The 55,715-nt window shown below is 59.5% G+C and carries 48 protein-coding genes (1 of these 48 cut by a window edge); 24 read left to right on the top strand and 24 right to left on the bottom strand.

All coding sequences use genetic code 11. The features are described from left to right. Positions 1-88: 88 nt before the first annotated feature. Positions 89-220, bottom strand: coding sequence for a hypothetical protein (locus Ga0074115_RS17030; protein WP_269747020.1), 132 nt, complete (start codon positions 218-220; stop codon positions 89-91). 429 nt (positions 221-649) lie between these two features. On the opposite strand from Ga0074115_RS17030, the gene Ga0074115_RS16535 reads away from it, so the two are divergent. Then, entirely contained in the window at positions 650-874 is a 225-nt protein-coding gene (locus tag Ga0074115_RS16535; RefSeq protein WP_232432857.1) for a hypothetical protein, read from the top strand. Positions 875-932: 58 nt separating this feature from the next. Here Ga0074115_RS16535 and Ga0074115_RS02180 read toward each other — a convergent pair whose 3' ends face one another. The 10 genes from Ga0074115_RS02180 to Ga0074115_RS02135 form a co-directional block, all read right to left on the bottom strand. Further along, positions 933-2,387, bottom strand: coding sequence for a glutamate synthase subunit beta (locus Ga0074115_RS02180; RefSeq protein ID WP_057956461.1), 1,455 nt, complete (start codon positions 2,385-2,387; stop codon positions 933-935). Between the two features lie 93 nt (positions 2,388-2,480). Continuing rightward, positions 2,481-7,106 (bottom strand): glutamate synthase large subunit, encoded by a 4,626-nt coding sequence (gltB, locus tag Ga0074115_RS02175; RefSeq protein WP_057956460.1) that lies wholly within the window; start codon positions 7,104-7,106, stop codon positions 2,481-2,483. Positions 7,107-7,380: 274 nt separating this feature from the next. Next, positions 7,381-9,162 (bottom strand): AAA family ATPase, encoded by a 1,782-nt coding sequence (locus Ga0074115_RS02170; protein WP_232432856.1) that lies wholly within the window; start codon positions 9,160-9,162, stop codon positions 7,381-7,383. Between the two features lie 30 nt (positions 9,163-9,192). Continuing rightward, positions 9,193-10,275: a 3-dehydroquinate synthase gene (aroB, locus tag Ga0074115_RS02165; RefSeq protein ID WP_057956458.1), complete on the bottom strand. Its 1,083-nt coding sequence runs from the start codon at positions 10,273-10,275 to the stop codon at positions 9,193-9,195. A 34-nt stretch (positions 10,276-10,309) separates the two neighbouring features. Then, the gene (gene aroK / locus Ga0074115_RS02160) at positions 10,310-10,831 is read right to left on the bottom strand and encodes a shikimate kinase AroK (protein WP_005958494.1); all 522 of its coding nucleotides are present in this window, start codon (positions 10,829-10,831) and stop codon (positions 10,310-10,312) included. A 101-nt stretch (positions 10,832-10,932) separates the two neighbouring features. Then, positions 10,933-13,137, bottom strand: a complete 2,205-nt coding sequence (gene pilQ, locus Ga0074115_RS02155) for a type IV pilus secretin PilQ (protein ID WP_060528156.1) — start codon at positions 13,135-13,137, stop codon at positions 10,933-10,935. A gap of 17 nt (positions 13,138-13,154) precedes the next feature. After that, on the bottom strand, positions 13,155-13,694 hold the full coding sequence (locus tag Ga0074115_RS02150; protein WP_057956456.1) for a pilus assembly protein PilP: 540 nt from the start codon (positions 13,692-13,694) through the stop codon (positions 13,155-13,157). Then, positions 13,691-14,299: a type IV pilus inner membrane component PilO gene (locus Ga0074115_RS02145; RefSeq protein ID WP_057956455.1), complete on the bottom strand. Its 609-nt coding sequence runs from the start codon at positions 14,297-14,299 to the stop codon at positions 13,691-13,693. Before Ga0074115_RS02145 ends, Ga0074115_RS02150 begins: the two co-directional genes overlap by 4 nt. Continuing rightward, positions 14,296-14,856, bottom strand: a complete 561-nt coding sequence (locus Ga0074115_RS02140) for a PilN domain-containing protein (protein WP_060528155.1) — start codon at positions 14,854-14,856, stop codon at positions 14,296-14,298. The genes Ga0074115_RS02145 and Ga0074115_RS02140 overlap by 4 nt, the downstream gene beginning before the upstream one ends. Beyond that, positions 14,856-15,926 carry a pilus assembly protein PilM gene (locus Ga0074115_RS02135; protein ID WP_057956467.1) on the bottom strand — a complete coding sequence of 357 codons (1,071 nt, stop codon included), beginning with the start codon at positions 15,924-15,926 and terminating at the stop codon, positions 14,856-14,858. The genes Ga0074115_RS02140 and Ga0074115_RS02135 overlap by 1 nt, the downstream gene beginning before the upstream one ends. Positions 15,927-16,299: 373 nt before the next feature. Here Ga0074115_RS02135 and Ga0074115_RS02130 point away from each other — a divergent pair, with 373 nt between their 5' ends. Continuing rightward, positions 16,300-18,747: a penicillin-binding protein 1A gene (locus Ga0074115_RS02130; RefSeq protein ID WP_057956453.1), complete on the top strand. Its 2,448-nt coding sequence runs from the start codon at positions 16,300-16,302 to the stop codon at positions 18,745-18,747. A gap of 8 nt (positions 18,748-18,755) precedes the next feature. Continuing rightward, entirely contained in the window at positions 18,756-19,361 is a 606-nt protein-coding gene (locus Ga0074115_RS02125) for a hypothetical protein (RefSeq protein WP_057956452.1), read from the top strand. A 9-nt stretch (positions 19,362-19,370) separates the two neighbouring features. On the opposite strand, the gene Ga0074115_RS02120 is transcribed toward Ga0074115_RS02125, so the two are convergent. Both Ga0074115_RS02120 and mdh (Ga0074115_RS02115) read right to left on the bottom strand, forming a co-directional pair. After that, positions 19,371-20,666 carry a citrate synthase gene (locus Ga0074115_RS02120; protein WP_060528166.1) on the bottom strand — a complete coding sequence of 432 codons (1,296 nt, stop codon included), beginning with the start codon at positions 20,664-20,666 and terminating at the stop codon, positions 19,371-19,373. 39 nt (positions 20,667-20,705) lie between these two features. Beyond that, the gene (gene mdh, locus Ga0074115_RS02115; RefSeq protein WP_057956451.1) at positions 20,706-21,626 is read right to left on the bottom strand and encodes a malate dehydrogenase; all 921 of its coding nucleotides are present in this window, start codon (positions 21,624-21,626) and stop codon (positions 20,706-20,708) included. Positions 21,627-21,881: 255 nt separating this feature from the next. Between mdh (Ga0074115_RS02115) and mdh (Ga0074115_RS02110) the strand changes: the two genes are divergently transcribed. The 15 genes from mdh (Ga0074115_RS02110) to Ga0074115_RS15625 all read left to right on the top strand — a co-directional run bounded on the left by mdh (Ga0074115_RS02110) (position 21,882) and on the right by Ga0074115_RS15625 (position 41,692). Continuing rightward, positions 21,882-22,817: a malate dehydrogenase gene (gene mdh, locus Ga0074115_RS02110; RefSeq protein WP_057956450.1), complete on the top strand. Its 936-nt coding sequence runs from the start codon at positions 21,882-21,884 to the stop codon at positions 22,815-22,817. 10 nt (positions 22,818-22,827) lie between these two features. Then, positions 22,828-23,454: a 2Fe-2S iron-sulfur cluster-binding protein gene (locus Ga0074115_RS02105; protein WP_005958505.1), complete on the top strand. Its 627-nt coding sequence runs from the start codon at positions 22,828-22,830 to the stop codon at positions 23,452-23,454. A gap of 20 nt (positions 23,455-23,474) precedes the next feature. Further along, positions 23,475-25,094 carry an FAD-dependent oxidoreductase gene (locus Ga0074115_RS02100; RefSeq protein WP_060528154.1) on the top strand — a complete coding sequence of 540 codons (1,620 nt, stop codon included), beginning with the start codon at positions 23,475-23,477 and terminating at the stop codon, positions 25,092-25,094. Between the two features lie 3 nt (positions 25,095-25,097). Further along, the gene (locus tag Ga0074115_RS02095) at positions 25,098-26,351 is read left to right on the top strand and encodes a complex I 51 kDa subunit family protein (protein ID WP_060528153.1); all 1,254 of its coding nucleotides are present in this window, start codon (positions 25,098-25,100) and stop codon (positions 26,349-26,351) included. A gap of 400 nt (positions 26,352-26,751) precedes the next feature. Next, a complete protein-coding gene (locus Ga0074115_RS02090; RefSeq protein ID WP_232432854.1) occupies positions 26,752-28,668 on the top strand; it encodes a 2-oxoacid:acceptor oxidoreductase subunit alpha in 1,917 nt (638 codons plus the stop codon). A 12-nt stretch (positions 28,669-28,680) separates the two neighbouring features. Beyond that, positions 28,681-29,634 (top strand): thiamine pyrophosphate-dependent enzyme, encoded by a 954-nt coding sequence (locus tag Ga0074115_RS02085; protein ID WP_057955767.1) that lies wholly within the window; start codon positions 28,681-28,683, stop codon positions 29,632-29,634. Between the two features lie 33 nt (positions 29,635-29,667). After that, on the top strand, positions 29,668-32,163 hold the full coding sequence (locus Ga0074115_RS02080) for a ferredoxin (RefSeq protein ID WP_057955766.1): 2,496 nt from the start codon (positions 29,668-29,670) through the stop codon (positions 32,161-32,163). Between the two features lie 89 nt (positions 32,164-32,252). After that, the gene (locus tag Ga0074115_RS02075; protein WP_101841466.1) at positions 32,253-32,639 is read left to right on the top strand and encodes a four helix bundle protein; all 387 of its coding nucleotides are present in this window, start codon (positions 32,253-32,255) and stop codon (positions 32,637-32,639) included. Between the two features lie 33 nt (positions 32,640-32,672). Further along, positions 32,673-33,548 (top strand): RnfABCDGE type electron transport complex subunit B, encoded by an 876-nt coding sequence (locus Ga0074115_RS02070; RefSeq protein ID WP_057955765.1) that lies wholly within the window; start codon positions 32,673-32,675, stop codon positions 33,546-33,548. Next, a complete protein-coding gene (locus Ga0074115_RS02065; RefSeq protein ID WP_232432853.1) occupies positions 33,532-38,043 on the top strand; it encodes a pyruvate ferredoxin oxidoreductase in 4,512 nt (1,503 codons plus the stop codon). The genes Ga0074115_RS02070 and Ga0074115_RS02065 overlap by 17 nt, the downstream gene beginning before the upstream one ends. A 57-nt stretch (positions 38,044-38,100) precedes the next feature. Further along, entirely contained in the window at positions 38,101-39,261 is a 1,161-nt protein-coding gene (gene sucC / locus Ga0074115_RS02060; protein WP_057955763.1) for an ADP-forming succinate--CoA ligase subunit beta, read from the top strand. Positions 39,262-39,351: 90 nt separating this feature from the next. Next, positions 39,352-40,221 carry a succinate--CoA ligase subunit alpha gene (gene sucD / locus Ga0074115_RS02055; protein ID WP_057955762.1) on the top strand — a complete coding sequence of 290 codons (870 nt, stop codon included), beginning with the start codon at positions 39,352-39,354 and terminating at the stop codon, positions 40,219-40,221. Between the two features lie 47 nt (positions 40,222-40,268). Beyond that, positions 40,269-41,000 (top strand): tRNA1(Val) (adenine(37)-N6)-methyltransferase, encoded by a 732-nt coding sequence (locus Ga0074115_RS02050; RefSeq protein WP_057955761.1) that lies wholly within the window; start codon positions 40,269-40,271, stop codon positions 40,998-41,000. 74 nt (positions 41,001-41,074) lie between these two features. After that, entirely contained in the window at positions 41,075-41,482 is a 408-nt protein-coding gene (locus Ga0074115_RS02045) for a hypothetical protein (protein WP_057955760.1), read from the top strand. 18 nt (positions 41,483-41,500) lie between these two features. Next, a complete protein-coding gene (locus Ga0074115_RS15625; protein WP_082626779.1) occupies positions 41,501-41,692 on the top strand; it encodes a CPXCG motif-containing cysteine-rich protein in 192 nt (63 codons plus the stop codon). A gap of 4 nt (positions 41,693-41,696) precedes the next feature. Here the strand turns inward: Ga0074115_RS15625 and Ga0074115_RS02040 are convergent, their stop codons facing one another. The 5 genes from Ga0074115_RS02040 to Ga0074115_RS02020 are packed head-to-tail and all read right to left on the bottom strand — an operon-like array spanning position 41,697 to position 47,295. Continuing rightward, a complete protein-coding gene (locus tag Ga0074115_RS02040) occupies positions 41,697-43,646 on the bottom strand; it encodes an ATP-binding protein (RefSeq protein WP_232432852.1) in 1,950 nt (649 codons plus the stop codon). Then, complete coding sequence (locus Ga0074115_RS02035) at positions 43,633-44,514, bottom strand: sulfurtransferase (protein ID WP_060528152.1); 882 nt, start codon at positions 44,512-44,514, stop codon at positions 43,633-43,635. The genes Ga0074115_RS02040 and Ga0074115_RS02035 overlap by 14 nt, the downstream gene beginning before the upstream one ends. A gap of 8 nt (positions 44,515-44,522) precedes the next feature. Then, positions 44,523-46,157, bottom strand: coding sequence for a DUF3369 domain-containing protein (locus tag Ga0074115_RS02030; protein WP_057955759.1), 1,635 nt, complete (start codon positions 46,155-46,157; stop codon positions 44,523-44,525). A gap of 45 nt (positions 46,158-46,202) precedes the next feature. Further along, a complete protein-coding gene (locus tag Ga0074115_RS02025; RefSeq protein WP_057955758.1) occupies positions 46,203-46,814 on the bottom strand; it encodes a dUTP diphosphatase in 612 nt (203 codons plus the stop codon). Positions 46,815-46,854: 40 nt separating this feature from the next. Then, positions 46,855-47,295 carry a C-GCAxxG-C-C family protein gene (locus Ga0074115_RS02020; protein WP_057955757.1) on the bottom strand — a complete coding sequence of 147 codons (441 nt, stop codon included), beginning with the start codon at positions 47,293-47,295 and terminating at the stop codon, positions 46,855-46,857. Between the two features lie 131 nt (positions 47,296-47,426). Here Ga0074115_RS02020 and rsxC point away from each other — a divergent pair, with 131 nt between their 5' ends. The 5 genes from rsxC (at position 47,427) to Ga0074115_RS01995 (ending at position 51,721) form a co-directional block, all read left to right on the top strand. Beyond that, positions 47,427-48,779 carry an electron transport complex subunit RsxC gene (rsxC, locus tag Ga0074115_RS02015; RefSeq protein WP_057955756.1) on the top strand — a complete coding sequence of 451 codons (1,353 nt, stop codon included), beginning with the start codon at positions 47,427-47,429 and terminating at the stop codon, positions 48,777-48,779. Beyond that, positions 48,776-49,798 carry an RnfABCDGE type electron transport complex subunit D gene (locus Ga0074115_RS02010; RefSeq protein ID WP_057955755.1) on the top strand — a complete coding sequence of 341 codons (1,023 nt, stop codon included), beginning with the start codon at positions 48,776-48,778 and terminating at the stop codon, positions 49,796-49,798. The genes rsxC and Ga0074115_RS02010 overlap by 4 nt, the downstream gene beginning before the upstream one ends. Continuing rightward, on the top strand, positions 49,795-50,418 hold the full coding sequence (locus Ga0074115_RS02005; protein WP_006475011.1) for an RnfABCDGE type electron transport complex subunit G: 624 nt from the start codon (positions 49,795-49,797) through the stop codon (positions 50,416-50,418). Before Ga0074115_RS02010 ends, Ga0074115_RS02005 begins: the two co-directional genes overlap by 4 nt. A gap of 68 nt (positions 50,419-50,486) precedes the next feature. Continuing rightward, positions 50,487-51,143: an electron transport complex subunit RsxE gene (gene rsxE, locus Ga0074115_RS02000; protein WP_057955754.1), complete on the top strand. Its 657-nt coding sequence runs from the start codon at positions 50,487-50,489 to the stop codon at positions 51,141-51,143. Further along, on the top strand, positions 51,143-51,721 hold the full coding sequence (locus Ga0074115_RS01995) for an electron transport complex protein RnfA (protein ID WP_057955753.1): 579 nt from the start codon (positions 51,143-51,145) through the stop codon (positions 51,719-51,721). Before rsxE ends, Ga0074115_RS01995 begins: the two co-directional genes overlap by 1 nt. Positions 51,722-51,950: 229 nt before the next feature. On the opposite strand, the gene Ga0074115_RS01985 is transcribed toward Ga0074115_RS01995, so the two are convergent. The 4 genes from Ga0074115_RS01985 to Ga0074115_RS01975 form a co-directional block, all read right to left on the bottom strand. Then, positions 51,951-52,616 (bottom strand): thermonuclease family protein, encoded by a 666-nt coding sequence (locus Ga0074115_RS01985; RefSeq protein ID WP_057955769.1) that lies wholly within the window; start codon positions 52,614-52,616, stop codon positions 51,951-51,953. A 176-nt stretch (positions 52,617-52,792) separates the two neighbouring features. After that, positions 52,793-52,996, bottom strand: a complete 204-nt coding sequence (rpmE, locus tag Ga0074115_RS15620; protein ID WP_006475008.1) for a 50S ribosomal protein L31 — start codon at positions 52,994-52,996, stop codon at positions 52,793-52,795. Between the two features lie 92 nt (positions 52,997-53,088). Continuing rightward, the gene (locus Ga0074115_RS01980; RefSeq protein WP_057955750.1) at positions 53,089-53,451 is read right to left on the bottom strand and encodes a DUF3135 domain-containing protein; all 363 of its coding nucleotides are present in this window, start codon (positions 53,449-53,451) and stop codon (positions 53,089-53,091) included. Positions 53,452-53,585: 134 nt separating this feature from the next. Continuing rightward, the gene (locus tag Ga0074115_RS01975) at positions 53,586-53,855 is read right to left on the bottom strand and encodes a WYL domain-containing protein (RefSeq protein WP_157292608.1); all 270 of its coding nucleotides are present in this window, start codon (positions 53,853-53,855) and stop codon (positions 53,586-53,588) included. Positions 53,856-53,971: 116 nt separating this feature from the next. On the opposite strand from Ga0074115_RS01975, the gene Ga0074115_RS01970 reads away from it, so the two are divergent. Beyond that, positions 53,972-54,436 (top strand): hypothetical protein, encoded by a 465-nt coding sequence (locus tag Ga0074115_RS01970; protein WP_060528151.1) that lies wholly within the window; start codon positions 53,972-53,974, stop codon positions 54,434-54,436. A 105-nt stretch (positions 54,437-54,541) separates the two neighbouring features. On the opposite strand, the gene Ga0074115_RS01965 is transcribed toward Ga0074115_RS01970, so the two are convergent. Further along, entirely contained in the window at positions 54,542-55,147 is a 606-nt protein-coding gene (locus tag Ga0074115_RS01965; protein WP_158294675.1) for a helix-turn-helix domain-containing protein, read from the bottom strand. A gap of 336 nt (positions 55,148-55,483) precedes the next feature. Continuing rightward, positions 55,484-55,715 carry the end of a radical SAM family heme chaperone HemW gene (hemW, locus tag Ga0074115_RS01960; RefSeq protein WP_060528165.1) on the bottom strand. Its footprint extends 920 nt past the window's final position, so 232 of the gene's 1,152 nt are visible here — the last part of the coding sequence; its start codon lies off the right edge, out of view; the stop codon is at positions 55,484-55,486.

The following is a 55,715-nucleotide window of genomic DNA, read 5'->3' as shown; positions in this document are numbered from 1 at the left end:
CCTCCACTACATCTTTCCTTTTCTGATCACGCTGTTCTTTTATCGTAGCCATGGAAAGCAGTATACACTGCCAATACTTTCGGAACGATTAATAGTCGCCCTCCGACTCCTCGGCCTGGGCAATAATGCCGGTGGCATAGCGAAACGCCTCACTGGCATCCAGATCACTGGGAATCGAGACTACCCTGATCTGCTCAAAATGGGTGCTAGGAAGCACCATCAACTTCTCCTTCATGAAAACCTCGGCTTCTCTGCTTGCAACGACAAGGAGCAGCATAACCGACCTGAAGTCTCCATAAAACCAAGCTATTTCTTCAGCTTAGCCAATCACCCAGGCAGGTCAACTACACTCTTTTCTATCAGGATCACGCACCTCAGCCATACACGATGATTTAATCCCGCTGTTATTAGACAATTTGCCGGCCACCCTCGTCACTGACCTGATCAAACTGAAAGGAGAGAACAATGAGTGACTATTTCCACCTTGCCGAATTGGTGCCACCGGCAATCTACACCCGATTTGGCGAGCAGCGGGCTTGGAATTTCGTTAACCGGCGCGCCTATAAGAATCTCATCAAGCTGAGCAAATATCTTGGCAAGCCGCTCATAATCAACAACTATCACAGCGGTGGAGAGAGAGTGGAGTGGTTTGCGAACCCCCGAGAGCCCCTACTTTTCGGCCACCTCACAACATGCCATTGCCAATGCCTACGACATCATCTGTGTCGGCCTCACGCCCCAGGAGATGCAGGCGATCATTCAGGAGAAGTACCAGCGCTTCAACATTGGTGGACTGGAGATTGCCCCCAGCTGGACCCACATCGACTGGCGCTTCAATCCCGACCAGGAGCTGACGGTTTTCCATCTGACCTGAGTGGTAACCACAAAAAAGGGGCCGCAGCCCCTTTTTTAGCCAGCCCGATAACTCAATCTTAGCGAGGTAGATCAGACGAACCCATCAGATATTCGTCCACCGCCTTGGCGCACTGACGCCCCTCACGGATCGCCCAGACCACCAGCGACTGCCCCCGGCGCATATCTCCCGCCGCATAGACCCCCTCGATCGAGGTCTTATAGGCATCCACACCTTCGGTCTCACCCTTGACGTTGCCGCGGCCATCCAGCTCCACGCCCAGCTCTTCGAGCATGCCCTCGTGAACCGGATGGACAAAGCCCATCGCCAGGGTAATCAGATCGGCCTTTAGTTCGAACTCAGAGCCCTCGACCTCGGACATCTGCCAGTTGCCCGCATCATCCTTATTCCATTCGACCTTGACGCACTTCACCGCCCTGACCTGGCCGTTGCCATCGTCGACAAACGCCTTGGTGGCGACCTGCCAGATACGCTCGCAGCCCTCTTCCTGAGAGGAGGAGGTGCGCATCTTGTTGGGCCAGTTGGGCCAGGTGAGGGATTTGTCCTCCTTCTCCGGCGGCTGCGGCATGATCTCCAGCTGGGTGACGGAGGCTGCGCCATGTCGGTTGGAGGTACCGATGCAGTCGGAGCCGGTATCACCACCGCCGATCACCACCACATGCTTGCCTTCGGCAGAGATAAACTCATCCTCGGGGATCTGGTCACCCTGCACCCGACGGCTGTTGGTGCGCAGAAAATCCATGGCGAACTCGACGCCCCGCAGTTCGCGCCCCGGAATCGGCAGATCCCTGGGTTTCTCAGAACCGCCGGTCAGCACCACTGCATCGTACGCCTCGAGCAGCTGCTTCGCCTTGATGTCGACACCTACATGCACGTTGGTCTTAAACTCGACCCCTTCCGCACGCATCTGCGCCATGCGCCGGTCGATCACCTTCTTGTCCAGCTTGAAGTCGGGAATGCCGTAGCGCAGCAGACCGCCAATGCGATTCTGCCTTTCGTAGATCACCACCGCATGGCCAGCACGGGCCAGCTGCTGCGCCGCCGCCATGCCGGCAGGACCGGAGCCGACCACCGCAACCCGCTTGCCACTCTTGTGGCGTGGGATCTGCGGCGTCACCCAGCCCTCTTCCCAGGCCCGCTCGATGATGCTGTATTCGAGCGTCTTGATGGTTACCGGAACATCGTCAAGATTGAGTGTGCAGGCCGCCTCACAGGGGGCAGGGCAGATCCGACCGGTGAACTCAGGGAAGTTGTTGGTGGAGTGCAGCACATCGATGGCGGCGCGCCACTCGCCCCGATAGACCAGGTCGTTCCAGTCGGGGATGATGTTGTTCACCGGACAGCCCTGATGGCAGAAGGGGATACCACAATCCATGCAGCGTGCGCCCTGCTGACTCAGCGCCTCATCGCTGAGCGGAATCATAAACTCGCCGTAGTGAGTCAGCCGGTCGGCGACCGGCGCATAGCCGCGGTCCTGACGCGGAAACTCTTTGAAACCTGTGGGCTTACCCATCGTTAGTTAACTCCGGTTTTTATCCGCGAGGAACGCAAAACAATAAACTCTTTGCGTGTCTTGCGTTTTTCGCGGACCAATAATCAATGGCTATCAGGCGACGGCCCCGGCCTGCTTCTCTGCCTGCATCGCTTTCAGTGCGCGACGGTACTCCACCGGCATCACCTTGACGAACTTCGGCAGGTACGCCTCCCAGTTGTCAAGAATGTTCCTCGCAACCTCAGAATTGGTGTAGTGCAGGTGGTTTGCGATCAGCTGCTTGAGGCGGATCGCGTCGAAGCGGGTCATGTCGTGACTGACATCAACCCGACCATGGGTCTCCAGATCACCGCCCTGGTGCTCCAGCGCCTCCAGCGCGTCGTCCTCTTCGGCGATCGGCTCGAGCTCAACCTGAGCCAGGTTGCAGCGAGCCTCGAAGTCGCCCGCCTCGTCGAGCACATAGGCGATACCGCCCGACATGCCTGCAGCGAAGTTACGGCCGGTGCTACCGAGCACCACCACGACACCACCGGTCATGTATTCACAGCCGTGGTCGCCCACGCCCTCTACCACTGCGCTGGCACCGGAGTTACGCACGCAGAAACGCTCACCGCCGACCCCGCGGAAGTAACACTCACCGGAGATCGCACCGTACAGCACAGTGTTACCAACGATGATGTTCTCCTCCGCCTTGCCGATCTTCGACTCGCTAGGCGGGTAGATCACCAGACGTCCGCCAGAGAGGCCCTTGCCGACATAGTCGTTGCCTTCACCGGCCAACTCCAGGGTTACGCCTTTGGTCACCCAGGCCCCAAAGGACTGGCCAGCAGTGCCTTTCACCTTGATATAGACGGTGTCATCCGGCAGCCCAGCGAAGCCGTACCGCTCCGCCAACCGACCAGAGAGCATAGTGCCAAAGGTGCGGTTGTAGTTGTGAATGTCGATCGCAATCTTCACTGCCTCGCCCCTCTCCAGGGCGGGTGCGGCCTGTTTGATCAGCTCGTTGTCGATCGCCTTGTCGAGACCATGGTCCTGGCGCTCGCTATTGTAGACCGCATCGCCCTCGGCGGCTTGCGGCTTGGCCAGCAGCCGGGAGTAGTCGAGCCCCTTCGCCTTCCAGTGGCCGATCGCCTTGCGCATGTCGAGACGCTCGGACTGCCCAATCATCTCGCCAAAGCTGCGGAAGCCGAGCTTCGCCATCAAACGACGCGCTTCCTCGGCGACGAAGAAGAAGTAGTTGACCACATGCTCAGGCTTGCCGGTGAAACGCTTGCGCAGCTCAGGATCCTGAGTGGCGATGCCCACCGGGCAGGTGTTGAGGTGGCACTTGCGCATCATCAAGCAGCCTTCAGCGATCAGCGGTGCGGTGGCGAAGCCGACCTCATCGGCGCCCAGCAGGGCGGCGATCACCACGTCACGACCGGTGCGCATGCCGCCGTCAGCCTGTACCGCGATGCGTGAGCGCAGGCGGTTCAGCACCAGAGTCTGGTGGGTCTCGGCGAGGCCGATCTCCCAGGGCGAACCGGCGTGCTTGATCGAGGTCAGCGGCGAGGCGCCAGTGCCGCCGTCGTAGCCAGAGATGGTGACATGGTCGGCGTGGGCCTTGGAAACGCCAGCGGCAACCGTGCCCACACCCACCTCCGAGACCAGCTTGACGCTGATCCGCGCCTTGGGCTGTACGTTCTTCAGGTCGTGGATCAGCTGGGCCAGATCCTCGATCGAATAGATGTCGTGGTGCGGCGGCGGCGAGATCAGCCCCACACCCGGGGTGGAGTGGCGTACCCGTGCGATCTGCTGGTTGACCTTGTGGCCCGGCAGCTGACCACCCTCACCGGGCTTGGCGCCCTGGGCCATCTTAATCTGAATATCATCGGAATTGACCAGATACTCGGTGGTCACGCCAAAACGGCCGGAGGCGACCTGCTTGATGGCGGAACGCTCCGGGTTACGCGAACCGTCCGGCAGCGGATTGAAGCGCGCGGGCTCCTCGCCGCCCTCACCGGTGTTCGACTTGCCGCCGATCTGGTTCATCGCCACCGCCAGGGTGGAGTGAGCCTCATAGGAGATGGAGCCGAAGGACATGGCGCCGGTAACGAAACGTTTTACGATCTCCTTAGCCGGCTCGACCTCGTCCAGCGGGATCGGCTGCTCGGCAAACTTGAACTCGAACAGGCCGCGCAGAGTCAGCAGGACCTCATTCTGTTCGTTGATCGACTTAGCGAACGCCTCGTAGCTGTTCCAGTCGTTGGCACGTACCGCGTGTTGCATCTTGGCGATGCTCTCAGGGGTCCAGTTGTGATCCTCACCACGTAGCCGGTAAGCGTAGTCGCCGCCCACATCGAGATGCTTCTGGTAGATCTGCTGCTCACCAAAGGCCTTGCCATGCCACTTCACTGCCTCGGCGGCAACCTCCAACAAGCCCGCACCTTCGATGGTGGTGGTGGTACCGCTGAAGTAGTCGTCGATGAAGGCACTGGAGAGACCCACCGCATCGAAGATCTGCGCACCGCAGTAGGATTGGTAGGTGGAGATGCCCATCTTCGACATCACCTTCTTCAGCCCCTTACCAATCGCCTTGATGTAGCGGGCCTGGGCTTCGGCAAACGCCAGCGGCTCAGGCAGTGAGGCGAGCTGCGCCTGAATGGTATCGAAGGCGAGATAGGGATTGACCGCCTCGGCACCGTAGCCGGCGAGTGTGGCGAAGTGGTGTATCTCCAACGCGCCACCAGTCTCGACCACCAACCCCGACTCAGTACGCAGCCCTTTACGGATCAGGTGGTGGTGCACCGCAGAGGTGGCCAGCAGCGCCGGGATGCCGATGTTGTCGGCATCGACCCGGCGGTCGGAGAGAATCAGAATGTTGTAGCCCTCTTCAACACTCTGCTCTGCCAGTTCGCAGAGCGCGCTCAGCGCCGCCTTCATCCCTGCCGCGCCCTCGCTGACAGGGTAGCTGATATGCAGGGTCTTGGTGCGGAAGGCACCACCCGTATTGTCTTCGATGTGGCGGATGCGCTCCAGGTCCTCATTGGTCAGCACCGGCTGGGAGACCTCCAGGCGTTTTTGTCGACCCGCATCGGAGAGGTTCAGCAGGTTTGGCCGCGGCCCGATCAGGCTCACCAGCGACATCACGATCTCCTCGCGGATCGGGTCGATCGGCGGATTGGTCACCTGGGCGAAGTTCTGCTTGAAATAGGTGGAGAGATGCTTGGCACGCAGCGACAGCACCGAGGGCGGGTTGTCTGCGCCCATCGAGCCGGTGCCCTCCTGACCAGTCAGCACCATCGGCGTGAGCAAGAATTTGATGTCCTCCTGGCTGTAGCCGAAGGCCTGCTGAGCGCGCAGCAGAGTCGCGCCATCCGGAGCCATTGGAGCGACATCTGAGGGGAGGGCGTCCAGGTGGATCTGGGTCTTATCGAGCCACGCCTGGTAAGGCTTGGCGCTGGCGATCTGCTGTTTCAGCTCAGCATCGTCGATGATGCGCCCCTGCTCCATATCGATGAGAAACATCTTGCCTGGCTGCAAACGCCACTTCTTGACGATCTTCTCTTCCGGGATATCGAGCACGCCCATCTCAGAGGCCATCACCACCAGATTGTCCTCTGTGATCAGGTAACGGGCAGGACGCAGGCCGTTGCGGTCGAGAGTGGCGCCGATCTGCCGACCATCGGTGAAGGCGACTGCGGCGGGGCCATCCCAGGGCTCCATCAGGGCCGCATGGTATTCGTAGAAGGCGCGGCGCTGCTGGTCCATCTGCTTGTTACCACCCCAGGCTTCTGGGATCAGCATCATCATCGCGTGAGAGAGGCTGTAACCGCCGGCCACCAGCAGCTCCAAGGCGTTATCGAAGCAGGCCGAGTCGGACTGGCCTTCCGGGATCAGCGGCCAGATCTTTTCCAGATCCTCGCCCAGGATACCCGAGGCCATCGAGTGCTTACGCGCCCGCATCCAGTTGACATTGCCGCGCAGGGTGTTGATCTCACCGTTGTGGGCGATCATGCGAAAGGGGTGGGCCAAATCCCAGGTGGGGAAAGTGTTGGTGGAAAAGCGCTGATGCACCAGCGCCAGGGCGCTGGTCATCCGCTCATCACGCAGATCTTCATAGTACTCACCGACCTGGTTCGACAGCAGCATGCCTTTGTAGACGATGGTGCGCGAGGAGAAGGAGCTGAAGTAGAAGGAGCTACCGCCTTCCATCTCAGCCTTACGCACCAGCTGTTCGATCTGCTTGCGGATCACAAACAGTTTGCGCTCGAAGGCTTCCTGATCTGCGCAGTTGTCGCCACGCGCCACGATCACCTGACGCACCACCGGCTCGGTCGGGGTCACGCTGTAGCCGAGACCACTGTTGTCTACCGGCACATCACGCCAGCCGATCAGCTGCTGGCCTTCTTCCTTGATAAGGCGCTCGACGACCTCTTCGCAGACAGTGCGGCTCGCCTCGTTACGCGGCAGAAACAGCATGCCAATCGCGTACTCACCCACCGCCGGCAGATCAAAATCGATGACTGCGCGGAAGAAGGCATCAGGCAACTGCATCAGGATGCCAGCACCGTCACCCGCCTTGGGGTCGGCACCGACTGCGCCACGGTGGGTCAGTCGATCAAGAATCTCCAGCCCCTGCTGGACGATCTGGTGGCTCTTCTCGCCCTTGATGTTGGCAACAAAGCCGACACCACAGGCATCATGTTCGTTGGCGGGATCGTACAACCCCTGGCGCGGAGGTAAAGCACCTTGGTTCATTGCAAAACCTCTAAGGTCGATTAATACACCAAGGCCGGATATAAACCAGACATTTGGCGCTTATTCAAGGCAGTTGAATCCTGTTTGGCGCTGATCGCCGGGCAATAGCACCTGCTGCAACGCAATATGGCGCGCACGAAACCGCGTAGCATATATGAGAAATGGAGCACAAGCCAGTGCTTGACAATCAACAGCCTAACGGGAGGCTATCCAGCTCCAGAGTGAAGCAGGCATTCTGCTCTTAAGCGACTGAAATATAGATGTTTTGCCTCGTCTATCGAGGTGATTCAAGCATGCTCGATTGGATCGAACCCAGACCGCGAATCCAGAGCGTTTTTCGCCGCAGCGAGGCCGGAAGCTCTGCCTGAGCCGCCTTCGCGCTCTTCCTGTCAGGATAGACACCCCACAGCAGCACATGCCAGGGTTTGTTATTGCGACGCGACTCAAAATAGATCGCCCGCTCCTCCAGCCCATGACGCCGCACAAACTCCAGTAATGACTCAAGCCGACCGACACCCAGCATCTGGATTGCGTAGGCATCCGGCTTCTGGCTCTTGAGCCACGCATCGCGTCGAAACGGCTCAGAAGCCTGCGCTGGCGTGTCCCCTTTTTTGTCTTTTACACTGACTGCCTCCAACAGGCCAGCCGCAGGCAGCAGCTCCAGCTCTTGCTTCGCCTCCGCGACAGCAGTCGGCGATTCACCGGAGGTTTCGGCATCCTCAGTCTCGGTGGCAGCAGTCGCATCACCACTCTGCTCAGACTCAAACTCAGCAGCAGTTCGGGCTTCATCTTCACCGCCCACCTCAGGCGCAGCATCAGGCGCCTGCTGGACCAGATCGGAATTTTCCTCCGGCTCAGATGCCGTCACCTCATCCACCATCACAGGCTCATCGACCACAGCCACTTCGTCGTCAGTCGACACTGGCTGCTGCTCTAATGGCACCTCAGCCACCTCAACGGGCATTGATTCCGGCTCCGGTGATTCCGCATCGGCTGGCGCCTTCACTTCGGATATTTGCACAGACTCTGCTGGTGTGACTGGCGCAGAGTCGATTTGCACTGGTGGAGATGCCGGAGCTTGCCCGGCCTCTACGTCAGACTGGTTCGCCAGCACCAGAGCAGGCTCCTGGCGCGGCACTTCAGCCGGAGTCTGTTTCGGCGCCGGGACAAGCTGGTCCAGTTCACCCAGCATCAGCATCTCTGACTCCACCGGCAACGTTTGCCGATCCGCACCACGCTTGATTACACCGGGGTCGATAAGACGATTGATCTGCTCTTGAAACAGCAGGATGCCACCTAACAATAAGACCACGACCGCAATCCCGGTGCGCTTGATCACCGCCATATTGCTAGCCTTAGACGAAGCCGCGCCCTCTTCTGCCTCCCCGAGCGCATCCAGAATCGAGGAAGCAAGAGCGCCAGGCCTGCCTCCCGTCTCGCGGTGGATTCGCTCAAGCAGTGCGTTATTCAACCCAAGCCGTGCCGGCAACTCCTCGGCACGGATAATAAACTCCATGAAGGCGCGGACATGCTCCAAAGAAATCACCGGCAGATCAATCACATGAAGTTTGTCAGTCGCCATTGCCCGAATTGGGGCGGCTGTCAGTATCGTATCGACCCGTGGATTACCAAACAGGACGAGACTGGCCTGAGGGCGGCCGTCGATCTGCTTCTCAAAGATTCGCATCAAGGTGATGATCGCAGAGTGGGGAAGCTCGTGAGCATCGTCAACAAGGATCACTGGCGTCACGCCCTGAGCGCGCAGCATCTGAAAGTGCTTGCTCAGCGCCTTTGACCACTGCTCCTCCTGCGCAATGCCGAAGCAACGGCAGATCGTCGAGATCACCACATCAGGCTGAGTCAGGGGCGTCGCATCGACGAGGCAAACCTGCCAGGACTCCGGAGCTTGCTTACGCAGCTGGGCAACGATGGCACTTTTACCAACACCGGCCGCACCCCGCACGACAGGAAGCAACTCGCTGTTTTCAATCAGGTGTCGAAGCAGATCGAGGCGCTGCGTCAGCTCTGGAGTTGAAAAAAAATCACTACTGATCACCACTGCACACCTTTCAGGAGAGGCGGATTATTACCGATACGACTCCAACGTTTCCAGCAAAGCCTGATGGTCAAAATCATCCGTAACAACTGATTGCCCAATTCCCTTCAGTAATACGAGACGGAGTCGCCCATCCAGTACCTTCTTGTCGACCGCCATCAGCTGCAGAAACCGATCCGGACTGATCTCAGCGGGAGGCCGGATCGGCAGCCCAGCCCGCTCAATCAGGCTGCAACAACGCTGCAGGTCATCTTCTGTTATCCAGCCCATCCTGTGTGAAAGATTGGCCGCCATGCTCATGCCCGCTGCCACCGCCTCACCATGCAGCCAGGCTCCGTAGCCCATCCCTGTCTCAATCGCATGACCAAATGTATGGCCAAAATTGAGCAGGGCGCGCTGACTAGATTCCCGCTCATCCGCCGCCACAACGTCTGCCTTGCAACGGCAGGAGATCTCGATAGCATGGGCGAGGGCGGCTGGCTCCCGGCTCAGGAGTCGATCCATATTCTGCTCCAGCCAACTAAAGAAGGCTGAATCGACAATCAGGCCATATTTGATCACCTCGGCGATGCCCGCCGCCAATTGGCGTTCATCCAGTGTGTTGAGTGTCGCAGTATCCGCCAACACCGCAAGCGGCTGATAGAAGGCACCGATCATATTTTTCCCGAGCGCGTGATTCACACCGGTCTTACCACCAACGGATGAATCGACTTGGGAAAGCAGTGTTGTCGGAACCTGGATAAACGGAATCCCCCGCTGGTACGATGCCGCCGCAAACCCCGTTATATCACCGATCACGCCGCCCCCAAGTGCCACCAGCGTCGCCTTGCGGGTAAAGCGATGTTCAAGCAGGCCGGTAAAGACCTTGTTCAGCGTCTCCAGAGTCTTATACTGCTCTCCATCAGGCAGGATGATCGTGGCCACATCATACCCAGACAATGCAGACAGGGTCTCATCAAGGTAGAGCGGAGCAATGGTCTCATTCGTCACCACCATTACTTGCCTACCTGTAATATGGCGACGATAGAACTCTGCCTGGTGGTGGATCGCTTCTCCGATATAGATCGGGTAACTTCGTTCGCCAAGTTCAACAGTCAAAGTATTTGTAGACATATGCAACTCTCACCAACCACCTAAATGATACTCATCAGTCAATCAACTCCAGACGTTTACTGATCTCTCTCGCAACAGCCTGGGCATTCCGCTGCTCAGTTGCAATCACTATGTCCGCGGTCTGTCTATAGAGCGGATCCCGTATCGCCATCAACTCCTGCAACTTGGCAAGAGGATTTTCTGTCTGCAACAGAGGACGACTTTTGTCTCTGCATGTCCTCTCAAACTGCTGTTCTGGCGAGCAGTAGAGGTAAACTACAAGACCCCGCGATGAAAGATTGCGCCGGTTCTCATCACGCAATACAGCACCTCCACCTGTCGCCAGGACAATCGAATCCTTACCGGTCAGTTCATCAATAACCACGGCCTCACGTTTGCGAAATCCTTCCTCGCCTTCGAATTCAAAAATAGTGGGGATATCAACGCCGGTGCGCTTCTGGATCTCGAGATCCGAATCCAGAAAATCCATACCAAGCACTTCAGCTAACTGCCTGCCAACTGTGCTTTTACCAGCCCCCATCGGGCCAATCAAAAAAAGACTTTGTCGCCTAGCCATTGAACTCAGATATATCCATTTGACGATGCACCTGCAAAAGGTACTCTAAAACAGAAAAGGCGCGCCAAAAGGCGCGCCTGTATATTTAACGATCGATGTGCCTAGCGAATTCGAAGGGATTCCTTAAGAATCTTTGGCGTCACAAAGATCAGAAGCTCTCGGTTTTCATCCGTATTTTCTGTTTTTCGGAACAGAACCCCAACATAAGGCAGATCACCGAAAAGCGGAACCTGCTCCCGGTTCTGGGTCTTGGTTCGCTCAAATACGCCACCAAGAACAATCGTTTCCCCATTATCGACCAGCACAGTCGTCTCGATCTTACGAGTATCGAGTGGCGGCACACCCAATACAGAACGGGAGAAGTCCGGACTGTCCTTGTTTATCTCAAGATCCATACGAATTCTATCGTCGGGGGTTATATGAGGCGTGACGTCTAGTTTCAATACTGCCTCTTTAAAACTCACAGAGGTCGCACCACTTGATGTGGCTTCCTGATAAGGAATCTCTACGCCCTGTTTGATGGTTGCCTTATTCTGATCCGAAGTGATAACACGCGGGCTTGAGATTACCTCACCTTTGCCCTCCGACTGCATCGCAGAAAGCTCCAACTGCAATAAATAAGAACCCACTTTACCAACCAGGAAGTTGATGGCGCCAGAGGGCGCTGTAGCCGGCAGGTTTACCATCAGCGCCTCATTTCCAGAGCCAGCGGGGATTTCAATACCGGCGGCAATCGGCTGGCCGGTAGTCGTCGTCATAAAAGTGCCCTTATCAATGCCGAATGAAGAGATATGGCCGGGCATTCCACCAGCAATCAAGGCTTCATTACTACCCGCACTGGCACTGGTAGTTGCACCAAATCGCACACCCAACGCCTTGGTAAAGTCATTGTTGGCAATCACGATCCTGGACTCAATCAGAACCTGACGCACTGGGATATCAAGCCTTTGCAGCAGTCGACGAATATCTTCAAGCTTTGAAACAGTATCCTGCACCAGTAGGGTATTGGTCCGCACATCTACTGTAACGTTACCGCGCTCAGACAGCAGACGATTCTCGGAGGATTTCAATAATGAAGCCAGATCAGCGGCCTTTGCATAGTTAACCTGGATAAATTCCGATCTCAGCGGGGCAAGCTCTTCTATCTTTTGCTGCGACTCCAGCTCCAGCTGCTCGCGCGCTGCAATCTCCTCAGTTGGCGCAACCATGATGACATTATCATTGCGCCGCATTGAGAGGCCCTTGGACTTGAGAATGATATCCAACGCCTGATCCCAAGGTACATTTTTCAGGCGAAGAGTGATCCGTCCACCAACAGTATCGCTAGTCACTAGATTGAGGCCGGTAAAGTCAGCCAATAACTGCAACACCGATCGCACTTCAATATCCTGAAAATTGAGCGATAGCCGATCTCCCGAATAAACCAACCGCTCTTTCTGCAAAGCTTCCTTTTCAGCTTTGCTCAAAGGTCGCAATTCCACAGCAAATACATCATTTGCTTGATACGCCATGTATTCGTATTCGCCTGTTGTGGAGATCGAAACAATAACATTTTCCCCTCGCGGCCTTGTTTCAATCTTTGTCACGGGCGTCGCGAAATCAACCACATCCAGAGTTTGCACCAAGGATGACGGCACAGTCACACCAAAAAACTCCATCAATACCTGACCACCCTCTTCCCGCACATCAACTGCGATAGTAGGATCTGAAAACGTCACCAAAACGCGACCCTCTCCATCTGTGCCGCGTCTGAAATCGATCTCCTCAATGCTATCGGCATGTCCAGCTGCTTTAGCAACTACTGCAGTCGCGACTTGAGGCACTTCTGTGCCTTTCTCCGGTGACTCAACCAATCCCCGGTTGCCCGCATCCAAGGTCAACACCACATCCAAGCCATCTACTTTGAGAGTGAATGCTACTGTGCTGATCAGGTTGATCACCACCCGCGTTCTGTTTCCAGCCTCAAGGGCTGTGACACTTTGTACGGCTCCAACACCAATCGGCAATGTTTTATAGTCGAGCGCGCTACTTACTTCTGCAAAGTCCAAGGCGATTCGCGCCGGCGATTCGGTCGTAAAGCTGGCTGGCAACACAATCTTTTCGGAAAGTGACAACCGGAGCTGAAGCTGATCGCCGGGGAGTGCGGAGAAATCGATAGATTTCAGCTGATTATCTGCAAACGCAGTTACCGGAAGAATCCACAGGGTAAGCAATAGGTACAGGAACCACTTGGGCTTTATCCCTCGTGACGGCGTGTTGACGCCTTCTTCCAGTCCGCTCCTGATTGCCGCTGGCAAACCATTCATTTCATAAATCCTCTGGATTATTCCGTCAACGCAAGGGAGGCCAAACGCTCACGATATCCGCCTAAACCGTCCTGAACAATTTCCGTCAGGTCTATCTTCTCTTCCGAAATCACAGTCACCCGCCCATGATTCCGCCCCATGTAATTCCCAGCCCGCACCCTGTGAATCGTGCCTTCAGGCGTCTGCACCAGACCCCAAGTGGTTCCATCCTGCTCCAGAGTACCAACCATTCGAATCGAGTCGAGCGGAAAGTGTTCCAACTCCTCCTTACGTCGATTGAAGTTAGGCGAAACACCATCATCCACGGCAACCCGGTCAATCTCTGTCTGCTGGACCTCCGATGAAAAGGGGTCACGTCGCCCCCCACTCTCATATAAGAAGGTATCAATCTGTTTCACTTCTGGCAGAGGATCTATACGGGGCGGTGTCGCTGACTTGGTATCAGCAACGAAGCGTTCCAGGTCATCAACACGGGACTCAGTACAGCCTGCCATCACAAAAAGCGGCACCAGAACAAACCACCACCTTGAGCGCATAGTGGGAGAGGAGAGCATCATTGTTCCTCCTCCTCGTTCATATAGCGGTAGGTCTTAGCTGTTGCCTCCAAAATCAGACGGCCATCATCTGCCCCCGCTGTTCGCCTTTTCCGGTGCGAGATATTTACATTATGTATGGTGACAATTCGTGGCAGGGCAGCCAAACCACTTATAAAATCACCAAACTCATGATAATAACCATTCACCTTGATCTTGATTGGTAACTCTGCATAGAATTCTCGTGGCACCTCTCCTTGAGGCTTAAACAGTTCGAATTCCAGACCTGCTGCCAGCCCAGTCTGCGAAACATCGACCAACAGATCAGCAACCTCGGTTTTATTCGGCAACTGGCGCAACATGGCACCGAACGATTGCTTCATCTCTTCAAGCTGCTTTTTATAGGCATCAAGATTCGCCGCCTTCGATTGCTTCTCAACGAATTCATCACGCAACTTCAACTCTTTCTGTTCAACCTGCTTCAGCTTTTTGAGCTGCTTTTCAGTATCCACATAATATCCGACGGCCCCAACCAGCACGCACACGATCAATACCAGGATAAGCTTGACCACCATCGGCCATTGGCCAATGTTGTTAAAATCAAGTTCATTGAGCTCCTGTAGGTTCACTTCTCTTCCTCCCTATTTTGGGAGATCTGCTGCGCAACCAGCACAAAATGGCTAAGACCAGTACCAGTCTCTTCTTTATTTTCGATCAAGTTAAGGTTGGGTTTGCCTAACCATTGGGATGCCTCGATTTTGCGCATAAATGCAGAGACCCTGGCATTAGATTGCGCCCGCCCTGTAATCTTCACCCGGGTTCCCGACTGACTGACTTTGGTCAGATAGACCCCTTCCGGCAGAGTCGCAACCAACTCATCAAACAGATGGACTATCTGAGGGCGGCTACTTTGCAACTCTTGGATGATATTCATTCGTGCCAACAACCCCGCCTTTGTTCTGCCAAGGTCGCTGATCTCCTTGATCTGCTGCTCAACAATAGCAATCTCCCTCCCAAGGAAAGTGTTGCGGCTATCCTGAACAGCAATCAAGCTCTGAATATGCATATGCAATGAGATGATGGCGATGACCGTCACCACAACAGCCGCCATCAGCATGAAACCAAACTCCCGCTGCCGCTTTTTGCGCTCCGCTTCACGCCACGGAAGTAGATTGATACGCGCCATTAATCGAAACTCCTCAGGGCTAGCCCACAAGCTATCATCAAGGCTGGAGCATCTGCGCTAAGCGCCTGTGGCTTCACTTTGGACGACACTGACATATTGGCAAATGGATTTGCCACCGAGGCAGGCGTGCTCAACTTCTCCTCGATCAACTCATCGACACCGGGAATCGATGAACTGCCACCTGCCAACACAATGTGTTCAACACTGCTGTAGGCACTGGATGAAAAGAAGAACTGGAGCGAGCGACTCACCTGCTGCGCCATCGCCTCTTTAAATGGCTCCAGCACTTCGGGCACATAATTGTCCGGCAGACCACCCTGGCGCTTTGCCATTCCTGCCTCTTCCAATGAAAGCCCATACCTCCGTTGAATCTCTTCGGTAAGCTGCCGCCCTCCAAAATTCTGCTCACGTGTGTAGATGATCTTGTTGTTGTGCAGAACGTTGAGGGTAGTGGTGGTAGCGCCAATATCGGCCACGGCAATAGTCTGGTCAACCCCATGCTCAGGCAACTGGTCAACGAGTTGAGAACATGCGTTCTCCATCGCATAGGCTTCAACATCGACGATTGCCGCAGTCAGCCCGGCCAACTCCAAGACAGCAACCCGATCGTCCACATTCTCACTACGCGACGCCGCCAGTAGCACATCCATCAACTCCGGATTTTTTTCCGATGTTCCCAGCACCTCAAAGTCAATATTGACCTCCTCCAAGGGGTAAGGGATGTACTGATCAGCTTCCAGCTGGATCTGGCTCTCCAATTCCTGGTCTGACAGGGCGGCCGGCATAGAGATCACCTTGGTGATAACCGCCGATCCCGAGACGGCCACCGCCGCCTGCTTTGCCTTGGAAGCGGAACGCCGCAATACAGCCTTGATCGCCTCTCCCACAGCGTCAACATCGGCGATGTTTTTTTCAACAACTGCATTTGGCGGCAAAGGCTCTACACCATAGGCCTCCACCCGGTACATGGCGCCACCACGGCCGGCATTCGAGGAAAGCTCCAACAATTTTACTGTCGTAGAGCTGATATCAATCCCAACCAGAGGTGGATTTTTTCTACCGAAGAACATGCGGGTTTCCTGAAAAGCCTTCCCCAAGTCCCAAAACCGAGGAATCTCTTTAACTAGATTAGTTAACTATATAGCAGCAAATGATTTTTTTGTGAAGCCGTTTTTTGCCAACAACCACAAACCCTCTGCCAAGTTCTGTTAGTATATCGCTTCTCACAAACACTGGGATAATCTGAGCGAGAAACAGTGACCTGCGCCGCGACAAAATAACCAACAACATTTATTGGAACACGCAACTTTTCCGCGCAGCACGCGACTAACGGAGAGATCTTTGTCCTCAGTCATCCCCCCTGATCGACCAAGAGCCCAATGGCTCGATCTACGAGCACTCCATTCTGGTCTCCCAGGGCCCCTTTTTTCTGTGATGTAGCGCATGAAGCCACTGCATAAAATCGTAAAATTCATCCTTCTCCCGGCTCTCGTCATGTTTTTGCTGGGCCTGTCCGGTATCTACGGCACCTATCTTTATCTAAAGCCTGACCTGCCATCCATCGATGTTCTTAAAGACATCCATTTTCAGGTCCCGCTTCGAATCTACAGCAACGACAACAAACTGATTGCCGAATTCGGCGAGAAGCGTCGCGAGCCGCTGCAATATGACGAGGTACCAAAGCGCCTGATCCAGGCGATCCTGGCCGCCGAAGATGACCGCTTCTTCGAACATCCGGGCGTTGACTATCACGGCCTGCTACGGGCCGCATTCCAGCTGCTGCTGACCGGAGAGCGCCGTCAGGGCGGCAGCACTATCACCATGCAGGTGGCGCGAAACTTCTTCCTAAGTCGAAAGAAGACCTTCACCCGTAAACTCAATGAGATATTCCTCTCCCTCAAGATCGAAAGCGAACTCAGCAAAGAGGAGATCCTGGCACTCTACCTCAATAAAATCTATCTGGGGCATCGTTCCTACGGCGTTGGCGCAGCCGCGCTGGTCTACTATGGACGACCGATCAGCGAACTCACACTGGCGGAGATCGCCATGGTTGCAGGTCTGCCAAAGGCACCCTCAAAAAACAACCCCATCAGCAACCCCACGCGCTCAAAGCAGCGCCGCAACTATGTGCTCGGCAGGATGCGCAGCCTGGACTTCATCTCCGCTGAAGAGTATGAGGCGGCCCGCATCGCCCCGCTGAGCGCTTCCCTGCACCAGGCGCTCAGCGAGGTAGACGCACCCTACGTAGCCGAAATGGCCCGTGCCGAGGCGGTCGCCCGTTTTGGCAACCAGGCCTATACTGGCGGCTACCGCATCTTCACCACCATCGACAGCCGCCTTCAGCAGACCACCAACACTGCCCTACGCAACAGCCTACTTGCCTACGATAAGCGCCACGGCTACCGTGGTGCGGAGGGCAATCGGACACTGCCACACCCCTCCATCCCGGAAACCCTCGATCCACTGCTCGCAGAGCTCAAGCCGATCGCTCAACTCACCAGCGGCATAGTCACCGAGGTGCAGGAAAAATCCGCCACGGTCTACATCGGTAACGGCGACAGCATCACGCTTGAATGGCTAGGTCTCGCTTGGGCCGCTCCGTTCATCAACCAGGAAAAGGTCGGAAACGCACCAAAAAACGCCGCTGAGATCCTCAAACCCGGCGACCTGATCCGCGTTACGCATGAACCGCAGCCAGAGGGCGAACCCATTTGGCGTCTGGCGCAGATCCCCCAAGTTGCCGGTGCCTTCATCTCCCTCAACCCCAACGACGGCGCGATCCAGACCCTCACCGGCGGCTACGACTTCTACTGGAGCAAGTTCAACCGGGCCACCCAGGCCAAACGCCAGCCCGGTTCTGGCTTCAAGGCATTCATCTACTCCGCCGCACTAGAAGCAGGCTACACCCCCGCCAGCCTGATCAACGACGCCCCGGTGGTATTTGAAGACCCAGCACTGGAGGCAGCCTGGCGACCGGAGAACTACAGCGGTCGATTTTTTGGTCCGACCCGGCTGCGCTATGCGCTGAAAAAATCCCGCAATCTCGTCTCGATACGGCTGCTGCGGTCGATGAACATCGAAACCACCCTCGACTACATCAGCCGTTTCGGCTTCAGTAAAAGCGAACTACCACACGACCTCTCCCTCGCCCTCGGCAGCGGCGCCATCAGCCCACTGCAGATGGCTCAGGGCTATGCCGTGCTGGCCAATGGCGGTTATCGCATCACGCCATACCTGATAAAACGCATTGAAAACGACCGGAGCGAAACCCTTTTCAAAGCCGAACCCGAGATCGTCTGTGAGCCGTCCGAGCAGACACCCAGCCCAACCGCCGCGGACAAAGCCGCTCCTCTCTCCGCCACCGAACCGCCCCCGCAACGCTGCGCTCAACGGGTCATCTCCGCGCAAAACTACTACCTAATGAACTCCATGATGCGCGATGTAATCCAGTCGGGCACCGCAACCCGCGCCAAGCAGCTCGGCCGCAGCGATCTGGCTGGCAAGACCGGCACCACCAACGACCAGCGTGATGCTTGGTTCAACGGATTCCACCGCGACCTGGTTGCCATCGTCTGGGTCGGCTTCGATGACGTCCAGCCTCTCGGCCGGGGTGAAGTGGGGGGCAGAGCAGCGCTCCCGGCCTGGATCGACTTCATGCGGGTCGCCCTGGAAGGAAAACCGGAATCGCCTCTGGAGATGCCTCCCGGCATGGTCACCGTGCGTATCGATCCGGAGACCGGTGAGGCGGTGAGCGCGAGCCAGAAGAACGCCATCTTCGAGACCTTTCGCGAGCAATACGCGCCAACACCACCCAGCAGCGAAACAACTCCAAGCACCACCCTCAACCCCAACGGCGGCGACACATCAACACCTGAGGTCGATCCTTTCTAAAACAACAGATGAAGGCCGACAAACGTGAACTTCAGCGCCGCATCGCCTACGAAGCTGCGCGCATCCTGACTGAACAGCGCTCCGGGGATTACGCCTACGCCAGCCGCAAGGCGGCAAACCGTCTCGGCCTCAACGACCTACGACAGATGCCGCGAAGGGAGGAGATCGAAGAGGCGTTGCGCGAGCAGCAGCGGCTGTTTCTGGGTGAGCAGCAGACCAGCGCGCTGCAGCAGCTTCAACGCGACGCCCTCGAAGCGATGCACGCTCTCAGCCGCTTTCTGCCGCTACTGATCGGCGCGGTGCAAGCCGGCACCGCAGACCGCAACTCAGCGATCCAGCTGCTGCTGTTCGCCGACACTCCGGAAGAGGTGATCTTCGCCCTCTCCGACTTGAACATCCCCTGGCGTGACAGCGAACACCTGCTGCGGTTTGGCAACGGCCATCCCAAGCCCATGCCCAGCTTCCGCTTTCGCGCCGGCGAGAGCGCCTTTGAACTGATCGTGCTGCCCCCGAAAGGACGCTACAGCCGACCAATCGAACCCGGCAGCGACCAGCCGATCAGAAGCATCAACCGTGATCAGCTCAGCGCACTGCTCAATCAGACGCCGACCTGACCGCTCCACTCAGCGCTTGTCGAGTGGCACATAGTCACGCCGCGGCGCACCTTTATAGATCTGCCGCGGGCGACCGATCTTCTGCAGCGGATCGCTCATCATCTCCATCCAGTGGGCCACCCAACCCACCGTACGACCGATGGCAAACATCACCGTGAACATGTTGTTTGGGATCCCCAGCGCCCGGTAGATAATGCCCGAATAGAAGTCGACATTAGGATAGAGCTTGCGCTCCACGAAGTACTCATCACTGAGGGCGATCTCTTCCAGCTTCAACGCCAGCTCAAACATCGGATTGTTGCTGTCGGCGAGTTTCTCCAACACCTCCAGGCACATCTCCCGCAGGATGCCGGCGCGTGGATCATAGTTTTTGTAGACCCGGTGACCAAAGCCCATTAGCCGAAACGTATCATTCTTGTCCTTCGCCTTGGCGATATATTTATCGATATTGGCGACATCACCGATCTCCGTCAGCATGTTCAGCACCGCCTCGTTGGCGCCACCATGGGCCGGCCCCCAGAGCGAGGCGATACCAGCCGCGATACAGGCGAAGGGGTTGGCCTGGGAGCTGCCGGCCAGCCGCACCGTGGAGGTGCTGGCGTTCTGCTCATGGTCCGCATGCAGGATGAACAGCAGGTTGAGCGCCCGTTCGGCCACCGGGTCGGGCTGATACTCCTCACAGGGGGTGGCATACATCATGCGCAGCAGGTTGCCGCAGTAGGAAAGGTCATTGCGTGGATAGACGATCGGCTCACCGATGTTGTGCTTGTAGCTAGCCGCCGCAATCGTCGGCATCTTGGCGATCAGGCGATGCGCTGAAATCTCCCGATGGCGAGGATTATCAATATCGAGGGAGTCGTGATAGAAGGCAGAGAGGGAACCCACCACACCTACCATGATCGCCATCGGATGAGCATCGTAGTGGAAGCCGTTGAAGAAGTTTTTCAGCGTCTCGTTGAGCATCGTGTGGTAGGTGATCAGGTGATCAAAACGCTGCAGCTGCTCTGCATTTGGCAACTCGCCGTAGAGCAGGAGATAGGCCACCTCGATGAAGTCGGCCTGAGCCGCCAGTTGCTCAATTGGATAACCGCGATACTCCAACACCCCAGCCTCACCATTTATATAGGTGATGCGGCTTTCACAGCTGGCTGTGGACATAAAGCCCGGATCGTAGGTAAAGATCCCGCTATCCCGATAGAGCCTGGAAACATCGATTGCCGGCGGCCCCTGCACCGACTCCCTCACCGACAACCTGATCGATTCCCCTGCCGCTTCATCCTGCAGTAAAAAATATTTCTCTGTCATCATTCATCTCCCAGGAAATAGTTTTTCCTTGCCAAGCCACTACAACCTGGCGATATCCGCCCGCACCGCCGCCACCGAGGCCTCGAACAGCGCCATCTCTTCCGCAGTCAGGCCCAGATCAACCACCGACTCGACCCCCACCTCGGAGAGCACACAGGGCACCCCCATCGCGATCTTTTCAGCGCCATACTCCCCCTGCAGAATCGCCACCGTCGGCATGATGCGCCGGCGATTGTTGGCGATCGCATCGATCATCGAGGTGATGGCCGCGGCAGGGGCATCGTAGGCACTGCTGTTCTTGCGCAGCGAGAGGATCTCCGCCCCGCCGTTACGGGTCCGTTCGATGATCGCATCGATCTTCTCACGACTGATGAAGTGCTCGATGGGAATACCGTTGATGGTGCAAAAACGGGGCAGGGGCACCATTGAATCACCATGGCCACCGAGCACAATGGTGGTCACGTCGCGGGAGGAGAAGCCGGTCTCCATCGCGATGAAACTGGCCATACGCGAGGCATCCAGCACCCCGGCCTGACCGAACACCCGCCCGCGCGCCCAACCACTGCGCTGCCAGGCGCGGAAGGTCAGCACATCCACCGGGTTGCTCACCACCAACATCATCGCCTGCGGCGCATACTGCAGAGCATTGTCGACAATGCCGTCGATCACACCCAGATTCACCTCCAGTACATCGGAACGCGACATGCCTGGCTTACGTGGCACCCCGGCAGTTACCACGATCAGATCCGAACCAGCCATCGCCGCCGGGTCGTTGGAGCCGGAGACCCGGGTATCGAAACGGAAGAAACTCGAGGTCTGCAACACATCCAGCGCCACCCCTTGGGGCGCATCCTCGCGGATATCCACCAGCATCACTTCCCGGCACAATTCGGACTCGGCCAACATCTGCGCGGTGGTCTCACCGACTCGGCCCGCACCCACAATAGTAATTTTGTTCATTGTTATCCCTTGCTTCACAAACCCGTTCTCCAATAATAGCCACGATCAGCACGGCAGACGGTCATAGCAGCAGGCAGCATTTTTTACCCCCCAACCCGGTTGGGTTATGATTGGTGGTTCGCGCGTCTTGGGGCGACGTTGAACGATGCGGCCCCACCGCCGAAAAACACCGACTTCCCTATGATTTCGGCACTTTTCGGCCAAAGATGCCCGACAGATGCGGACACAAGTAGAAGAATTCTGAGGAAGTTTTTAATGTCGAGAAAGAAGATTGCGCTGATCGGCGGCGGCCAGATCGGTGGCACACTCGCGATGATAGCGACCCAGAAGGAGCTGGGTGATGTCGTGATTATCGACCTACCGCACCTGCAAAACCCGATGAAAGGCAAGGCCCTCGATCTGATGGGCATGCGCCCGGTGGACGGCGTCGATGTTGAACTGAGCGGCAGCGGCGAAATGGCAGCGATCGCCGGTGCCGACGTGATCATCGTCACCGCTGGCGTGCCACGTAAACCGGGCATGTCGCGCGACGACCTGCTTGATATCAACCTGAGCGTCACCAAAAAGGTCGCCACGGCAGTTAAGCAGCATGCCCCGGACGCCTTCGTGATCCTCACCACCAACCCGCTCGACTCCATCGTCTACGCCTTCCACAAGCTCTCCGGTCTGCCCGCGGGGCGCATCATCGGCATGGCCGGTGCACTCGACACCGCCCGATTCCGCACCTACATCGCGATGGAGACCGGCCTCTCAGTGAAGGATGTCTCCTGCCTAGTGATGGGAGGCCATGGCCCCACCATGATCCCGGTCACCCGCACCGCCAGCGTCGGTGGCATCCCGCTCACCGAACTCCTGGATCAGGAGACGATCCAGCGCATCGTCGAGCGCACCCGCAACGCCGGCACCGAGATCGTCGGCCTACTCGGCAACGGCAGCGCTTTCTACAGCTCCGCCGCCGCCGCCATCGAGATGGCCGAGTCCTACCTGAAGGATAAAAAGCGAGTGATCGCCTCCGCCGTGCTATGTCGCGGCGAATATGGCGTCGACGGTTACTTTATGGGCGTGCCCTGCGTGATCGGCAGCGGCGGCGTCGAAAAGGTGGTGGAGTTCACGCTCACCGCCGAGGAGCAACAGATGTTCGAGACCACCCTGGAGGCGGTCAAGGCGAGCGTCGAGCGCACCGGACTGTAAAGAAGCCACTATGAACCAATCGAGCGACAAGCTGGTCAGCCTCAGCATCAATGGCAAGGAGATCTCCGCTCCGGAGGACCACTCGGTGATCCAGGCCCTCTGGTATGCCGGCTACCCGCGCGTCAAAAGCGTTGGCTGCCTGGAGGGGGTGTGCGGCTCCTGCCGGGTGATGGTGCGCCGCGCCGACAGCCCCGAGGTGAAGATGGAGCTAGGCTGCCAGCTGTTGGTGGAGGAGGGCATGCAGGTCAACTTCTTGGTCTTCCCGACCCCGACCCACCACGCCTACCAACTCGACGACATCAAGAACTCCTGGGAGGTGCAGGCCAGGTTCCACCAGATCTTCCCTGAGGCCGAAGCCTGTCGTCACTGCAGTGGCTGCAACCAGTCCTGCCCCAAGGGCATCGAGGTGGAGCGGGGCGTCGAACTGGCCTCCAAGGGGCGCTTCCGCGAGGCCGGTGAACTGTTCGTCGAGTGCGTGATGTGCAACCTCTGCCTGACCGCCTGCCCAGAACACATCTCCCCCAACCATGTCGGGCTATTCTCGCGCCGCGTCACCGCCTACTTCCACATCCGCCCCTCGAACCTGATCAACCGACTGGAAAAACTGCGCAAGGGCGACCTGCAGGTTACCTACTGAGCCCCAGCTCCGGAAACAACATGGCCAACGGCATCCCCTACAGCGAAGCGCTCAGGCGCTACACACCACTCAAATTCCGCGACCCGTCGACAGACAAGACCCCGACCCAGGATCTGCTGCGTGAGTTCCACCCAGACCACACCGAAGGATCGATGGTCAAACTGCAGGTCGGCCCCAACAAGGGCAACACATGCCACCATCAGCTGGCCCAGATGCTGCAGTCAGATGCGCGTATCGACGAGGCCGATCTGGCCGGTGCCAACATCTGCGAGACCGATGTGCTGGTGATCGGCGGCGGCGGCGCTGGCTGTGCCGCTGCACTTGAGGCCTCACGCAGCGGCGCCAAGGTGACACTGGCGACCAAGCTGCGCCTCGGCGACAGCAACACGGTGATGGCGGAAGGCGGCATCCAGGCCTCGGTGGAGAAGGGCGATACCCCGCAAATGCACTTCGATGACACCATCAAGGGTGGCCACCACTATGTCGACCGCGAGCTGGCGGCGCAGATGGTGCTGGACGGCCCGGAGGTGATCCGCTGGCTGATCCAACAGGGCATGCAGTTCGACCTGGACAAGTACGGTGAGCTGCTGACCCGCCGCGCCGGCGGCACCTCGGCGCCACGGGTGGTCTACTATCGCGACTACACCGGCCTGGAGATGATGCGGGTACTACGCGAGGCGGTCAGCAACAGCCCAGTCGAGGTAAGAGACTACAACCCGGCGGTGGAGCTGCTCTCCAACGAACATGGCGAGTGTGCCGGCGCAGTGCTCTCCTCCCTGAAGAACTGCCGCTACACCCTGGTGAAGGCGAAGGCGGTGATCCTCGCCAGCGGCGGCATCGGCCGTATGCACCTCAACGGCTTTCCCACCTCCAACCACTTCGGCGCCACCGGCGACGGCCTGGTACTCGCCTACCGCCTCGGCGCGAAGCTGCGCGACCTCGACTCATTCCAGTACCACCCATCGGGGCTCGCCTTCCCACAGCACCTCGCCGGCACCCTGATCACCGAAGGCGTGCGCTCCTCCGAGGCCTACCTGCTCAACGCCGCCGGCGAACGTTTTGTCGAGGAGCTGGCGCCCCGCGATCATGTCGCCGCCGCGATCATCCGCGAGTGCCGGGAGGGCCGCGGCATCCAGGTCGACGAAAAGACCGTCGGCATCTGGCTCGACACCCCGGGACTGGAGCTGCGCAAGCCCGGCATCCTGCAGCAGCGCTTCCCTAAACTACTGCAGCTGGGACAGAAGAGCGGAGTCGACCCGACCCACACCCCGCTGCTGATCTATCCCACCCTGCACTACCAAAACGGCGGCGTGGTGATCGACAAAAACGGCGCCTCCAGCACCTCCGGCCTCTACTGCATCGGCGAGGTCTGCGGCGGCATCCACGGCAAAAACCGGCTGATGGGCAACTCATTGCTCGACATCATCAGCTTCGGTCGGCGCGCCGGCCAGCATGCCGCCGAACAGAGCCACGGTAGGCCCCACACCAAGATCTCCATCGAGCACCTCAGCAGCCTGCGCCGCGAGCTGATGACCGCAGCCATGCCGATGGATCATAAGGGACCACTGCTGTTCCCCGAGTACGCCAAATTCGACGCCGACGCTGACTACGACGGCCTGCGGCGCCACAAACAGAGGTAGATCATGGCTCGATCCAATCAAGTGCTGCTGCACGAATCGATCCGGGTTGGCGCCGACTTTGACGCCTGGCACACCGCTGGTGGTGGTGAAGGGCTGCAGATAGCACTGCTGGAGACACCGGACAAGCTGATTGCGCAGATCGAACAGGCTGGCCTGCGCGGCCTCGGCGGCAGCGGCTACCCGACCCACAAGAAGTGGCACTTTCTCGCCGCCCAGCAGGATGCCACCGACAAATACCTGATCGTCAACGGCAACGAAGACGAACCCGGCACCTTCAAGGACCGTATCCTGCTCAGCGAGACCCCGCATCAGGTAATCGAAGGGGCCTGCATCTGTACGCTCGCCTGCGGCATCAACCGCATCATCTTCTACATCAACCCGGAGCAGCACGACTCCCTCGAACAGATGCGCAAGGCGGTGGCCCAGTGGGAAGACTCCGAACTCTACTTCTCGCTGGCGAAACAGATGGGCAAGCCGATCGAGCTGAGCGTGATGGAGAGCTCCGGCCACTACATTGGCGGCGAGGAGACCGCAGCGATCGAATCGGTGGAGGGCAACTTCCCGTTTCCGCGCGGCAAACCGCCGTTTCCCGCCGAGTCCGGGGTGCATGGCTACCCGACCCTGGTCAACAACACCGAGACCCTGGCCAATGTGCCTCACATCATGCGCCACGGCGCCGACTGGTTTCAGGCGCTGGGGATCGGCGCGGCCACCGGAACCAAGATCTACTGCCTCAGCGGTGACGTACTCAGACCCGGCGCCTACGAATTGCCCATGGGCACACCGCTGGAGCAGCTGATCTTCGAGCATGGCGGCGGCATGCTGGTGGGCAAGGAACTGAAGGCAGTCTTCACCGGCGGCCCCTCCAACACCATCCTCACACCCAAGGATCTCGACGTGCCGCTCGACTTCGAATCGGTGGCGGCGCGCCGCTCGGCGCTCGGCACCGGCGCGATGATCGTGGTCTCCGAGGGCACCGGCATCGTCAAGCGGGTCACCGAGTACGTCAACTTTTTTGCCGACTCTTCCTGCGGCCAGTGCCCGCCCTGTAAGACCGGCACCTACTACATCTCACTGCTGCTGAGCAAGATCGACACCGGGCAGGGCAGCCAGGCCGACCTGGAATCCCTCTACGACCTCTGCAAGGTATTGCCGGGAGCCGGGCGCTGCCACCTGCTTGATGGCGCAGTCAAGGTACTCGAAAGCTCCCTCTACCACTTTCGGGATGAGTATCTGCAGGCGATCGAGCCCCGCTAACATAGATCCCATGCGTCTTGTCCAGAAATTTACCACTTCATTATATTCGTCGAACAGCCGCACAATTTGTAAGCTTATGCCAGCAAAATGCGCAAACATGCATAAAACAACCATTAGGCAATAAAAAATATTTGACCGGACGGGTAATTGTTTGCCATATTTCCCGGCTCAAAATTTATACAATCCAGCTCCAGAAGGCCGTGCTCCTGGCAACCGCCCCGAGCCGGACGGCTGTCCACACCCGCCGATGTGGCGCATTTGTTTACCATCCCGTGGACCATGCCAGATCCCAAGGCTGAGAGGCCGGACTGGCCCGCTGGACAGAAACAGTTAAGCGCTTATGCGGCGGGATCGGGACCAGGCCTCACTCCCAGCCAAAACCGAAGATTCAGGGTGGCTTATGACTCAGCATGCTGATGGCGGCCAGACCGTCGTTCAAGTGGACGAATTCAAAGGCAATAAAACCGCCACAAAGATCAACGAACACATCGTCGAGATCGTCAGTGACTCCGGCGAAGGTGCCCAGAAATGCGGGCAGACCCTTGGCTCTGTTAGCGGCAAGATGGGCAACGGGGTCTGGACCGTGGAGATCATTCCCGCCGAGATCCAGCCCCCGGCCCGCTCCCCGGCTGGGGCCTCCGGCATCCGCATCCGCATCGGCTCCGACCGAGTCACTAACATGGGCAACGAGGCCGACCTGGTGGTCGCCTTCAACGAGCAGGTGCTCTACTCCCGCATCGCAGACGGCGCCTACAAGAAAGGCACTATCGTGTTGCTGGAAAACAAGTGGAAGAGTGATCCGCAAGAGAAGATCCAGGAGCAGTACAACAAGGCGATCAGCGAATTCTCCGAACACGGCTTCATCGTGCATGAGGTGCCGATGGAGATGGAGTGTCTGAAGATCGTCTCCAATGCACGCAAGGGCAAAAACATGTTCGTGCTCGGCATGGTCTGCAATATCTACAATCGGGATGCAGACCTGGCCCGCAGTGAGATCGCCGCCACCTTCGCCCACAAGGGGGAGAAGGTCATCAAGCCGAACATCGACCTGTTCAACTCCGGTTATGAATATGCCAGCAACAACTTTGACTACAGCTGGGAGATCGAGCCCAAGGCGCTCACCGGCGAAGAGAAGGTGCTGGTCTGCAACGGCAACCAGGCCATCGGCCTGGGCGTGATGGCCTCCGGCATGGATATGGTCTCGATGTACCCGATCACCCCCGCCACCTCCGCCTCTCACTATATCGCCGCCATCTACGACCAAGTCGGCGGTTTCGTGCACCAGGCAGAGGATGAGATCGCCGCCATCGGTTTCGCTATCGGCGCCTCCTACGCCGGTAAGACCGCCTGCACCATCACCTCCGGCCCCGGCATGGCGCTGAAGACCGAGATGATTGGCCTGGCGGTAATGTCGGAGATCCCGCTGGTAATCATCAATGTGCAGCGCGGCGGCCCCTCCACCGGTCTGCCAACCAAGGTGGAGCAGGCGGATCTGCTCTCCTCCCTCTATGGCATGCCCGGCGACGCGCCGAAGATCATCATCGCCCCCGCCACCATCGAGGAGTGTTTCCACTTCGTAATCATGGCGCGCAAACTGGCGGAGACCTTTCGCGGTCCGGTGATCATGCTCACCGACGCCAACCTAGCCACCGGCGTGCAGCCTTGGAACCGCCCCGAACTGCAGGAGGAGTGGCTGGCAGCGCCGATCGACCAGTCGCCCTGGGACCCCAACGTGCCCGCCTACGACTGGGATGAGGAGACTGGTCTGTCGCAGCGCCCAATCCCAGGCCAGCGCAACGGCATGTACGTGCTGACCGGCCTCTCGCATACCAGCCGCTCCAAGGTGGCCTACGACTCTGACACCCACCAGACCAGCATGCACATGCGCAGCCGCAAACTGGCCGCGCTGCAGAAGACCCTGAAGAAGCCCGAGGTACACGGCGACGAGCAGGGCGACCTGCTGATCGTCTCCTGGGGCTCCACCATGGGCGCCGTGCAGGAAGCGGTCGACCTGCATCGCGCCGAGGGCAAGAGCGTCTCCCAGCTGCACCTGCGCTTCCTCTCGCCGATGGAGCCGCATCTGAAGGAAATCTTCAGCAACTACAAGAAGGTGATGACCATCGAGATCAACTACAGCGACGATCTCAGCCACCCGCTCATCACCGAAGAGAATCGCCGGCTGGCCCAGCTTGCCATCATCCTGCGCGCCCAGACCCTGGTCGACATCGACTGCTGGTCGGTGGTGTATGGTCACCCGCTGCAGCCCGGCATGCTCTACAACGTGATCAGCGGCAAGCTCGCTGGCCTGAACAACTAAGGAGGAGTCAGCATGTTTGGATTGAAAGCAGACTGGTCTCTCGAAGTCTTTGAACGCTACTTCACCCTCGGCGACTACGCCGGCGGCGAGGCCCGCTGGTGCCCTGGTTGTGGCGACTTTGCAGTACTCAACGCCACCCATCGGGTGCTGCGCGATGCGCAGATGCCGCCGGAGAAGAGCGTCTTCGTCTCCGGCATCGGCTGCTCCAGCCGCATGCCCCACTATGTCGGCACCTACGGCTTCCACGGCCTGCACGGCCGCGCCCTGCCGATAGCCAATGGCGTCAAGTCACGCCGCCCCGACCTCGACGTCTGGGTCGCCACCGGCGACGGCGACTGCTTCTCCATCGGCGCCGGCCCCTGGATCCACGCCATGCGTCTCAACATGGACATGGTGGTGCTGATCTTCGATAACGGCATCTACGGTCTGACCAAGAAGCAGACCTCGCCCACCACTCCCACTGGGATGAAGACCAACACCCACCCCAGAGGCGCGCTGCTGCCGCCGCTGAATCCGCTGACCACCACCCTGAGCATCAGCAACGTCTCCTTTGTTGCCCAGGTACCCGACTGGAACCCGCCGATGCTCTACGAGACGATCAAGGCGGCCCACCAGCATCGCGGCACCAGCTTCGTGCGCATCTTGCAGCGCTGCCCGGTCTTCTCCGAGGACTTCTGCAAACCGATGCAGGAGAACCCGGAGCAGATGCTGCTGCTGACCCACGAGAACGGCATCCCGATGGACGATTCGGTGTTGCGCGTCTTCAAAGAGACACAGGAGCACGACCCGTCCGACTGGCTCGGCGCCATGGCGCTGGCCCACGACACCACACGCATCCCGCTCGGCCTGCTCTACCGCAATCCGGACGCGGTGGTCTACGAAGATCTCTCGGCTCAGGGCCTGGAGAAGACCAACGAAGAGAAGCTGGCGGCCATCGACAAGGCTATCGACGCCTTCTCCATCTAACAACAAAACCGTTCCAGGGCAAGGCAGCGCGCTATGAACGCAGAACCCAATGCACCCACCGCCGGCAGCGCAGGCTCTGCCCTGCCGGCACAACCGCCCGCCATCAAAGATGCCGAGGCGAGCAAGGATATCCTCTACACTCTGCGCCACTTTCATCTCGGCAACCCGGGAGTGCAAGAGCAGCTGGAGCCCTTTGGCGACGATTATCTCCCCGCTCTGCTGGCCCCCTACCGGGATGCCTCCCGTCTGCGCTACGACTACCCCCTGTTTCTCTACCCTGTAGCTGAAAATGGGCAGGCAGCTGAGGCAGCCGAGCTGGCTAAGCCCCTTAGCCAGTTTCTCAGCGAAACGCTCGAATCAGTTGCTCCCGGCGCAGACAATGCCCGCATCCTTAAAGACAACCTGCCGCGCATTGAGCAGGCGCTGCGCCAGGCCACCAAGGACGATGAAGCCCCAGTGCCTGCCCGCCCGCTGTTACAACAGCTCGGCGAACAGATGGTGCAGCAACTCGGTCTCGACAGCGACAGCAGCGCCCGCCTCAGTGACGACCTGGAAAAGCTGCTGGAGGCGATCCCGGATGGGGGACAACTGCTCGCCTATGGTCGCCACCCGGCCATCCACCTGCTGATCCATGTAATCCGCCATCAGGTAATCCCACGTCAGGCGCAGTTTCAGGAACAGCTCCAGGAGCAGATCCTCGGACTCGGCCGGCTGCTCAATATCGAGAAGGAGAAATCCGATTCAGGGCGTAAACCGGAGCACCTGAAAGAGAGTGTTGGCGGCAGTGCTGCGCTCTTCGATGTCAACGCACTCTCCCAAGTAATGGACCACTCGCAGGGTTCGGTCGGCATGTCCGCAGAGCGCCGAGAGCGCGTGCAGACCGCCCTCGAGATCCTCAAGGAGTACCGCCAGGAACCCACCCTGGTGCGTTTTGTCCACCTGAAAGACCTGGACAACACCATCTTCAGTGACATCGAAGGTTTCGAGTCGGTGGTCTCCGACGACCCATGCACCACCGCCCAAGATCTATTCGACCAAGAGGCAGCACGCCTCGCCAAAGTATTTGCCGCCGCGCGGATCGCCCAGCTAGAGATCGACGATCTCTACGACGCTTCGATCCACGATCCCTGGTTCGCTAGTTTCAACTGGGAGGCCTTCTCCCAGCACGAGCTGCTACTGGTGCCGGCGGTGATCGCCCTGGAGACCGCTTTGCGCGTCGCCAACCAAGCGATGCCGCAGTTCTCACGGCTGCTCAACTCCGGCCGGCCGGTGCAGATCATGGTACGGGTGCTGGCCCACGCCAATCCCGGTCGCGACACCGAAGAAGACCCCTTTGCCCACTTCCGTACCGAACTCGGCTATCTGGGCATCGCCCACCGCCAGGCGGTGGTCGGGCAGACTTCTGCAGCGCGCCATGAACACCTCCTGCAACAGTTCACCACCGCTTTCAATGCGACCCGCACCAGCCTGCATCTGATCAACATCGGCATGCGTCCGCTGGGGCAAGGGGTCGGGCTGAACGCCTGGCTGGTGGCTGGCGCTGCCCTGGAGGGCCGGGTCCACCCCTTCTTCCAGCTCAACCCGGCGCAAGGTGACAGCTTCGCCGAGCGGGTCGATTTCAGCGGCAACCCCCAACCCGATCGCGACTGGCCGCTGCACGAGTTCAATTACATCGACAACGACGGCGAGGTCATCAAGACACAGAGCGCCTTCACCTTTGCCGACTATGCGCTGCTAATCCCGCGCCTGCACCACCACTTCACGCCGGTGCCATTGGTCTGCGAGTCGGACAATCTACTGCCGATTGCCGACTACCTAGCGCTGCCACAGCAGCAGACCGATGCCTACATCCCTTATGTCTGGGCGATCAACGCCAACGGCGAATTGCGTCAGCTGGCGGTCAGCCTGACCCTGGTGCACGCCTGCCGCGACCGCCTCAACTACTGGCACAGCCTGCAGGAGATGGCCGGCATCGGTAGCAAATATATCGAGATCGGCATCGCCAAGGCACGCGCTGAGATCCAGGCCGCCGCCGATGCCGAGCGCGCCGAACTGCTGGCCGCCCACGAAGCTGAGATCAACAGCGTACGTGCCGAGGCTGCCAGCGAGGTGATGGGGCGCCTCACCGAGGTGCTGATGGGCATGGATCTCACAAGCGCCACACCGCGCATTGCAGCCACTGCCCCGGTACAACCCAGCCCGGCTGCAGCGGATGTCAGCGAGCCGACGGCTGAGTCGGAGACGCCAGACGAGGCGGAGGCAGAGGAGGATATCGGCGGTTACGAAGACCCCTGGATCGACAGCCCACTCTGCACCAGCTGTAACGACTGCCTGGCGATCAACCCACTGGTGTTCGTCTACAACGATAGCAACCAGGCCTACATCGCTGACGCCAGCGCCGGCACCTTCGCCCAGATGGTGGAAGCGGCAGAGATCTGCCCCTCCGACTGCATCCACCCGGGCAAACCACTCAACGACGCTGAGCCCGGGCTAGATGAGCTGATCGAACGGGCGGCAGCGTACAACTGAGCGGCAGGCTAAAACAGGTATCAAGTCAGAGATAGCGCGAGATTGAATGGCTCTTGTTGAGAGAGCAACAGGGAATCGAGGCAGAGAAGATGCATAAGCAGGTGGCAGTCGAGTTCGAGTGTGCAGAGGTCTGGATCCGCGCCACGCAACTCAGTACTGACATCTACCTGGAGCTGATCGACTGTCAGGACTTTGACTTCTGGGATCAGATAACCCAGATCGGTCACGCTATCGCCTCCAGCATCGCTGAGGGACGTGCGCGCACTGCCTTCAACGACTGCGCCGACCATCTGGTTTCGGCCCGCAAGGCCTGCAGAGAGCTGCTCCGGCAGATCGAGACTGGCCAAAAGATCGAGCACATCGAACCATCGATAGGTGATCAATGGATCTCCGAGACACGACAAATCACGGCTATGTTGACGGCGCTGGTGACAGCACTGCTGACAGCGAGGAACAACGCATTGCAGCCAGCATGAGCCACCAGCTCCAGGTAGAACCAGAGGTCCGGTATGTCTGAGCTGCTCAGCAGTTTCGTCTCCTCTGCCGGCATCATGACCGGCATCGGGCTATTCTTCGGCATCATCCTCGCGGTCGCCTATAGATTCCTCAAGGTGGAGGAGGATCCGCGTATCGCCACCACCGATGAGCTATTGCCCGGCACCAACTGCGGCGCCTGTGGCGAACCCGGCTGTCTGCCGTTTGCCGAGGCCCTGGTGGCCGGCAAGGCCCAACCCAGCGGCTGCACCGTCGCCGACGAAGCCACCATCGACGCGATTGCCGATTTTCTCGACGTCGACGCCGGCCAAGCCGACAAGCAAGTCGCTCGGCTACGCTGCGCCGGCGGCAAGGCTCAGGCCTTCCAGATCGCCGAATATGCCGGCTTCGAGGGCTGCCGCGCCGCCGCCACCGTCTCCAGCGGCGGCAAAGGCTGTTCTTGGGGCTGCCTCGGACTGGCTGACTGCAAGGTCGCCTGCGACTTCGACGCGATCCATATGAACGCCAACGGCCTGCCCCAGGTAGACGTCGAGAAGTGCACCGCCTGCGGCGACTGCGTCGAGGCCTGCCCCAAAGACCTGTTTGAACTGCTGCCGCTAACGCAGAAACTCTACGTGCAGTGCAACAACCCCCTCGAAGGCGAGGCGGTCACCGTGCTCTGCTCAGTGGGCTGCGACGCCTGCGGCAAATGTGCCGCAGACGCCGCCCCCGGCCTCATCACCATGAGCGACAATCTGCCGCTGATCGACCTGAAATCGGGCGCGCCGATGACCGACCTCGCCACCCGCCGCTGTCCCACCGCCGCCATCCAATGGCTGGAGGATGGCCAGTTCATCGAACAGCAGAGCGCCCAAGCCGAAAGCGAAAAACGATATGCCCGCCTTCACTAACACCGCCATCAAACTCTACCGCAAGCTGTTTGGCACCCCCGCCGGGCTGATGCCGCAGGACAGCGGCATCCATACCCTGCTGGATGGCGCTAGCGCCATCGCCATCACCGAGGCCTGTATCGCCGAAAATGCCGCGATCAGTAACCGCCACGGTACCGATCACGCCAATCTCGCCTGGCTTTCTGAAGAGAGCCGTCAGCTGCATAACGTATTTGGCGAACACCTCAGCAGCCACAGCGCCTCCAGCGCCCGCGGCGCGCTGGCCAGCGCCATCGGGCTCGCCAGCGCAGGACGCCGCGCCACCCTGTTTCTCGACAGCGGCGAGCTTAGCGGTGCCCTCGACCTGCTGCAGCGCGCCGTCGAACAACGTCTGCCGCTGGTGATCCACGCGCGCAACCGCGACATCGACAAATCCGGCAGCAGCCACCAGGCGCTGCAGCAACTCGCCGACAGCGGCTGCTTACTGCTGATCGCCGGCAATGTGCAGGAGGCGGTGGACTTTACCCTGATCGCCCGCCGAGTCGCAGAGGCCAACCTGACCCCCGCCATCATCGCCATCGACAGCGGCGAGACCGCCAATGCGCTGCAGGATGTGCAGCTGCTCTCACCGGCGCTGATCCAGCGCTACATCGGCGAGACCGAAAAGAACCTACAGAGCCAGAGCGCCGCCGAGCGGCTACTGTTCGGCGAACAACGCCCGCCCGTACCGGGCTGGCACAGCCTCGACCGACCGAGCCTGCAGTCAGCGCACAGAGATGGACGCGCCCAGGGATTGAGCCGTGCCGCCAACGCCACCTTTCTGCAGGGCGAACTGTCAGATAGCCTCGAACAGGCCTTCAATGCCTTTAACGCCGAGACCGGCCGTAACTATAGCGCCCTCTTCAGCCAGCAGGCCGAACAGGCCGACCAGCTAATCATCCTGCTCGGCAGCGCCCTCGAGCCGGCGCTACAGGCACACCGTCAGCTCAACAAACGCGAGCGCAAGGCCACTGGCCTGCTGGCGCTAAAGAGTCTGCGCCCGCTGCCGGAGACGCACCTGCTCAAGCTGCTGCAAGGGAAAAAGCGCTTGATCGTGATGGAGCGGGCCGAGACCCCGCTGGCAGGCGATCCGCCGCTGTTACGGGAGCTGCGGCAGATTCTCGGTAGAGGCCAGGAGCGCGGCGAGTTCAGTGGCGCTGCACCGCGTCTTGAGTCGGTGATCTACGGTTGTGGCGGCTTTCCGCTACGTAGCGCTGACCTGACCGAGCTGCTGCAGATCGCGCATCGTGAGAGCAGCAGCAAGCGCTACCTTGGCATCGACTTTACCCAGAGCAACGCCCACCAGCCGAAGCGCCAGGTACTGCTCGACAGCCTGCGCCGCGACTACCCGGAGATCGAATCCCTCGGTCTGCGCGCCAGACAGAAGGAACCGGCCAGCAGCGATCCGGCCCTGCTGACCCTGGCTGTCGACCGCCCCGCCGACAGCAGTGCCAGCCTACTGGCAGAGGCTGCTACGCTGATCCACAGCATCGCCGGTGGCTACATCCGCAGTCGTCTTGGCGAGCACACCCCACGCTGGGGTGAGCGGGCTCAGGACAGCTTCAGCTTCAGTCAGAGCAGCCCCACTGATCCCGGCGACGAGGCCCCGCTCGACCTGCTGCTGGTGGAGCTGCATGACGCCACCGAGCAGATCCCGGCGCTGCAGCGCCTGCGCAAGGGCGGCATACTGCTGCTACAGGCCGGCGACGATGAGAGCAACACCCTGGCGCGACTGCCGGCAAGGCTGCAGCGGCAGATCCGCAGCCGCGACCCGCAACTGTTTCTCTACCCGGCCCCCAAATGGCTCAAGCCCGAACAGCGCGGCGAGTTGGCCCTCGGTGCCCTCTGCGCCACCCTAGCAGAGGGACTGCTGAGCGCGATTTCGACCCGTAAATTCCTCAGCAGCCATGAACAGCAGCTCAAGACTGAGACTGCCGAGCGTGCCGACTCACTGCTGCGGGCCTTCAACGCCGGACTGGAGTCGGTGAGACACACAGCACTGCCCGCACCTACCGGCCAGCAGCCGCCGGCTGAGCCGTCCCATCTGCCGGCAGCAGTGCGTCACCTGCAGGCCAGCGGTGACCGCTACGACAGTCTGCCACGTTTTTGGGACCAGGCCGGCATCCTCTACCGGCAGGGCGAGCAGGCGCAGCTGACCCCCGACCCCTATCTCGCCAGCGGTGTGATCCCGCCGCTCTCCGCTACCTTTAACGACCATAGCGGCAACCGCACCCTGCTGCCGGTATTTGACCCAGCCGCCTGCACCGCCTGTGGCGACTGCTGGAGCAACTGCCCAGACAGCGCCATCGGCAGCACCGCCATCAGCCCCACCGCGCTAATCAACGCCGGCATTGGCATCAGCGGCGCAGATGCGCTGCGGCCAATGGCCTCCAAACTCGGCGCCCGCATCAGTGCCCGCGGCCGCAAGGGCGAGTTCAGCGGCGATAGTGCGCAGCAGCTGATCCACGAGGCCTTCGACTGGCTACAGCAGAAGGCGCCGCTGGCGGAGGAGCGCCGCGAGGCGGCAGAGAGCGCCCTTGCGCGAGTCGAAGCAGCCCTCGGCAGCCTGCCCCTGGCGATCACCGAGACGCTGTTTCACCAGGGCGAGAAGCTGAAAAAGGATGGCGGCGAGCTGCTCACCCTTACTATCAATCCCGAGGCCTGCAAGGCCTGCGGCCTCTGCATCGCGGTGTGCGAGCCCCAGGCGCTCACCCCGCAGCCCCAGGACCAACAACGGCTCGCCAGCGCACAGCAGCAGTGGCAGGCCTGGGAGCAGCTCCCCGACACCCCCTCTGAAACCATCGAGCGTGTTGCCGGTGAGGCCGAACCCGGCCCGATGGGCGCGCAGCAACTCTCCCGCTATGCACTGCTGGCGCTGGCCAGCGGCGATACCGCCGAGGCGGGCTCGGGAGAGAAGATCGCGCTGCGGCAGATCCTCGGTACCACCGAGTTTCGTATGCAGCCGCTGCTGCATCGCTTTGCCGGCGAACTGGAACAGCTGCAGAGCCGGATCAGCGGACTGATCCGCGAGACCCTGGTGGATGCGCTGCCTAGCGCGGATCTCGACACCCTCTCCAAGCGACTCGAGCAGTTGCAGAGCCGCAGTGTCGAGATCTCAGAACTGATCGACCACACCAACGACCAGCTCGAGAGCAGCGGCGTGGATGCAGTGCGCCTGGCCAGGTTGACCCGGCTGGCGCAAAAACTCAGCCAACACCACTGGCAGCTGGTGCAGGGCCCACAGGGGCTGGGCCGCGCCCGTTACGGCATCGCCCTTGCCCCCGGCAGCATCAGTGAATGGGCGGCTACTTTTCCGCTCAACCCGTTCCAGGTGCCGGTCAGCCTCGGCCTGCCGGGCGCCACCAGCGAACTCGCCATGGGGCTGCTGCAGGGGCAGCTGGCGACGGCCCTGCAGACCCTGCGCCTGGTGCATCAGGCCAAACAGGAGCTGGGCGAGGCAGGACGCAACCCGATCGCGCCACAGCAGCTCACATGGGACAACCTGAGTGCGGAGGAGCGCGCGCTCTGTCCGCCACTGCTTTTGATCGGCAGCGAGGAGGCGCTTGGCGGCGAGGAGTTCTCGCAGATCGCCAGCCTGCTCAACTCCGGCCTGCCGATCAAGGTGATCCTGCTGGCGGAGCTCGACGGCGGGCTCGATCAGATCGAGCAGCAGGGCAAGCCGCTTGCGGCCAGTCACGACGCCCGCACCAATCTCGGCCTGATGGCACTCGCCCAGCGCAGCGCCTTCGTCGCCCAGTGCAGCATCGCCGATCCCTCGCACCTGCATCGCAGTCTGCGCAGCGCGCTCGACTTCAGCGGCCCGGCACTGATCCGTCTGCACGCTCCGAGCCCGCAGCGCCACGGCTTTGCCAGCGATCGCACCCTGGAGCAGACGCGACTGGCGGTGCGCAGCCGCAGTTTCCCCTTGTTCAGCTACGATCCTCGTGGCGAAGGCGTATTCGGCAGCCGCCTCGATCTGCAGGGCAATCCGGCCCGCGGTGCGCTGCTACACAACAGCGATGATGGCCAGCCGCTCACCCCGGCCCACTGGGCTCTCACCGAGCAGCGCTTTGCCAGCCGCTTCCGAGCGCTGGCGGATGACGATCCAGCCCCCACCACGTTGCTCGACTGGCTCGAACTCGAGCCAGCGGCGCGACAGAAGAAGACACCGATCCTCTCGGTCACTCAGGGCAAAGGGGATGCTATGGTGTTGCGGATCGATCCTGAACTGGCGCAGATGGCCGCTGACCAGCTGCATATCTGGCGCACCCTGCAGGAGTTAGCCGGCATCGTCACCCCGTTCACCGCGCGGGTCGAGGCAGAGGCCGAAGAGCGGGTCGCAACACAACATCAGGCCGAGCTCGCTGCCCTGAAGGCGGACTATGAACAACAGCTCAACGCCACCCGCGACAGCGCACAGACGCAGATCGCGCAACAGTTGCAGGATCGCCTGATGCACCTGGCCGGCTATAGATAGCGAGGTGCGGACGAGCGGCTTGTCCGCGCCACTTACCTTTACGAGAAAGGAAAGCAGATGAATCTACACGAATACCAAGCAAAAAAGCTGTTTGCCGACTACGGCATCCCGGTCCCGGAGGGTAAGGCGGTCTCCAGCCCGAGCGATGCCCGTGCGGCGGCCCAGGAGCTGGGTGGTGAGGTCTGGGTGGTCAAGGCCCAGGCCCACACCGGCGGTCGCGGCAAGGCCGGCGGGGTGACGCTGGCAAAGAGTCTCGATGAGGTCGAGGCGGCAGCTGAGGCGATCCTTGGCATGACCCTGGTGACCAAGCAGACCGGCCCTGAAGGGCTGCCGGTCAACCTGGTGCTGGTGGAGCAGGGCAGCGACATCGCCCGTGAGCTCTACCTGGGTGCACTGCTGGATCGTGCCTGCTCCCGCGTCACCTTCATGGCCTCGGCTGCCGGTGGCATGAACATCGAGGAGGTGGCCGCCGAGACCCCGGAGAAGATCCTCACCACAGTGGTCGATCCAGCCGCCGGCCTGCAACCCTACCAGTGCCGCAAGCTCGCCTTCGGTCTGGGGCTGGAGGGTGATCAGATCAAGCAGTTCGGGCGCATCATGATGGGGCTCTACCGACTCTATATGGCGAAGGACGTAAGCCTGATCGAGATCAACCCACTGATCGTCACCGGCGACGGCCAGCTGATGGCTCTCGACGCCAAGATCAACATCGACAGCAACGCGCTCTACCGCCACCAGGATCTCGTCGCGCTGCGCGACCCGAGCCAGGAGGATGAGAAAGAGGCCGCCGCCGCCCAGCATGATCTCAACTACATCACCCTCGACGGCAGCATCGGCTGCATGGTCAACGGCGCCGGCCTGGCGATGGCGACCATGGACATGGTTAAGCTGCACGGCGGCGACCCGGCCAACTTCCTCGACGTGGGCGGTGGCGCCACCGCTGAGCGGGTCACCGAGGCGTTCAAGCTGATCCTCTCCGACGCCAAGGTGAAGACCGTGCTGGTCAACATCTTCGGCGGCATCGTGCGCTGTGACCTGATCGCCGAAGGGGTGATCACCGCAGCCAAGAACGTTGGTATTGCGGTGCCAGTGGTGGTCCGCTTGGAGGGCACCAACGCTGAACAGGGGTTGAAGATGCTGGAGGAGAGCGGACTCGACTTCATCACCGCCGCCGACTTCACCGAAGCCGCCAAGAAGGCTGTCGCTGCAGCTGCATGATTTGATATTCGTAGGAGCGCAGCTTGTGGCGCGCACCGGTCCGGATATTCGCACCGCAAGCGGCGCTCCTACGGAGAATAGGACAAAAAAATGAGCATACTCGTCAACAAAGACACCAAGGTCATTTGTCAGGGTTTTACCGGCAAGCAGGGCACCTTCCACTCCGATCAGGCGATCGCCTACGGCACCAACCTGGTGGGCGGTGTGACTCCCGGCAAGGGCGGCCAGAGCCACCTGGAGCTGCCGGTCTTCAACACCGTGCATGATGCGGTGAACGAGACCGGCGCCGATGCCACCATGATCTATGTGCCACCACCGTTTGCCGCCGATGCAATTCTCGAAGCGGCGGACGCCGGCATCAAGGTAATCGCCTGCATCACCGAGGGCATCCCGGTGCTCGATATGCTGCGGGTCAAAGAGGCGCTGAAGTCCACCGGCGCGCGCCTGATCGGCCCCAACTGCCCCGGCATCATCACTCCCGGTGAGTGCAAGATCGGCATCATGCCCGGGGTGATCCACAAGCCCGGCAAGGTCGGCGTGATGTCGCGCTCCGGCACCCTGACCTATGAGGCGGTGGGGCAGACTACCAAAGCGGGCCTGGGGCAGAGCACCTGCGTCGGCCTGGGCGGCGATCCGATCAATGGCACCAGCTTCATCGACTGCCTGGAGCTGTTCGAAAAAGACGAGCAGACCGAGGGCATCATCATGGTCGGCGAGATCGGCGGCTCCGCCGAGGAGGAGGCCGCGGAGTACATCAAGGCGCACGTCTCCAAGCCGGTGGTGGCCTATATCGCCGGCGTCACCGCACCGCCTGGCAAACGCATGGGCCATGCCGGGGCGATAATCTCCGGCGGCAAGGGCACCGCAAACGCCAAATTCGAGGCTCTAGAGGCCGCCGGCGCCCATGTGGTGCACTCACCAGCGGAGATGGGCAAACGCATGGCAGAGCTGCTCGGCTAACCAACCACACCCCCGGACGACCCGCTGCGGTCGTCCGGTTACCCACCATGTCGACCTTCCAATTCCAGCAGTTTTCTGTCGCTCAGGCGCACTCCGCCATGAAGGTCTGCACCGACGCCACCCTGTTTGGCGCGATGGCGCCGGTCCAAAAAGATGACCGGGTACTCGACATCGGCGCCGGCACCGGACTTTTGTCACTGATGCTGGCGCAGCTGGGTGCCGGATCGGTGACCGGGGTTGAGCTGACGGAGGAGGCGTTCGACGAGTGCCGAGATAACTTCCGCAACAGCCCTTGGGCCGGACGGCTGCAGGCAGTGCATCAGGATATCCGAGAGTTTGCCGCAGGCGATCCGACGCGTTATGACCTGATTATCAGCAACCCGCCATTTTTTACCGATCACACCCGCACCGCCGATCCGCTCCGCGCTACGGCCCGTCATACTGACCAGCTTCCCTATCAACAACTGCTCGCGATTGCCGCAGAGTTGATCGACGCGCAAGGGCGTCTCTACCTGCTACTGCCAAGCCATGCGGTTGCCGCGATCATCAAACAGGCAGCCTGCCACCAGCTCTATCTGGTCGGCCGCACCGATCTACGCGGACACGCATACAACCAGGCCAAGGTCTCGGCACTCCTGTTCAGCCACACAGCAAGCCCCTATGTGGCCCGTCTGTTGACCATCTATCGTGCCGAGCGCGACTACTCAGCGGCAAGCAGTGCCTATCTGTCGCCATTTCTGCTGCGCTTCGCCCAGGCCGATTCCCAAATAGAAGACTGATCTCTGCTGTACTCCCCGCCGGCAACTTTTTATAGTTCCTCTCCTAGATTTAGATTCCGCTTTGAGGCCCAGCTGTGCACAACACCATCGACGCCCGCATTGTCTTCGGTTTTCGGGGAGAGACCCACTCTCCGACCGCCACCATCGACCTCGATCAGCTGATGGAATCCGGCGATGAATCACCTGATCTGCATCGGCTACTCGCCAGGCTCAACCAGATCGATACCTACTCCTACCTCTATGAGGTGATGGAGGCAACTCCAATCGAGTTCAGCACACCACGTGGACTGGCCATCGAATGCCTGAGCGACGGCCACTTTGATCTGCAAAAGTTCATCCAACTCTGGCAGCAACAGCCAGAGTTCGCTGCACTGCACAAGATCGCCAAGGAGCACCTGGCGATCGATGATCTGGCACAGCACCCGAATATCCATGCGGCGCTGCGTGCCGCCTTCGATGCCGGCAAGCAGGCCAACGACTGATCACCCGAGGCCTTCACCATCTCCCTACTCGACGCTCAGACCATCTTCTGCCCCTATTGCGGGGAATCCATCATCATCCTGATCGACCCCAGCATCCTTCAGCAAAATTATGTCGAAGACTGCTCCGTTTGCTGCCGGCCGATCACGCTGGAAATCACACTGATGGGGGAGGGGATAGCAGTCACTGCACGACGTGAGGATGAGTGCTGAGGGCTTACATGATCCGTTTCAGGCGGCCGGGGCCTCGAGCGGAATCTCCAGGTAGAAGCGTACCCCCTTGCCCAGACTGCTCTGGCACTCGATGCCCCCCCAACGGGCCGGTCACCAGATTGTGGACAATGTGCATCCCCAGGCCGGTGTTGCCTTGGCCGCGGGCGGTGGTGAAGAAGGGCTCGTAGAGCCGGGTCAGATCGGCCTCGCTGATGCCCCGCCCATCATCGCGGTAGTCGATCAGCAGCCGCTCCCCAGATTGCTCGGCGCTGATCTGCAGATGCCCATGTTCACCCTCAGTGAAAGCGTGTTCGAGTGAGTTGGTAATCAGATTGGTGATCACCTGGGAGAGGGCGCCGGGATAGCTGTCGAGGGTGATCTCCGCGGCACAGTCGAGCGTGGCAGCGTGGCCGCTCTTTTTCAGCCGCGGCCGCAGGCTCAACAGCACCTCCTGCAGATAGCTGCAGAGTTCGAATTCACGGCGCGCCTCTTGGCTCTGATCACTCGCCACCTGACGGAAACTACGCACCTGCTGGGCCGCTCGCTGCAGATTGCTCACCAGGATACGGCAGCTCTCCTCGGTCATCTCAAGAAACGACTCCAACTCACGGCGCGTCATCTGTTGCTCGGCGTAGCGTTGCTGCAGCCCGCGGAGCGCCTCCTGCAGATAGCTGGCGGCGGTCACGCTGATCCCCACCGGAGTGTTGATCTCATGGGCCACCCCTGCCACCAGGCTACCCAGCGCGGCCATCTTCTCAGCGTGAATCAGCTGGTCGCGGGATGCCTCCAACTCACGGGTGCGCTCGATGACCCGCGCCTCAAGGTTCTCTCGCGCCTGCAACAGAGCCTGCTCCGCCTCTTTCTCGGCGCTCATATCGAAATGCACCGAGAGGTATTGATAGGGTTTTCCTCTGTCATTCAGGAAAGGGACGATGGTGGTGTCAACCCAGTAGTAGCCACCCAGTTTGTTGCGGTTCTTTAGCACCCCATGCCAGACCCGACCGGCGGCGATGGTGCGCCACATCTCACGGAACAGCTCCGGAGGATGTTCATCCGACTTGACGATATTGTGCTTGGCGCCGATCAGCTCATCGGAAGAGTAGTGAGAGACGTCGCAGAAACGCTGATTCACATAGATGATCCGGCCGGTGACATCAGTGGCGGAAACGATCGCCGACTGGTCGAGGGCAAACTTCTGCTCCTGCAGCGCCCTCTGCGAGGTCTGGATCTCATCGAGCAACCGGTTGAAACCCGCGTAGAGTTGGCCGAACTCATTCCGCTCGTCGGTGCTGGCGCGCAGATCGAGATTTCCCACCTCACTCATCTCGTCCATCAACGCGGCCAGATGCAGCAATGGCCGGGAGAAGATACCCTGCATCAGAAACGCCAACCCCGCCGCAATCAACAGCAGCACCGGGGTCAGCAGGGCAAACCCCTGCAGCTGGCGCTCCACCCATTGATCCAGCGATTCGGTGGAGAGGCAGAGGTAGAGCGTACCCAGCGCCAGTCCCTGAAATTGCACTCGGGTGAAGAGCCGGATATCACCCTGCTCAAATGCAATCTGCTCCCCCTGTGGCGAGGCCGGCGGCGCCAACTCCAGACTGTCGGGGCGTTGATACTGGAATACCGCCTTACCCTGCCGATCAAACAGCACCGCCTGACGCACCTCGGTGAAGGCCTGCAGTGCAGTGACTGTATCCACCGCCGCATCGGTGGAGTCGAGCATCAGGATCTTGGCGAAGCTCTGGCTCATCGATTGGGCCAGTACCAGAGCACTCTCCTGGGCCGCGCGGCGCAATGCCGCGATATCCCAGTAGATGACAAACAGGCCACCAATATGCAGCGTGAGAAGCACCGCCAGTAGAATTACCAGAGTCAGCTTCTGACGGATCGGTAGGCGTGACAACCAACGTCGCCCCCTCCCGGCAGGTAGCGACTGGCTAGTGCGCGCCATCCCCATCCCGTTCGATCGGCAGGGTCGAGTCATTACTCCATTCGAACCAGGCACCATCATAGGCGGCGGCCTCATAACCCAGCTGGCGTAGCACAAAATAGGTCAGCGCCGACTGTTTGCCCCTGTTGCAGTAGGTGATGATCCGCTTGTTCTGGCCAATGCCGGCATAGAGCGCCCGCAGCTCGCTGAGGGGTTTGAGTTTCGGCTGACCATCCACCCGCTCATAGTTGGCATCCCAGGGGATGTTGATCGCCGTGGGAATGTGGCCAAAGCGCTTTGCCCCACTCACCTCGCCGGCGAACTCCTCCGGCGTGCGCGCATCGATCAGCACGATCTCTGGGTTGTCGATCGCCAGCCGGGTCGAGAGTTTACTGGCAATCCGTTGTGGATCGGCGGTAGGGATGAAACGACGCGCCTGCGGCTGACTTGCCTCGAAGCTGATCGCCTTCCCGCTCGCAAGCCAGGACTCATAGCCTCCATCCTTCAGGGCCACCCGACCATGTCCATGCATCTCCAGAATCCAGATCAGGCGAGCGGCATCGATGAAGTTGCCGCTGTCGTAGACCACCAGCTGCTGACTGACATCAATGCCGGCAGTGCTGAAGACGCGCTGGATGGTGCTAGTGGGCGCCATCAGGTCGGAACGAGGATCAAGGCCGAAGATCGAGTTGACGGGCAGGTTGACCGCCCCCGGGAGATGTCCCTGCTGGTAGGCCTGGGGCTCTCGCACATCCAGAATCAGCAGCTCGGTCTGCCCCGATCGACCGCTCAGCCACTCATCATCTACCAGTCGTACTGACTGATCGGCGGCCCGGGCCGGCAACAGCAGCCAGGGCACCATGAAAAGCAGCAGGCCGAGTCGTCGCATTAGGGGCCTTACTCCGTATGGCTGAACGGGGTATAGGCCGGGTTTACATCATCCTGGTAGCGTTCGCGAATCACGAGAAACTCGTCGAGATTCTGCAGCAGGATATCGGTGATCCGCGGATCGAAGTGCCGACTGCGCTGCTCGCTGAAATAGTCAATGATCTGCTCTAGCGGCCACGCCTGCTTGTAGCAGCGATCGCTGCCGAGAGCATCAAACACATCGGCCACTGCGGTGAGACGACCATAGAGGTGGATCGTTTCGCCGCTGGCACCAGCCGGATAGCCGCTACCGTCCCACTTCTCCTGGTGGTCCCGAGCGATGATCGCGGCCGACTTGAGGATCGGCCGTGAAGAGCCTTTCAGCATCTCATGACCGATGCGGGCGTGGCTCTTCATGATCTCGAACTCTTCAGGTGTCAGGCGGCCGGGTTTGTTGAGGATCTGATCGGGGATCGCGATCTTGCCGATGTCGTGCAGTGGCGCTGCCAGCTTCACTTGCTCGACCTCTGTCGGTTCGAGCCCCCAATGGTGCGCCAGCAGGCCGACATACTCAGCCACCCGGCGCACATGGTTGCCGGTCTCGCGGGAGCGGAACTCGGCCACCGTACCGAGCATGAAGACGATCTCCCGCTGGGTGTCCTCGATCTCGTGGTAGAGGTTGACGTTCTCATAGGCCACTGAGGCGCTGGAGCAGAATAGCTTCACCAGATTCAGGGCGCTGCTGCCGATCCCATCACATCCGGTCACAAAGACCACCCCGTTGCCCTGCTTGCAGCCATCGAAACGGAACACGTAGCTGCCATCCTGATGCAGCAGATGGTCTGATTGCAGGCTGCGCCGCAACAGTGTGAGATCCTCCGGCTCCAGCACCTGGTCGACACACTGGCCCTGCTTGGCCTCGAAACTCCCCACCCCGACCAAGATCCGCAGCAGGCTCTCATCCTCTTCACAGGGGGGGCCGGCAATAAAGCCGGAGACCACACTGATGAAGGCATCCTGATCGAGTCCCAGCACCGATACTACCTGCATCAGCAGACCGCTGAGGAAGCGGTCCAGGTCGCGAATCTGGATGATTGAGGCGGTGGAGGCCACCACCCGCTCCAAGCCACGCCGGTTCTGCTCCAGGCTGATGATATCGTGGTAGGAACGCAGCGCCGCATAGAGACTGGTGGTCAGCTTCTGCGCGGTGAGTTCGGTCTTCTCCTTGTAGTCGTTGATGTCATACTGCTCGACCACCCGCGCCTCGGGGGCCTGGCCCGGCTGGCCGGTGCGCAGGATGATGCGCACAAAACGGTTGCCCAGCTGCTCGCGGATGTGGCTGACCAGGGCCAGCCCAGCGTCATCTGCCTCCATCACCACATCGAGCAGGATCACCGCCGTGTCGGGGTGTTCATCCAGCAGTGCGCGGGCATCGGCAGCAGAGTAGGCGTGCAGAAATTCGAGGCGGCGTTGATGGAAGCGGAAATCGCGCAGCGCCAGCAGGGTGACATCGTGCACTCCGCGCTCATCGTCGACGATCAACACCTTCCAGGGTGGATTGTGCTGGCCGCTCTCCACCAGCTCCTGCTGCACCTCATCCTGCGCAAAGATCAGTTCATCCCTGTCCTCAGGAGTCGCAACATCATCCCCGGAACTCTCGGTCATTTAGTGAAATTGCTCGGTTGTGATCTATCTGGTGACTATAGCAGTCTAGCCAGGGTAGACATCGGCCAACCGCTGATAGAGATCCTCAGAGAAACTAGGGCTGTCGGCATCAATCGTGGCGAGCAACTCCGCCAGATGCTCGTTGTCCTCACGGCCCTGCCAGACCTTGATATAGCTGCCCTCTTTGTAGCCGTGGTCCTGGCGGAAGAAGTTGAGTACGTTCTTGCCCACGTAGGTCTTGAACAGCTTGTCGAAGTCGAGCTCAGCGAGCTGCATCATCGCAGCGAACAGGCGGATATCGGCAGAGCGGCTAGCAATCGAGCGTTGCGCCATCTGCTCGATCGACTCACGGAAGTCGTCGCACTCGGTCGGCTCGGCCAGCGCAACTTGGGTCTGTGCTGCGATCTGCTCGGGACTGTCGCCACGCATCAGGAGGTCGCTCAGAGCAAAGTGCCAGATATCGACCAGCTCCAGATGGACCTGCTCCATATCCGGTTTCTGATGTTTCCACCACTTCCAGCCGTAGTGGTCGAGCATCTCGGCGCACTCGGTCCAGATCGCCCGGTACCAGGGCAGGTTCGCGGCGCGCCACTGCGGGTTGACCCGTGCGTTCATCGCCGCCTGCAGGTCGAGCATGGTAAGGATCTTTTGCTGCATAATTTTGTTTCTTCTGTCTGGGTGATAGGGGACCTCGAGCCTACTGCAACAGATCGTCGAGGATCTCCACCGTAGTCTCGACAAAGGCAGGGCACTCCGTCTTGAAGAGGTCCAGAGCCTTGGCTTCCAGATACTGCTGCGGGATGCTCAGGTCATGCTGTAGCAGATCGCGGCAGAGGGTCGAGCCGTGGCGCTCACTGAAACGTCGTTGCAGCTCGGCCACCGCGTCGTAGGTTGCCTCCTTGGCGAGCTTGTCGGTGCGATCCGGCGAACCATTCTCCAGCCCCAACACCAGCGCTGCGCCGGTCAGCGCACCACAGGTGCCACCCATGCGCCCCAGGCCGCCGCCCAACCCAGCGGCGATACGCATCGCCACTGTCTGCTCCAGACCGTAGCGATCGGCATAGCTGCTCAGCACCGCCTGGGAGCAGGAGCAGCCATCACAGAATCGTTCAACCGACTCTTCAGCCGCATTACTCATCGCGCTTCTCCTCTCTGTTAGAATCAGGATTCTATCTTTTTTTGTGGCCTTTCTCGCCCTTTGCCGGGCGGTCGTGGCCAACCAATTTTGCTAAACTAGGGCGCTCATTTGGCTTGCACCGCAGTATCGCTATGTCTCTGTTAGGCACTCTATTCAATCTGAAAGGCACCTTCCGCCACGGCGTACACCCAGATCCGCACAAGCAGCAGACGGTGGATCTGCGCATCCAGCGGGTGCCGTTTAGCGAACGCTATGTGATGCCGCTGGGGCAACACATCGGGGTGCCGGCCAAGCCGGTGGTGGAGAAGGGGCAGAGCCTCACTCGCGGCGAGCTGATCGCCGAACCCGGCGCCTTCATGTCGACCGCGCTACACAGCCCGGTCACTGGCCGGGTGACGGCGATCGAGGCCTGCCGGTATACCGACGGCAGCTTCAAGCCGGCCATTGTGATTGAGGCCGATCCTTATGCCACCCAGCAGTTTCAGCCACAGCCACCGGTTGACTGGGAGTCACTCTCCATCGATGAGTTTATCCAACAGGTGCAGCGCGCCGGCATCGTCGGCATGGGCGGCGCGGCCTTCCCGGCCCATGTTAAATTCTCGATCCCCGAGGGCCAGCGCATCGACAACGTCTTGATCAACGGTGCCGAGTGCGAACCCTATCTGACCAACGACCACCGCCTGATGGTGGAACGCCCAGCGGCAGTGATCCGCGGCGCTGAGATCGTGCGCCGCAAGCTCGGCGCCCGTCGCGCCACCATCGGTGTGGAGGACAATAAGCCCGATGCCATCGCGACCCTGCAGGCGGAGCTGGGAGACGAGCCGATCGATGTCGTTGGCCTGCCGATGAAGTATCCGCAGGGCGCGGAGAAGATGCTGATCAAGGCGATCTACGGTATCGAGGTGCCGGCTGGCCAGCTGCCGCGGGACTGCGGCATCGTGGTCAACAACGTGGGTACGGTGGTCGCCATCGCAGACTGGTTCGACAGCGGTATGCCGCTGATCGAGCGGGTGGTGACCGTCTCCGGCCCCGGCATCAACTATCCGGCCAATCTGATCGTGCCGCTTGGCACACCGCTGCGCGATCTACTCAAGTTCTGCGGCGGCCTGAGCGACGACACCCGTGAGGTGATCTCCGGCGGGCCGATGATGGGCGCGCCGATCGCCAGCCTTGATGTGCCGGTACTGAAGGGTACCTCGGGGGTGCTCGCCTTCACCGAATCAGAGACCAGCCGCCCGCGCGAATACCCCTGCATCCACTGCGGCCGCTGCTTGGATGCCTGCCCCTACTTTCTCAATCCATCGCGTTTCGCCCGCCTCGCCAAGGCGCGGCTCTACGACGAGATGAAGGAGATCAATGTGCTCGACTGTGTGGAGTGTGGCGCCTGCACCTTTGCCTGCCCCTCATCGATCCCTATCGTGCAGCACATCCGCACTGCCAAGGATAATCTGCGCCACCAGCACCGCAGGAGTCATAGCGAATGAAGCCGCCACGCGACCCAAAACTGCTGGTGCAGCCAGCGCCGCTGCTAGCCCAGGGGATGACCACCCCGAGCGCGATGCGCGATGTCTGGTATGCGCTGCTGCCCGCCACCCTGGCTGGGCTCTGGTTCTTTGGCCTCAGCGCCTTGCTGGTGCTGCTCGCCTGCATCGCCGGTGCGGTGATGGTCGAGTGGGTGTTCACCCCGGCAGAATCGCGCAAGGTAGCACTGGGCGATGGCAGTGCCGCGCTCACCGGGCTGCTGCTGGGACTGACCCTGCCGCCGGCGCTGCCGCTCTGGCAGGCGTTCCTCGGCGGGATGGTGGCGATCGGTCTAGGCAAGGTGATCTGGGGCGGACTGGGCAACAACCTGTTCAATCCAGCACTGGTGGGACGCGCCTTCCTGCTCGGCACCTTCCCCATCGCCATGACCACCTGGTACCCGGCTCAGGGCCCTGAGCACTTCTTCGACCTCTACTCCAGCACCTTCGCTGCGCTGCTGATGCAGGGGACCTGGGACAGCCTCACCACCGCCAGCCCGCTCGGCATGATGAAATTTGAGCACCAATCCAGCGAGTTCTGGTCACTGTTCATCGGCAACACCGCCGGCTCGCTGGGCGAGACTAGTGGCCTGTTGCTGATGCTCGGCGGGCTCTGGCTCTGGTGGCGACGCGATCTCGACTGGCGTATTCCGGTCAGCATCTTTGTCACCGCCGGACTCTTCTCTTTGATCCTTTTTATGGTCGATAGCACACGCTTCCCCAGCCCGCTGTTTACGCTGTTTTCCGGCGGCATGATGCTGGGGGCGATCTACATGGCCACCGACCCGGTGACCTCACCACTGTCACCGAAAGGCTTGCTTATCTTCGGTACCGGCATCGGCTTTCTGGTGGTGTTAATCCGGGTCTTCGGCGGCATGCCGGAGGGGATGATGTACGCGATCCTGCTGATGAACTCGGCGACGCCGCTGATCGACCGTTACACTCAACCACGGGTCTTTGGTCGGGGAGTGGAGCGTTCATGAGTATGCAGCAGCAGACACCACAGGTGGCCGAACCCAGCCCACAGAAACTAGCGCTTTCGGTCGCCTTTGCCGGGCTGATCTCGGGGCTGGTGATCATCAGCATCTTTGAGGCAACCCTACCGACCATCACCGCCAACAAGGCGGCGGAGCTGAAGGCGGCGGTGTTCAAGGTGCTGCCCGGCGTGGCCAGCATGAAGAAGCTGCAATACAGCGACGGCGGGCTGAGCGAACGCACCCAGGAGGGCGCCGACGAGGATACGGTCTACGGCGGCTACAATCAGCAGGGCGATCTGGTCGGTTATGCGGTGGCCGGTGAGGGGCCGGGCTTTCAGGACACCATCAAGCTGCTCTACGGCTATCTGCCGGAGCAACGCAAGATCGTTGGCATGGAGATCCTGGATAGCCGTGAGACCCCAGGCCTGGGCGACAAGATCTTTAAGGACAAGGACTTCGTTGCCAACTTCGATGGCTTGGCGGTGGACCCGCAGATCAAGGCGGTGAAGAAGGGCAGCAAATCGGCGCCCTACGAGATCGATGCAATCACTGGTGCAACCATCTCCTCCAAGGCGGTGGTGCGTATCATCAACGGGGCCCACGCCAAGTGGGATAAACGTTTGTAGGTCTGCCTTTAGGCGGATATGTCCGGCTCAAACCGGATCTACAGCTGTTACCTTTAGGTTAAAGAGTTATGGCCATTTCAGGAAAAGACGCCTCCGCCTACGATGAGATGATCAAGGGCATCTGGCGCGACAACCCGGTATTCGTGCAGGTGCTGGGGATGTGCCCGATGCTGGCGGTGACCAACTCGGCAATCAACGCCATGACGATGGGGCTGGCGACACTGTTTGTGCTGGTCGGCTCCAGCGCACTGGTTTCGCTGTTTCGCAACTTGATCCCGAAACAGGTGCGGATCTCCCTCTATATCATCATCATCGCCACCTTTGTCACGGTGATCGACTACACTCTGCTGGCGCTGGTGCCGGCGATCCACAAAGAGCTGGGGGCCTTTATCCCGCTGATCGTCGCCAACTGCATGATCCTTGGTCGCCAGGAGGCGTTCGCTGGCAAGCACAGCGTGCGATTTGCGGTGATGGATGCGATCGGCATGGCCGGTGGCTTCCTGTTCGCGATGCTGGTGCTGGGCAGCATCCGTGAGATCCTCGGCAGCGGCTCGTTGTTTGGCGTCGGCCTGCTCGGTGTCAACTTCGATCCTTGGGTGATCATGATCCTGCCGCCCGGCGGCTTCCTAACTCTGGGATTGATCCTGCTCTTCTTCAACTGGGTCACCGCGCGGCGCCGGCAGTTCCTGGAACAGGTGGTGGCGACTGAGCGGGGGAACGTCTGATGCAAGATCTGATCTGGATATTCGTCGGCGCAATGCTGGTCAACAACTTCGTGCTCGCCTACTTCCTTGGCCTTTGTCCCTTTCTGGGCGTCTCCGGCAGGCTCGAGACCTCCTTCCGGCTGGGTCTGGCAACCACCTTCGTGCTGCTGATCACCGCCATCTGCTCTTGGTTTCTTAACACCTATGTACTGATCTACGCCCCCTATCTGCGACTGATCAGTTTCATCGTGGTAATCGCCTCCACCGTGCAGTTCATCGAGATGGCGATCAAGAAGCTCAGCCCAGCCCTGTTTAAGGCGCTGGGTATCTTCCTGCCGCTGATCACCACCAACTGCGCCATCCTCGGTCTGGCGATCTTCGCCACCAACCGCGGCTATGGTTTTCTCGAAGGGGTAACCTTTGCTCTTGGTGCCGGTGCCGGCTTCACCTTGGCGATGGTACTAATGGCCGGGATGCGCGAAGAGACAGAGATCGTCGATGTGCCGGTGCTGATCCGCGGCACCGCCATTAACCTGATCATCGCCGGCATCCTTTCGATGGCCTTCATGGGCTTTGCCGGTCTGTTCAGCTCATCCTGAGGGGATCTCATTATGTGGACCCATCTATTAGCACTGCTTGGCCTCGCCGCACTCTGCGGCAGCTGGATCATATTCCAGGATTGGCTGAAGCGACAGGACCCCAGCTATCGGGGCTATAAGGCAGGCTGCGGCGCCTGCGGTAACGGCGCCTGCGAATCGGAACAGGGCAGCTGTTCACCCCCCGCAACACAGATCAAACTGCCACCGCGAAAATAACCTTAGGCGCGCCTCACCGATCCAGCCACCGAATCGCCGCCGGATGGCGTAACCGCATGCGCAAACCGTCCTTGCCGGGGTAGAGCCAGCCGCGCACTTCCAGCGGTCGCCCTGCCAGCAACTCCGGTTTGAAATCGCCAAAATAGGGCAGCTCATCATTGTGGACCCACAGCTCCACCCCTCCCTGAAGATCTATCCAGATTCTGTCACGCTCCCTCTTGGCACGCGCCACCAGCCCTCGCAACAGATAAAAACCACGTTCCCGGGCCCTCAGGCGACTGACGTCGAGGGGAAAATCTGAGCCTTTCCAGAGCCCTCTGCCCACAGCCCGGGCCTCTGCCTCCGCTTGGCCATAGCAGTCGAGGTTTTGGAGATTTGGCGGGATGGCGATCTGCAGACCGACTCCGGCAGCAAGCAGGCGCTCGGTAAGGTTTTCGCCGTCGGCATTATAGAGGTGAGCCAGGTGGCGATGGTAACGGTCCTGCTGCTCTTCACCTGGCCTCAGGTAGATACGCTGAGCAGAGGCCTCAAGCAAGCTTTGCAGCAGCCGTCGCGCTGCCCTAGCACCCGTCTCGTCGGTCCTGCCCTGGCGACCAATCTCGGGTGTGTTGATGCCGATCAGACGGATACGCCGGCCATCTTTAAGCTCAAGGGTATCGCCATCGAAGACCTTCGCCACTTTAACCTGCGGAGTGGGCGACTCGAATGACTGGCAGCTAGCCGCGACAAAAGAGGGGAGAAGAAAAAACAGCAGGCACAGAAAAAGCCCCACCAAGAGGGGCCCTCTGCAGACCATCATCAAAAAACCGGGGTGTCCTGTGCGATTTTTCGACCGCGGAGCGCCCCAGCTGAGGTCTAACGGCCGTATTTTCTGCGAAACTTGTCTACCCGGCCAGCGGTATCGAGAATCTTCTGCTTGCCGGTAAAGAAAGGATGGCAGGCGGAGCAAACTTCCACATGAAGCTCTTCCTTACCCAGAGTGGAATGCGTGGTGAATTCACTTCCGCAACTACAAACGACCTTGACTTCCTCGTATCGAGGATGGATATCCGCTTTCATGTCAGACCCATTCAGAAAACTATGATTTACCGCCAGTCTGGCGGAGAAGGCGCGCAATAATATAAGAAATGGCTAGACTTGGCAAGGCCCTGTTAACCATCACCCAACGATGGGGGGAAATTGAGAATCTTGGCGCTCGGCTCGGGAGGCGGGATCTCACCTTCATTCCAGCACCGTTGCAGTTGCTCGAGACGATCCAGCAGGCCATTGCTACCGGCCAGGCGCGCCCACATCATACGCGATATGCGTACACAGGCGCTCAGCGGCGTTCCATTTCGACGCTCCTGGTCTATGCGCCACTGCAGGCTGCGCAACTGTTTCTGGCGCTCCTGCGGGGCCTGACTGATCAGGTTTTCGATAGCCTCCTGACGCAGCTGTTCGAAGCCCTCCGGGTCAGCCGCGGCAGTCGAGCACATGGCATCAAAGTCCATCTTGTCGAGTCGTGTCTTCTTCATTCGGAATAAACCGATTACTTTTCTGCACATTACCATCGAATCTTGCCGGCTGTCGCAGAATCATTTTCCTATGGGGCATAACTCTGAGGAACTACGCACTTCGGGAATTAATAGCGTAAGCGCTGCATCCCCTCTTAATCCCGGGAACCCAGTAACGGCTCGCCGCTTTCTGCCCAGACAGGTGATTTTATTTGATCAAGCCGGAGAAGACATATTTCTCCAGCCGGCGTCTTACCCTTTAGATACTCAGCCCCCTGCTTTGCAAATAGATCGATAGGTTTCACCTTTATCGATCTTTCAGTGCCACCTTCATCTAACCAAACTAACTCTATATATCTCATTTTCAATGCGGCAAATTCGTACTGCTCATGCAACATACAGGGGATAGGTTTATAGGCTTTCATACATTGACCCCTTTAATTTAAGCAATTATATGCTATTAAATTAATTGTCTTACTTCCCCAATTATTAATTACGTCGTAGAATCACTTTTCTATTTAACTTTGGAGTTGGCAAACAGATGGCAACAAAAACAGAAAAAGAGATTGAAGCATTATCCACGCGACTTGAAAAACTAAAAGCACAGCAGGCAAAAGAGGAGCAGCAGAAACAGGCGCTGGAAACGACCCAGCAGTCTATTCTCGACATTCTGCAACAAGCCGGCCTGAGCTTGGATGACTTTATTATTCACAACATCAAGGTCGCACGCAGGGTAGTAGCCCGCCTCGATAAGGCGCAGAAAAAAGGCGAGGAGTCGAAGCAGGTCGTCACGGTGAAAAAGAAAACGGTGAAGAAACGCCGCCGTGTTCGCGCCAAAGCCAAACCAGGCATCAAGATCCCTGCGGGCCGTTATGACAATCTGCCCGACAACCCGGATCAGATTATCGTAGTGAAAGAGAAAGGCCCCCGCCCCAAGGTGCTCAAGGCATATGCGGAGGAGATCGGGCTGGATAACTTCCTTGAAAAATGCCGCATAGAGGAATAAGGCAGTAGTCTACCGACCATTGGCGCTATAATCCGGCTCGCCCAGCGCCAGCCCGGCCTGCTTGCAGAGCAAGAGATCACTCTCAACGGCTCTGCAACGGCCGGGTCACTCTCCAGCTTCTGCCAGCGCCGCAACGCCTCCCTCGTCGAGAATCTTCAGGCTTTTACGTCTGATCTCGATCAACCCCTTGCGCTCCAGGCTCTTGAGAAAGCGGGTAATGGTTTCTGGCGCCAGGCCAAGAAAGTTGCCGATATCGACCCGTGACATTGGCAGGTTGAACTCCGAACCGGAAAAGCCCCGCCCCACAAGCCGCCGGGAGAGATTGAGCAGAAAGGCCGCTACACGCCCCTCGGCAGACTGACGAATCAGCTCCGCCGTCAGGGAATATTGGAATGCCACCTCTCCACTCAGCATCGAGATAATCGCCTGCTGCACCCGCTCCTTATCATCAAGCAGTGCATTCAGCCGGTCGAGGCGCAACTCACAGATATGACTCACCTCCAAAGCGCGCACGGTAAACGGGTAACGCGCCTGGGCAATACCTTCCACCCCCATCAACTCTCCCGGCAGGTGAAAGCCAATGATTTGATCTGCCGAGTGGCTGGACGGCAACAGCGTTTTAAATGCGCCCGACTTGACAGAAAAGATGGAGAAAAACGGCATTCCAACCCGGAATAGGGTCTCCCCTTTGGCAACTGCGCGATTCGCCAACAGGATCTCGTCAACTGCAACCGAGTCATTTGTACCGTAATCAACCAGTGCACAAAGTGGATCCAGTCCGCAACTGCTGCACTCAACAGCAGCATCACCGCCCCAGCATTGGGACATCTCACAAAAGAGTGTGGGTTGTTTGGTCTGTGAGTTCATTGCTCGCTTAGTTTGCCAATCAAAAGAGAAACCATTTAACTATCGGGTATTTATAGCCTGATAATCAGCCGGCGACAGTCTAGCATCCGTCCATCTGAAAAGTGCCTGTGCTATCACAGTGGACAACCAGTGAACGACCTTTTCACTGACATATATCAGTAGTTTACAAAATAAACCAGCCTACTGCGGAGTAAATATCGCGAGCAGATCATTGAGAAAGGCATGCCCTCGGACACTGGGGCGAATCTGTTCACCGGACCGCAACAGCAACTCCCGGGCTTGGGCAGTTGCCAGCGCCTCGTCCAACTGCCGTCGGGATAATCCGCTTCGCGTCTCAAATTGCGACAGTGAAAAACCCTCATTCAGGCGCAGCGCGTTCATCATGAACTCCAGCAGCCGGTCATCTCTCTCC

This window comes from endosymbiont of Ridgeia piscesae, from assembly GCF_001443665.1.
Lineage (GTDB): Bacteria > Pseudomonadota > Gammaproteobacteria > Chromatiales > Chromatiaceae > Endoriftia > Endoriftia persephonae.
This window is presented reverse-complemented; position numbering and strand designations above follow the sequence as displayed.

Coding starts and splice junctions, on each gene's coding strand:
- Ga0074115_RS17030 (WP_269747020.1), bottom strand. CDS start 220: ATGGTGCTTCCTAGCACCCATTTTGAGCAGATCAGGGTAGTCTCGATT.
- Ga0074115_RS02180 (WP_057956461.1), bottom strand. CDS start 2,387: ATGGGTAAGCCCACAGGTTTCAAAGAGTTTCCGCGTCAGGACCGCGGC.
- gltB (WP_057956460.1), bottom strand. CDS start 7,106: ATGAACCAAGGTGCTTTACCTCCGCGCCAGGGGTTGTACGATCCCGCC.
- aroB (WP_057956458.1), bottom strand. CDS start 10,275: ATGTCTACAAATACTTTGACTGTTGAACTTGGCGAACGAAGTTACCCG.
- aroK (WP_005958494.1), bottom strand. CDS start 10,831: ATGGCTAGGCGACAAAGTCTTTTTTTGATTGGCCCGATGGGGGCTGGT.
- pilQ (WP_060528156.1), bottom strand. CDS start 13,137: ATGAATGGTTTGCCAGCGGCAATCAGGAGCGGACTGGAAGAAGGCGTC.
- Ga0074115_RS02150 (WP_057956456.1), bottom strand. CDS start 13,694: ATGATGCTCTCCTCTCCCACTATGCGCTCAAGGTGGTGGTTTGTTCTG.
- Ga0074115_RS02140 (WP_060528155.1), bottom strand. CDS start 14,856: ATGGCGCGTATCAATCTACTTCCGTGGCGTGAAGCGGAGCGCAAAAAG.
- Ga0074115_RS02135 (WP_057956467.1), bottom strand. CDS start 15,926: ATGTTCTTCGGTAGAAAAAATCCACCTCTGGTTGGGATTGATATCAGC.
- Ga0074115_RS02130 (WP_057956453.1), top strand. CDS start 16,300: ATGAAGCCACTGCATAAAATCGTAAAATTCATCCTTCTCCCGGCTCTC.
- Ga0074115_RS02125 (WP_057956452.1), top strand. CDS start 18,756: ATGAAGGCCGACAAACGTGAACTTCAGCGCCGCATCGCCTACGAAGCT.
- Ga0074115_RS02120 (WP_060528166.1), bottom strand. CDS start 20,666: ATGACAGAGAAATATTTTTTACTGCAGGATGAAGCGGCAGGGGAATCG.
- mdh (WP_057956451.1), bottom strand. CDS start 21,626: ATGAACAAAATTACTATTGTGGGTGCGGGCCGAGTCGGTGAGACCACC.
- mdh (WP_057956450.1), top strand. CDS start 21,882: ATGTCGAGAAAGAAGATTGCGCTGATCGGCGGCGGCCAGATCGGTGGC.
- Ga0074115_RS02105 (WP_005958505.1), top strand. CDS start 22,828: ATGAACCAATCGAGCGACAAGCTGGTCAGCCTCAGCATCAATGGCAAG.
- Ga0074115_RS02100 (WP_060528154.1), top strand. CDS start 23,475: ATGGCCAACGGCATCCCCTACAGCGAAGCGCTCAGGCGCTACACACCA.
- Ga0074115_RS02095 (WP_060528153.1), top strand. CDS start 25,098: ATGGCTCGATCCAATCAAGTGCTGCTGCACGAATCGATCCGGGTTGGC.
- Ga0074115_RS02090 (WP_232432854.1), top strand. CDS start 26,752: ATGACTCAGCATGCTGATGGCGGCCAGACCGTCGTTCAAGTGGACGAA.
- Ga0074115_RS02085 (WP_057955767.1), top strand. CDS start 28,681: ATGTTTGGATTGAAAGCAGACTGGTCTCTCGAAGTCTTTGAACGCTAC.
- Ga0074115_RS02080 (WP_057955766.1), top strand. CDS start 29,668: ATGAACGCAGAACCCAATGCACCCACCGCCGGCAGCGCAGGCTCTGCC.
- Ga0074115_RS02075 (WP_101841466.1), top strand. CDS start 32,253: ATGCATAAGCAGGTGGCAGTCGAGTTCGAGTGTGCAGAGGTCTGGATC.
- Ga0074115_RS02070 (WP_057955765.1), top strand. CDS start 32,673: ATGTCTGAGCTGCTCAGCAGTTTCGTCTCCTCTGCCGGCATCATGACC.
- Ga0074115_RS02065 (WP_232432853.1), top strand. CDS start 33,532: ATGCCCGCCTTCACTAACACCGCCATCAAACTCTACCGCAAGCTGTTT.
- sucC (WP_057955763.1), top strand. CDS start 38,101: ATGAATCTACACGAATACCAAGCAAAAAAGCTGTTTGCCGACTACGGC.
- sucD (WP_057955762.1), top strand. CDS start 39,352: ATGAGCATACTCGTCAACAAAGACACCAAGGTCATTTGTCAGGGTTTT.
- Ga0074115_RS02050 (WP_057955761.1), top strand. CDS start 40,269: ATGTCGACCTTCCAATTCCAGCAGTTTTCTGTCGCTCAGGCGCACTCC.
- Ga0074115_RS02040 (WP_232432852.1), bottom strand. CDS start 43,646: ATGGCGCGCACTAGCCAGTCGCTACCTGCCGGGAGGGGGCGACGTTGG.
- Ga0074115_RS02035 (WP_060528152.1), bottom strand. CDS start 44,514: ATGCGACGACTCGGCCTGCTGCTTTTCATGGTGCCCTGGCTGCTGTTG.
- Ga0074115_RS02030 (WP_057955759.1), bottom strand. CDS start 46,157: ATGACCGAGAGTTCCGGGGATGATGTTGCGACTCCTGAGGACAGGGAT.
- Ga0074115_RS02025 (WP_057955758.1), bottom strand. CDS start 46,814: ATGCAGCAAAAGATCCTTACCATGCTCGACCTGCAGGCGGCGATGAAC.
- Ga0074115_RS02020 (WP_057955757.1), bottom strand. CDS start 47,295: ATGAGTAATGCGGCTGAAGAGTCGGTTGAACGATTCTGTGATGGCTGC.
- rsxC (WP_057955756.1), top strand. CDS start 47,427: ATGTCTCTGTTAGGCACTCTATTCAATCTGAAAGGCACCTTCCGCCAC.
- Ga0074115_RS02010 (WP_057955755.1), top strand. CDS start 48,776: ATGAAGCCGCCACGCGACCCAAAACTGCTGGTGCAGCCAGCGCCGCTG.
- Ga0074115_RS02005 (WP_006475011.1), top strand. CDS start 49,795: ATGAGTATGCAGCAGCAGACACCACAGGTGGCCGAACCCAGCCCACAG.
- rsxE (WP_057955754.1), top strand. CDS start 50,487: ATGGCCATTTCAGGAAAAGACGCCTCCGCCTACGATGAGATGATCAAG.
- Ga0074115_RS01995 (WP_057955753.1), top strand. CDS start 51,143: ATGCAAGATCTGATCTGGATATTCGTCGGCGCAATGCTGGTCAACAAC.
- rpmE (WP_006475008.1), bottom strand. CDS start 52,996: ATGAAAGCGGATATCCATCCTCGATACGAGGAAGTCAAGGTCGTTTGT.
- Ga0074115_RS01980 (WP_057955750.1), bottom strand. CDS start 53,451: ATGAAGAAGACACGACTCGACAAGATGGACTTTGATGCCATGTGCTCG.
- Ga0074115_RS01975 (WP_157292608.1), bottom strand. CDS start 53,855: ATGAAAGCCTATAAACCTATCCCCTGTATGTTGCATGAGCAGTACGAA.
- Ga0074115_RS01970 (WP_060528151.1), top strand. CDS start 53,972: ATGGCAACAAAAACAGAAAAAGAGATTGAAGCATTATCCACGCGACTT.